The organism is Rufibacter sediminis (genome assembly GCF_014269285.1).
Taxonomy (GTDB): domain Bacteria; phylum Bacteroidota; class Bacteroidia; order Cytophagales; family Hymenobacteraceae; genus Nibribacter; species Nibribacter sediminis.
Window position 1 is genome coordinate 115,344 of record NZ_JACOAF010000044.1, and the last position, 57,671, is coordinate 173,014.

Here is a 57,671-nt window from a genome sequence, read left to right on the forward strand (position 1 = left end):
TAAGTGAGGTACAGCTATCAGGCACCCTTGCTGGCTAGTTGTTTTTAAAGGCATAAAACCATCCGATCCCGTTTCGGGGCTGATTTCTGGAAATCAGCCCCGAAACGGGATCGCTTCTGTTAGTACTTATTTGAGGATGTAGAGACTTGTAGCCCCTTGGAGAGTGGGTCGTGTCCGTCTGAAAACAAAATTAAGTGTCAAAATCACATTTTAAAAAAACTTATTGCTATACTTGTAAAGAAAAGCCTCTGGCAAGAAGCGTAATTTTTAAATCGATAAAAGTTGACGGTAAATAATTTGGCGATAGCTAAATAAGCGTTAATTTGACAGCAATAAAATACATATGGCACAAGATGTTTTTGTGATTGGTGTAGACTACGGCTCAGACTCAGTGCGGTCTGTCCTGGTTAATGCCCGGAACGGTGAGGAAGTAGCTTCTTCGGTGTTCAACTATCCTCGCTGGAACAGAGGAGCTTACTGTGTTCCCGCCGAAAATCAGTTTCGCCAGCATCCGCTGGACTACATAGAGGGGCTGGAAAAAACCATCAAAGAATGTCTTCAGAAAGCCGGGCCCGAGGTTGCGGCCCAGGTGAAAGGCGTCTCGGTGGATACCACGGGTTCAACCCCGGTGGCCGTGAACCAGCAAGGCACTCCTTTGGCTTTACTGCCCGAGTTTGCGGAAAACCCCAACGCCATGTTCGTGCTCTGGAAAGACCACACCGGTGTGCAGGAAGCCGCCGAGATCAACGCACACGCCACTAAGTTTGACACCAATTACCTGCAGTTTGTAGGCGGTATCTACTCGTCTGAGTGGTTCTGGGCCAAGTTGCTGCACGTGCTGCGCGAAGACGAGAAAGTGCGCCAAGCCACCTACTCCTGGGTAGAGCACTGCGACTGGATTCCGTTCCTGTTAACCGGCGGCACCAACGCTGATGACATGAAACGCGGGGTCTGCTCCGCCGGTCACAAATCTCTGTGGGCCGCTGACTTTGGCGGACTTCCGCCCAATGACTTCTTCGCGTCGTTAGATCCGGTATTAGATGGTTTCACGTCGCGCCTGTTCACCCAAACCTATACCTCAGACCAGGCCGCTGGTCAGTTAAGCCAGGAATGGGCTGAGCGCCTGGGCCTGTCTACCGAGGTAGTGGTAGGAGTTGGTGCTTTTGACGCGCACATGGGTGCCGTGGGTGGTCAGATTGAACCGTATCACCTGAGCAAAGTGATGGGTACTTCTACCTGTGACATGCTGGTTGCGCCTATGGACAAGATAGGAAATACCCTCGTGAACGGTATCTGCGGCCAGGTGCCGGGTTCAGTGATCCCGGGCATGATGGGCCTGGAAGCCGGTCAGTCTGCCTTTGGCGATACGTACGCCTGGTTCAAGAGAATCCTGCTTTGGCCCTTGCAGAACCTGTTTACTAACTCTCAGGTCATCGACGCCGCTACCGCCGAGGCTTTGGTGGAGGAAGTCTCCAACCGGATCATCCCTGAGTTAAGCATTGCCGCCGACCAGATTCCGCTGTCAGAAAACAATGAATTCGCCATTGACTGGTTCAACGGCCGCCGCACACCCGATGCGAACCAAGTCTTGAAAGGCGCCATCTCCGGGCTTGGTCTGGGAAGTGATGCACCTCGCGTGTTCAGAGCCCTGGTGGAAGCGACCTGCTTTGGCGCGAAGAAGATCGTGGACCGTTTCAATGAGCAGGGCGTACCGGTGAAAGGCCTTATCGGTTTAGGAGGAGTGGCCCGTAAATCGCCGTTCATCATGCAGATGATGGCCGATGTCATGAACATGCCCATCCGGATTCATAAATCAGAGCAGACCTGCGCCATTGGGGCCGCCATGTTCGCCGCCACAGCCGCTGGTATTTATTCTAAGGTAGAAGAGGCGATGGCTGCCATGGGGCAGGGGTTTGACCTGGAGTATTTCCCCAACCCTGAGCGCGTAGAACTTTACGCCAAACGCTACCAGAAATACTCTGAACTGGGCGTGTTCCTGGAAAGCCACAGTGCGTCGGCTTCTCTGGCAACGCTTTCTGATCTTCCTGAAACCAGCAGCCCGGCGCAGGACGGCCAAACCAGAGACGTAAACCAAACCCAGGACGAGTTGCAAGGAATTGCCCGCTAACCACATGAGTTCTTTCCAACATATCAAAGAAGAGGCCTACCAGGCCAACATGCAGCTGCCCAAGTTAGGGCTGGTCTTATTCACCTTCGGGAACGTGAGCGCCGTGGACAGAGCCCAGGGCGTGTTCGCCATTAAGCCCAGCGGGGTGCCTTACGAGGACCTGTCGCCGGAGAAGATGGTGATTGTGGACTTTGACGGTAACACCGTAGAAGGTTCTCTGCGCCCGTCTTCTGACACCAAAACCCACGCCGTGCTTTACAAGCATTGGGAGAACATTGGCGGCATTGTGCACACGCACTCCACCTACGCCACGGCCTGGGCCCAGGCCCAACGCGATATTCCCATCTACGGCACCACCCACGCCGACCACCTCACCACCGACGTACCCTGCGCCCCTCCCATGGACGATGCCATGATCCAGGGGAATTATGAGTATGAGACGGGTTTCCAGATCATGAACTACCTGCAAGAGAAAGGCATGAGTTATGAAGAAGTGGAAATGGTGTTAGTAGGCAACCACGCGCCCTTCACCTGGGGCAAAGACGCCAAGAAAGCCGTGTACAACAGCGCCGTGGTGGAAGAGATTGCCCGTATGGCGTTCCTCACCGAGCAGATCAGACCCCAGGTGCCGCGGTTGAAAGACTCGCTCATCAAGAAACACTTTGAACGGAAGCACGGCCCAGATTCTTACTACGGGCAGTAGCCTTCCCGCAGAATACATTAACTTTTGGTAAATCACGCTGGTTTTCCAGTCCTTACCTCCCCTTAACCTCCAAACGCATGATTGACTTAAAACAATTTGAAGTCTGGTTCATAACCGGAAGCCAGCATCTATACGGCGAAGAAACCCTGAACCAGGTGGCTGCGCACTCCCAGGAAATAGTAAAAGGTTTAGACAGCGCCCCTCAGATTCCGGTGCGCGTGGTGTTCAAACCTACCGTGAAAACCACTGAGGAAATCTTCAAGGTGTGCCAGGAAGCGAACGTCGCCGAGAATTGTATTGGCGTGATCACCTGGATGCACACGTTCTCGCCCGCCAAAATGTGGATCAGAGGACTGACGGTCTTGCAGAAGCCGTTGCTGCACCTGCATACCCAGTTCAACCGCGACATTCCGTGGAATTCCATTGACATGGATTTCATGAACCTGAACCAGAGCGCCCACGGTGACCGCGAGTTCGGGTTTATGGTGTCGCGCATGCGCATCAACCGCAAGGTAGTGGTAGGCCACTGGCAAGACCCGGAGGTGATTGAGCAGATCAACGGCTGGTGCCGCGTGGCGGCCGGCTGGTATGACTGGCAAGGTGCCAAGTTTGTGCGTTTCGGGGATAACATGCGCTATGTAGCCGTAACCGAGGGCGACAAAGTAGAGGCTGAGCTGAAATTCGGTTTCGCGGTGAACACCCACGGCATCGGGGATTTGGTGGCGGTGATCAACGAGGTTTCTGACCAGGCCATTGACCAACTGGTGCAGGAGTACGAGACCAAATACACCGTTGCCGATAACCTACTGGAGTCTGGAGAGCAACGTGCTTCTCTGCGGGAGGCGGCTAAAATTGAGATTGGTTTAAGGACCTTTTTGGAAAACGGGGGCTATAAAGGTTTCTCCGACACCTTTGAAGATTTACACGGCATGGTACAGTTGCCGGGTATTGCCGTGCAGCGCCTGATGGCCGATGGCTACGGGTTTGCCGGCGAAGGCGACTGGAAAACAGCCGCGCTGGTACGCGCCATGAAAGTGATGGGCAGCGGCTTGCCGGGTGCCAACGCCTTCATGGAGGACTATACCTACCACTTCGATCCGAATAATTCGTTGGTATTAGGTTCTCACATGCTGGAGGTAGACGAGGCGCTGGCCTCTGACAAGCCTTCCTGCGAGATCCACCCGCTGGGCATTGGCGGCAAAGCCGATCCGGTGCGTCTGGTGTTCAACGTAGGGGCTGGTCCGGCCCTGAACGCCTCGGTGGTGGACATGGGCAACCGTTTCAGACTGATCGTGAACGAAGTGGAGGCCGTAGCACCGCAGAACGATCTGCCAAACCTGCCCGTGGCCCGTGTGCTCTGGAAACCGCTCCCTGATATGAAAACCGGTTGTGCGGCCTGGATTCTGGCGGGAGGCGCGCACCATACCTGCTATAGCCAGAACATTTCTTCAGAGCAATTGCAGGACTTCGCAGAAATGGCGGGAATTGAGTGTGTGGTCATCGGTAAAGATACCACCCTGAGCCAGCTGAAGAACGAGCTCCGCTGGAGTGAGGTGTACTACCAGAAAAACTCCTAATTTCTAGGCCTCTTCGCTTGTTCCAGCGGAGAGGCCTTTTATTTCCTCCTTTCACCTCTTCCTGGGTTAACCTTTCTATGAACAAATTTTCCTTTATTGACTATACCATCTTTATAGTCTACTTCATCATCGTATCTGGGTACGGCTACTGGATCTACCGGAAAAAGAAAAACATTGAGTCAGACAGTAAAGACTACTTCCTAGCCGAAGGCTCCCTGACCTGGTGGGCCATTGGGGCGTCCCTGATTGCTTCCAATATCTCCGCCGAGCAGTTCATTGGCATGAGCGGGAACGGTTTTGTGGTGGGGGTGGCCGTGGCCGCCTACGAGTGGATCGCCGCCATCGCCCTCATCATTGTGGCCGTTTGGTTTATCCCGGTGTATTTGAAGAACAAAATCTTCACCATGCCGCAGTTCCTGCAGAACCGGTACAACCAGACCACTAGCTTGATCATGGCTATTTTCTGGCTGTTCCTGTACGTGTTCGTGAACCTGACTTCGATCTTGTTCCTGGGTGCGTTGGCCATCAGTAACTTGGCCGGGGGCGAGAACTTCCACCTGATCATGGTGTTACTGGCCGTCTTCGCGGTAATCATCACCCTGGGCGGGATGAAAGTAATTGGGTTTACGGACGTAATTCAGGTAACGGTGCTGATTCTGGGCGGTTTGGCTACTACGTACACGGCCTTGACTCTGGTGAGCAGTCACTTTGGGTTAGGCAATGACATGATTGCCGGTTTCAACAAACTGTTGCAGGACTCGCCAGACCACTTCCACATGGTGTTTGACAAACCCGGTCCGGGTGCCACCCAGGCCGAGATCAACAAATACCTGATGGTGCCGGGCATTGCCATGTATTTCGCCGGTATCTGGATTGTGAACCTGAATTACTGGGGCTGTAACCAGTACATCACCCAACGGGCACTTGGCGCCGATTTGCAGACCGCCCGTACCGGTATCCTGTTTGCCGGTATCCTGAAGCTGTTGATGCCCGTGATTGTGATGCTGCCGGGTATTGCTGCTTACGTGCTGTATAAAAACGGAGCCTTGCAGGAAGAAATGGCCCCCGGGGGGCACTTCAACGCCGATAACGCGTACTCGGCGATTCTGGGCTTTTTGCCTACGGGCATGAAAGGTTTGTCTCTGGCCGCCTTAACTGCTGCCATTGTGGCCTCTCTGGCCGGGAAAGCCAACAGTATCTCCACCATCTTCACCCTGGATATCTACAACAAGTACATCAACAAAGACGCCAGCGAGAAGAAACTTATCTGGGTGGGGAAACTCACCATTGTGGCCTCCATGCTGTTCTCCATCTTCCTGACTTGGGATGACTTGCTGGGCATTGGTGGCGAGGGCGGCTTCACCTTTATCCAGAAGTATACCGGCTTCATCAGCCCGGGCGTATTTGCGATGTTCCTTTTGGGCATGTTCTGGAAACGCACCACCGGAACGGCGGCCATTGCCGGTCTGTTCACTGGTTTCATCCTGTCAGTGGTGTTCAACAATTACGCGCCTGCCTGGTTCGGGAACGAGACCTTGCTGTACACGGCGTACCCGAACGGCAAAGGCGGCTATGAGATTCCGTTCCTGATCTGTATGGGGCTTGCCTTCCTGTTCACCATGATTGTGATGATCCTGTTGAGCTTGGCCGGACCGAAAGTGAACCCCAAAGCCTTCGAGCTGGATACCACCATGTTCAAAGTGTCTAACTCCACACTGGGTTTGATTGTCATTACTTTATTACTGGTAACGGCGCTGTACGTGCGGTTCTGGTAAAATAGGACATACTACCTGAAAACACGAAAGCGGACCCTAAAACGTCCGCTTTTGTGTTTTACGGCCAATTTGCCGTACCTTTTCAACCCGGTGCGGCTCAAGGTAGCCGGAGGAGGTGGCTTTTGGTTTATCTGATGTTTTCAGTGCCATCCGCCTTCGGCGTTTTAGGCCTGTTTTTCAGAAATAGGGCTTGAAACGCCGCCTGAAACAGATCGGCGCGTGCGCCAGTATACTTGATCAAGTGAGAGATTACCTGCTGTTTATAGACATTGAAGCCTCGGGCCTGCCCAGGAATTGGGACGTGCCGTACGCTGAGGAGGGGAACTGGCCGCACACCGTGCAGGTGGCCTGGTTGGTCTATACCAAAGACGGGCAGTTGGTCAAAGCGCAGGACCATTACATTCAACCGCTGGACTTTGAGGTCAGTCCTTCGTCCATTGAGATCCATTCCCTCACCCCCGAGTTTCTTTTGGCGCATGGGCAGAGCCGGGAGGAGGTGTTATTGAAACTGCAGAAAGATCTAGAGCAGTACCAACCCATGGTGGTGGGGCACTTCATGCAGTTTGACTTCCATGTGCTGAGCGCCGATTTTTACCGGGCGGGTTTACCCAGCCCTTTTGAAAACTTGCCGGTGTTCTGCACCATGGTGGCTTCCATGGAACTGACCCACTTGCCACGCAAAAAATACCTGCGACTGGGAGAACTGTACAGCAATCTGTTCCATACTTCCCTGGAGAATCAGCACAACGCTGTGGTAGATGCTCAGGCTACCGCCGAGAGCTATTTTGAGTTGCGCAAACGGCGGGTGATCACTCCCGCCTCTATTGCCGAGCAGCAAGAAAACCGATATTCTACGCAAAAGAACCCCCCAGTTAAACGCGCCTATCCGCTTTGGATAGCGGCCGCCCTGGGAGCTATCCTTTTCATTCTATTCCTTTTTTACTGGCTATGAACGACCGTCTGCAATTATTGAAAAGCGTAAAGCCGTTCCATCTGCTGAGCGATGATGTGCTGGCAGGAGTGGTAGACCTGTTGCAGGAGATTACCTATTCCAAAGACACGGTGATTTACCACCAGGAGGCCACCAAACTGCGCGGCGTAGACATCATCGCCAAAGGCGAATATGAGTCGTTTTTCTATGACTTGGCCCAAAACAAACGGGTGCTGGAACACCACCAGCGGGGCTATTGCTACGGCGGCATCTCCATGCTGCTCAACCGCAAGAAGTCGTTGCGGACGGTGATCGCCAAGAAAGGCACGGTGGTGTACTTTCTGCACCGCAGAGACTTTAGGGCGCTGGCCAAATCCAACGAAGGCTTCCTGCACCACTTCACCCAGGAGTTCGGGATCAGGATGCTGAACGAGGAGTTCGCGCACTTTGTGAAGCGGCCCACCTCGTTTGAGGAAAACTACATCGCCACTGATCAGCTGTACTCGCGCCGGATTGAAAGCGTGGAGTACCGTGACCTGGTCACCTGCACCAGCACCACGCCCATCTACACCGCCGCCCGCATTATGGCCGATCACAAGACCAGCTGCATTTTCGTGAAGAACGAGGTGGGGCAGATTGCGGGCTATATCACCGATATTACCCTGCGCGATAACGTGGTGGCGGCCCAGGAAGACGTGCGCGGGCAGGTGAAGGAAATCATGGACAACCCCATTGTGTCCATCCGGAAAGACGCGTACGTGTATGAGGCCATTCTGCTCATGTTCCGGACCAAAACCCGCTATTTGCTCATTGAGGAAAACGGCCAGTACGTGGGCATGATCAGCCGCAGCAAGCTCCTGAGCGATCAGGCGCAGTCGCCGTTCGTGTTCATCCAGTCGGTGAAGCTGGCGCGTTCGGGCCATGAGCTGCGCGACAAATGGAAGCGGGTGCCCGAGATCGTGATGCAGCTGCTGCAGCGCGGCGCCAAGCCCGAGATCATCAACCAGGTCATCACTACCGTGGCCGATACCATCGCCCAGAAGGTCATAGAAGAGGTGATTGCCATCTGCGGACCGGCCCCGGCCAAGTTCGTGTTCATGGTGCTGGGCAGCGAGGGCCGCAAAGAGCAGACCCTCAAAACCGACCAGGACAACGCCATCATCTACGAAGACAAAGCCAACGAGCAGCGTGAGCTGGTGCGGGACTATTTCCTGAAGTTCGCGGACATGGTCTCCGAAAAGCTGGACTACATTGGCTTCAGTTTCTGCACCGGCGGTTACATGGCCAAGAACCCCAAATGGACCCATTCGCTCTCGCACTGGAAACGGAACTACCACGAGTGGATGCAGGAGATTGTGCCCGAGACCGCCATTCAGTTCTCCACGTTCTTTGACTGCCGCTTCATTTACGGCGATGGCGCCATCATGCAAGAGCTGGTGTCGTTTCTGGACGAGGAGCTGCAGAAGCCCATGCCGCGCCTGTTCTTCCACATGGCCAACAACGCGTTGCAGTATGAGCCGCCGCTCACGTTTTTCAAGAACATCAGAACATTTACCGTGGGCTCGCAGCAGGTCTTTGACATCAAGAAAGCCATGACGCCCATCGTAGACCTGGTGCGCGTATACGCCCTGAAAAACCGCATCTTCAAAACCAATACCGGCGAGCGGATTGAGGCCCTGGCCGAAGTGGGCGTCTTCACCGAGAAGCAGTGCCAGGAACTCATGCAGTCCTACTATTACCTCATGGGCCTCCGGCTGCGCAAACAGGCCACCCAGATCATGCAGGACAAAAGCGAACCCGACAATTACCTGGATCTCCAGAGCCTCACCAAGATTGAGCAGGTCACCCTCAAGGAGATTTTCAAGACCATTAGCGACTTCCAGCTAGGCATCAAGGTCCAGTTTACCAACAACCTGTTCGGGTAAAATCCCGGTATAGGTACAGAAAAGTGCTCGGCTGCTTTGGGCCTGTTTTGCTGAAAACAGGCCCAAAGCAGCTGATCCCTTTTTAACTTTTGATTTCTTCTACTTCATTTTTTTGTCCTCCTGAAAGGATCTTCTGGGCGAACAGTAAAGCGGTTGTTTAAAGCCTTTTTAGTTCGCTCACAAGATCTTTCCAAGATGACAAGTAGGAGAGGAGGAGGCGTATCAGAAAGCCTGGAAAGAAATGCGCTTTAGGCCCGTTTTCGTGAAACTAGGTCTAAAGTGGCGGCTTGCTAATTTCTTCATCCGTGAGCAGTCTCTGTCACTATGGCGCGGAAGTTACTTCCGTGACTTGCATTCAATACGCACGGAAGTAAATCAGCGCCATAGAAAGAAATGCGTTTTGAAGCCGTTTTTCCAAAAGCAAGGCAAAAACGGCTGATCGCTAATTCCTACTTTCCTTCTCCCGTGAGCAGGCGTTCCAACTGAGGATCTGTGTAGTCTGCCACAAACCCGATGATGTTGGTGTACTGCGAGAACTCTTCCTTGCCGTGCATGGTGGTGATGACCAGGCAGTCCATGCCGGCGTTCTGGGCGGCTTCCACGCCTTTGGGCGCGTCTTCCAGCACTAGGCACTTTTTGGGGGCAACGGCTAGTGCCTCCGCAGATTTCAGAAACGTCTCGGGGTGCGGTTTGCTTTTGTCTACGTCATCGGCTGAGACCAGGGCGTTGAAGTAGTGCCGGATGTTCAGGTTATCCACCACAAAGTCAATGTTGAACGTGATAGCGGCGGTGGCAATGGCCATCTGGATGTTCTGCTCTTTGGCTTTTGCTAGAAATGCGTCCAGGCCGTTGATCAGCTTCAGGTGCGAGAGGTATTCTTTCTGGTAGATTTTCTCCTTCTGGATGGAAAGCTGATCGGCTTCTTCCTGCGTGAACCGGTCTTCCCCGAAGAACCGGGCCAGCACCTCGCTGTTCTTGCCGTACATCTGGGCTTTCACCTCTTCTAAACTGAAGGAACCCTGTAAGTCATTGTTCAGGATCTGGTGCCACGCTTTGGTGTGGTAGTCCATGTCGTCAATCATGGTGCCATTCATGTCAAACAGAAAGGCTTGGTAGGGGAGAGTAGTCATGTAAATGAGATGTGTTAAGGTACATTGGGCATACGGAGGGAACAAAAAAACGGGCTCTAGTAGAGCCCGCCTTTCCCTTAATCCTTTTTTATTATCTGAACCGCGTGACAAGGCAAAACTGCCCCGCACCCGGTGTTTATTTCGCCAGCACTTTTTTGCGCTCCATTACTTTCTGCACGGCTTTGATGATGTGCTCATCGTCCAGGCCGTATTTCTTCATGAGTTGCTCGGGCGTACCGCTCTCCCCGAACGAGTCGTTCACGGCCACATATTCCATAGGAAGCGGCGTGTTTTTAGCCAGTAGCTGCGCGATGCTGTCGCCCAGACCACCCAGACGGTTGTGCTCCTCGGCAGAAACCACACAACCCGTCTTGGCTACTGATTTTAGGATCGCTTCGTCGTCCAGTGGTTTGATAGTGTGAATGTTGATGATCTCCGCGGAGATGCCCATCTCGGCCAGTTTCTCACCGGCTTTAATGGCTTCCCACACCAGGTGACCCGTGGCGAAAATGCTCACATCGGTTCCTTCGTTCACCATCCAGGCTTTGCCAATCACAAACTCCTGGTCAGCGGGCGTGAACACCGGAATCACCGGCCGCCCGAAACGCAGGTACACCGGACCCTCATACTCGGCGATGGCCACAGTGGCGGCTTTGGTCTGGTTGTAGTCACACGGGTTGATGACGGTCATGCCGGGCAGCATTTTCATCATGCCGATGTCTTCCAGAATCTGGTGCGTGGCTCCATCTTCACCCAATGTAAGGCCGGCGTGCGAAGCGCAGATTTTTACGTTCTTGTCTGAATAGGCGATGGACTGCCGGATCTGGTCATACACGCGGCCCGTAGAGAAATTGGCGAACGTACCCGTGAACGGAATCTTGCCGCCAATGGTCATACCCGCCGCAATGCCCATCATGTTGGCCTCGGCAATGCCCACCTGCACAAAACGCTCGGGGAATTCCTTGATGAAATCGCCCATTTTCAGGGAGCCTACCAGGTCAGCGCACAGGGCTACCACGTTTTCATTTTTTCTGCCGGCTTCTACCAGCCCCGCGCCAAAACCAGAGCGGGTGTCTTTTGATTCTGTGTACGTATATTTTTTCATTGCAATGTTTTCAGATGAAGCCCTAAAAGGAGGCTGGTTCGCTGCTCTTGCCTTTTAAGGCCGTTTTTAAGAAAATAAGCCCAAAAGGCTGTTCTCGGAAACGGTTGGCCCGAGGCCTAGTAATCCTGCATGCCGCTGGTGAGCTGGTTCAGGGCCAGAGACAACTGCTCGTCATTAGGGGCCACGCCGTGCCATTTGTGCGAGCCCATCATGAAGTCCACGCCGTGGCCCATATTAGTTTGCATCAGGATCATGATGGGTTTGCCTTTGCGCGTTTTGGCTTTGGCCAGTTCCAGTACTCTGATCACATCGGCCAGGTCATTGCCGTTCATCTCCAGCACGTCCCAGCCGAAAGCTTCCCACTTGGCGCGCAGGTTGCCCAATGCCAGAACCTGGTCGGTGGGGCCGTCAATCTGCTGGCCGTTCACGTCAATGGTGGAGATGAGGTTGTCTACTTTGTTGTGCGGGGCGAACAACGCCGCTTCCCAGATCTGTCCTTCCTGTAACTCGCCGTCGCCGTGCAGAGTGAACACTAGGCCGGGGTCATTGTTCAGTTTCTTGGTCAGGGCCGCGCCGATTGCCACGGAGAGGCCCTGGCCCAGAGAGCCCGAGGCGATACGTACGCCCGGCAGTTCCTCGTGGGTGGTAGGGTGACCCTGCAGGCGCGAATCCAGCTTCCTGAAGGTCTTCAGCTCGCTCACGTCAAAGTAGCCGGCTCTGGCCAGCACGCTGTACCACACCGGGGAAATGTGCCCATTGGAAAGGAAGAACAGATCTTCGCCCACGCCGTTCATGTCAAACTCCGTGGAGTGGGTCATGATCCGGAAGTACAGGGCCACCAGATAATCGGTGCAACCCAATGAACCGCCCGGGTGCCCAGACTGGCAGCCGTGTACCATTCTCACGATGTCGCGGCGCACCTGCTTGGCCACCTGTTCCAGCTCCTCCATCGGAAGCGTCTCTTTTACTTCTGTTTGCATATTGATTTAATAGTCTGTTGCCTTAAAACTTTGTGAACTGAAGGCAAGGTAGCCCTGCTTTCGCTCTTTTTGGTAATAAGTGTAATAATAACAATTAAATTACCGCTTTAGATTGTTGTTCGCAAATAAATGTAATGATCTTTTATGCAAACGTTGGCATAAAACTTTTGTTTTTTACTTTTCCCGCCTAAAAAGGCGCTGGCGCAAAGATAAATTGGTGGTTTTAGGCCGAAAGCCTAGCTTCGCAGGATGATGGAGTTTAGAATTGTGACCAAGTCTTTTGAGGAGCTCACCCCCCGGGAAATGTATGATCTGCTGCAGTTGCGGAGTGCGGTGTTTGTGGTGGAGCAGAACTGCGTGTTCCTGGACCCCGACGGGCTGGATGACCAGTGCCATCATTTGCTTTTCTACCAGGGAGCCACGCTGGAGGCCTACGCCCGGCTTTTGCCCGCCGGTGTCTCTTACCCAGAGCTGTCCATTGGGCGCATTATCACCAGCGCCGCCGTGCGGGGCACAGGCGTGGGGCAGCAGCTGGTGCAGAAAGCCATTGCCGAAACGCACCGGCTCTTCGGGCCGGGGCCCATCAAGATAGGCGCGCAATTGTATGCCAAGAAATTCTACGAGCGTTTCGGGTTTGTGCAGTCCAGCGAGGTGTATGACGAAGACGGCATTGACCACATCAAAATGATCAGGCCGGTAGAAGGCTGAGAAAACGCGGTCATGAAAAAGCCGATGCGTTTAGGGGTTCTTTTATAGAAAACAGCCCCTAAACGCATCGGCTTTTTATTTGCAGCGAAGATGGTCTATAGCCATCTGAACGCCTTCTTTATCCAGCCCAGTTTATCAGCGTAGGGCGGGTAGCGGAGAGGTAAATCGGGGCGCGACGGTTTCATGAGAATGCTCTTCTGATGCGAGAAAGCGTCAAAACTGGCTTTGCCGTGGTAATTGCCGTGCCCGCTGGTGCCCACGCCGCCAAAGGGCAGAAACGGGTTGGTGAGGTGCGAGATGGTGTCGTTGATGCAGGCACCCCCAGACGAGGTGCGGGTCAACACCGCCTCTTTGGCTTTCCCGTTCTCGGTGAAGAAATACAAGGCCAGCGGTTTGGGTTGGGCGTTGACCTGGGCAATAGCCTCGGGTAAGGTTTGGAACGTTAAGACCGGCAGCAGCGGCCCGAAGATTTCTTCCTGCATAATGGGATGTTCCCACGTGACCCCAGAAAGAAGGGTAGGAGCGATGAAGCGGCGGGCAGCGTCGGTCTGGCCGCCGGCGTAGACGTTCTCCTGCGCCAGTAATCCTTTCAGCCGGTTAAAATGTCGTTCATTGATGATGCGGGCGAAGTCTGGACTCTCTGCCGGGGAACTTCCGTAGAACTCCGTGATGGTTTGGGCCAGGTGTTCCAGCAGAGGCGCGGCCACGCTTTCCTGTACCAGGAGGTAATCTGGCGCCACGCAGGTTTGCCCCGCGTTCAGGAATTTCCCCCAGACAATGCGTTTGGCCGCCACGGCCAGATTGGCGGTCTCATCTACCAGACAGGGACTTTTTCCACCTAACTCCAGCGTAACCGGAATGAGTTGCTTGGCCGCGGCCTGGGCCACAATTTTGCCTACGGGTACGCTGCCCGTGAAAAAGATCTTGTCAAAGGACAGCTCCAGCAGAGTTTGGCTTACCTCGGGGCCACCCTGTACCACCGCAAGGTATTCCGGCGGAAAGTTCTCCTGGATGAGGCGGGCCGTTAGCTGGCTGGTGGCCGGGGTGAGCTCAGACGGTTTCAGAATGGCGCAGCAGCCGGCCGCAATGGCCCCCAGCATGGGAGACAAGGTGAGCTGAAACGGGTAATTCCAGGCGCCAATGACCAACGACACCCCGTACGGCTCGGCGTAGATGGCATCCCGCGAAGGGAAATTCAGGAAACTGGATTTCACCTTCCGCAGCTTTACCCATTGCGGGAGGTGGCGCAGCAGGAACTTGATTTCGGAAAGCAGAATGGCGATCTCGGTGGCGTAGGTCTCAAAGGGTGGTTTCCCGAAATCCTGAGCCAGGGCCGCAATGATGGCGGCTTCTTCTTTCTCTATGGCCTCCTGCAAACGGCGCAGTATCTGCCGCCTGAATTCAAGCGGGCGGGTTTGCCCCGAGCTGAAAAATGTTTTCTGTTGGTGCACAAGCGCCTCCAGTTGCTGTGGCGATGTCATAGGCTTGCGTTCTTGGTGGTACAGATTGTATACTCTGCCCGGCATGAAATGGCTGCCCCGGTGGCGGTAAACACAAAAAAAAGTGTAAGGCGGGTGACTGCCCGTTCCGCGAAGAATAGCAAGAATTGGTTTTTAGCCTATTTTTGTAGAAACAGCCCCTAAACGCAAACAAACGAGAAAGTTTTACTTGTTTGTGGGATACTTTTTAAAACAGACACGTAAAAAGGAGACCAACGCAAAAGAGGGCAGACCACATTTTTGACAGCTTTAACAAAAACAGTATGGCACCACGCGGCAGTTTCGATGATGAGTATGGTTACGATGAGGACGACCTCAATAACAGCCATTTTGACGATGAATTCTCTCTGGACGACGACGATGACGATGTTTTGGGAGGAAGAGGTGGCTTTGGCGCCGACGACGATGAGGAGGTGAACCTTCCGTACGAGGGAGAGCTGTTCAACGAGATGCTCAGCAAGCTACACGGTACCCTGATCATGTACGGCGAGGACGATCCCAAACTGATGGACCTGCAGGCCGAGCTGCTGCAGGTAGACGCTGACAAGCTGGGCACCGCCACCGACGACATGTTTTACCTGGAGGAGGCCAGCAACATCGCCAAGGTGCTGCAGCGCCACGTGGGCGAGTCACCCAAGATCAAGCAGATCCACGACAACTTCATGAAGGACATCACCCGCTTCTCTGACGAATCAGCCGAGGGGCACGAAGGCGACTATTACCTGGATGACGAAGAATAGGCCCATCTACGGCTAACCTTCTTCATAAGAAAAAGAGGAGAGACCACCTGGCGTGGCCTCTCCTCTTTTTTTGTCGTCTACCGGAGGCCGCCCAGCTGCCTTTTCCTGTTTTGGGGCCCTTTTTCTGATTCTAAGCCTAAAACGATAGAAGCCCTTGACGCAAAAAGAAAGGGCATCTCTCAATGCCCCTTCTTTTGTTTGTTAGTAGCGATAAGGATTAATGTTTCAACACGCGCAGAGTCGTCTGGAAGCCTTCGCCGGTAATTCTGAGCAGGTAAGTGCCTACAGCTACATCGCTGAGGTCCACTTTTTGGATGGATCCGCCGGTCACGGTGAGCGTTTTCACTAGGCGTCCGTTCAGTCCGTACACCCCGATTGTGATGTCAGAGGCTGCCGCTTGGGTCAGATCCAGATTTACCGCGTCTGGAGTGGGATTCGGGTACGCTTTCAGTGTCACATTAGCAGCGGCAATGGCTTTCTTCTCCACGGCAATGGTTTTGGTGTATTCGAACTTCCCGTCAAAGTCTACCTGCTTGAGGCGGTAATAGAGGGTACCTGCTGGCGTAGCCGCATCCTGGAAGCTGTAGTTCTGTAGCACGAGGCTGGTGCCGTTGCCTTTCACTTTGCCAATGGTGCTGAAGTTTCTGCCGTCTGTGCTGCGCTCCACCTGGAAGAAGTCATTGTCTTTCTCGGCGGCGGTGGTCCAGGCCAGGGATACGCCGCCCTTCTGGGCGGTGGCCGTGAAGCTGGTGAGAGTTATTGGAAGTGGGGTGGGGTCAATGGTGGCTAAGGTAGTAGCAACGCCTGTTAAGTTGTAGTTGCCCCGGTCAGTGCCCGTTAAAACGGCTCCGGTTAAGGTGACCACTTTGTCTGTGCCGGGTGTAGCATCCGTGAATTCAGCCGTGCCCCCCTCCAGGAACACCGCATCATCCCCCAGCTTACCTACTACCACCCGGCTATCGGTGGTAACGGTAGCAGTGGCAGTGCCGTCATACACTTTGTTTTCTGCCCTGAAGGTGCCGGTGACTCCTCTGCGGGTAATCTCAGCCGCCAAGCCAGTCGGTTGAGAGAGGCTGTAGTTGCCTGCGTCGGTTCCGTCTTTGGTAAATCCAGTCACGGTGACGGTTCTCATTCCCGCATTCTTGCTGGAGAAGGTGCCCACGGGCGAGCCTGTCAAAGAGATATCATCGCCCTGTACTTTGTTGTTCAGGGTCGCTGTTCCGCTGAAGCCATGAACTTGGGTGGTGGCATCATACTCTTTTGAGTCAGCAGAGAGTCCTGTCACGGTCAGTGATCTAGGGGTGATACTGCCGGTTGTAGAGGCTGAAAGATTAGATAAGGTATAGTTATTGGCAACAGCCCCGCTGATGGAGAGGCCGTTGACAGTAATGGGTTTGTTGTTTCCTACATGTTTGCTGTCATATTTGGCGGAGCTGTGCGCGATGGTGAACACATCACCAGTCACCCGGTTGTCAGACAAGTTTACCTGGGCGTTGTCATTCCCGTCATACACCTTGGTTGAACCTGAGGCGGTTATGATTAAAGGTCGTCTGGTGATGGTGACGTTTACGGTGATGGACGTAGGGAAAAGGTAATAGTTGTCCTTGTCTTCTGAGCCAATGGACAGAGTTAACGTTTGGGTTCCATCTGTCACCACACTTGATTGGGAGTTGATATACAATTCAACGTGGTCCGGAGAAATCACCCCGGTCAGGTTCGCTGCTGTTGTGGTAAATAGAGTGGTGCCATCGTAAATTTTTTCATAGGTGGTCTGAACCACGGGGGTTAACTCTTTAGGGGTGATTTTAGCGGAAAGGGCAGAAAGTGTGGGTGGGGTAAAGCTGTAGTTCCCTTTCTGAGCGCCCGTTAAGGTGCTGCTGCTATAGGTTACCGGCTTGGGTAATACCGTGCCTGCGTTGTCACGATACACATCGGCGGCGCCATACTTGTTGCTGATCGCTGAAAATTTACCTGCTCCTACCCACGTAACCTGATCGCCGGGGATAATGCCCGTTAACGTGCCGTTTATGGTAGCATCATTTGTTCCGTCATACACTTTGTCCCTGGCCATGATATTGTTTACAGTCAAAGTTCTGGCCGTGATGTTGGCGCTTAGACCGGTGGGTGGGGTGAGAGAGTAATTATGAGCTTCTGTACCGCCCAAAGTACCGGTGTAAGTTACAGCGATATTGGTGCCTACATTTGGGGAAGCAAAGGTCCCGGTTTGAGAAAAGGTGACATTGTCATTGTTAACGATTCCGATCAAAGTACCGGTAATGGTCGCGGCGACATTTCCATTATACACCTTGTCGTTTGCTCTTGCATTTGTCATGGTAAGCTCTCTCTGAGAGATGCTGGCCGCCAAACCTGTGGGCTGAGTAAGGAGGTAATTGCCTCTGTCTGTGCCATCCAGGATGCTAGTGGAGGTGACGATGTGCGTGCCCACGTCACGGGAGGCGAAGGTACCTCTTCTGGTTAAGGTAACATTATCATTGCCTAGAACTCCGTTTAGAGTACCAGTGATGGTCGCGCTTCTTGATCCATCATATACTTTATCATCTGCGCCGGCATTTATGACCGTCAGTTCTCTTGCTGTGATGTTGGCTCTGAGTTCTGTGGGTTGAGTGAGCGAGTAGTTGCCCACCGCATTCCCATTGAGGGTGCTGGTAGAGGTGACAGCTATACCGGTTCCCACATTTGGTGTCATGAAGGTACCGCTCAGTGTCAGTGAAACGTCTTCTCCTTCAATTACTCCAACTAAAGTGCCTGAAATGGTAGCGGTAGTGGTTCTATCATATACTTTATCTCCTGCTGCCGCATTGGCAATGGTGAGGGCTTTCGCGGTAATAGTGGCGGTAGCGGTGGCCGAGGTGTTGGACAGTGTATAGTTGTCTGCGTCTGGTCCATCAAGGGAGATGCCACTTACCGTCACCGTCTGAGAACCGATGTTACTGGACGCGAAAGTAGCGGAGGTAAAGGCGATTGCGAGTTCATCGTCGGTAACTTTGTTGGACGAAAGGGTCACGGATGCCGTGGTGTTACCATTATATGCTCGGCTCTGAGCCGTGGCGGTGACGGTGAGTTGCCGGGCAGTGATGCTGGCGGTAGCAGTGGCAATGGTGTTGACGGAATAGTTGCGGGCGTCTGCTCCTGAGAGACCAAGTCCGGTGGCGGTCACCGTCTTGTCACGGCCTACATTTTTGTCACTGAAAGTAGCCGTGCCGCCAGTGTACGTCACCGCGTCATCGTCCAGTACCCCAACTAAACTTCGGCTAGTGATGGTGGCGGAGGCATTGCCGTCATACGTCTTGTCTGCGGCGGTGATAGCGCCTGTAATTGCCAGCGGAGTGATGTCGGCGGTCAGGTTGGGGGCGAGGGTGTAGTTCCCGGCATGTGCTCCGGTAAGGGTATATCCAGTGATCGTTACGGGTTTGTCTTCGCCTACGGTTTTCGTGTTAAAAGAAGCGCTTGCCTCAGAGGCAGGGTCTAAGGAGACTTCATCATTTTCAAGGGTGCCCGTCAAAGAAGGCGTTCCCTGTAGGGTTGCCCTGGTGGTTGCATCATACACTTTGTCTTCCACTGAAACTCCCGTTAAGGTAAGTGCTCTGGCGGTAATACTAGCGGTAGTAATGGCCGTAGTGTTTGCTAGGGTGTAGTTACCCGCGTCTGAGCCGTTGAGGGTGATTCCTGTTACGGTCACAGTTTTTCCTACCCCTACGTTCGGGTCAGAAAACTCAGCTGAAGAAGAAGCGGCGGTCACATTATCACCGTCAACTTTATTGGTGGTCAGGGTAACCGTGGCGGAAGTGCTTCCGTCGTATTCTCTGCTCTGAGCCGTGGCGGTGACGGTGAGCGGCTGGGCGGTGATGCTGGCGGTAGCAGTGGCGGTGGTGTTGACGGAATAGTTGCGGGCGTCTGCTCCTGTGAGGCTGAGCCCAGTGGCGGTCACAGTCTTGCCGTTGCCTACGTTCTTGTCGTTGAAAGTAGCCGTGCCCCCAGTGTATGATACGTCATCGGGGCTGAGAATACCCGTCAGGTTATGGCTGGTGATCATGGCGGTGGTGTTTCCGTCGTATGGCTTGTCTGCCACGGTGATATACCCTTCAATTTCTAAAGGCGTGATGGTGGCAGTAAGGCCGGTTGGCTGAGCTAGGTTATAATTGAGGGAAGCTGCCCCGGAAAGGGTATATCCGGTTACGGTGACCGGTTTGTTAGCTCCCGCCATTTTAGAAGCGAACGTTGCAACAGCTGTGGAGGGATCAATGGTTATGGCGTCGTTTTCTAATTTCCCGTTTAAAACGGGAGTACCGGTTAATGTAGTAACCATGGTGCCGTTGTAAGGCCGGGTTACGGCAGATACCCCGGTAATAGTCAGCGGTTTCTGCGTGATGGTAAGTGTAACGGCAGTTCTGGAGTTGCTTCTGCAATTGCCTAACTGTGCTTCTGCATAATAAGTGTTTGTGCCAACGTCGGTTCGGGCCGGAGGAGAATAAGAACTGCCCGAAGCCAACAAGGTTCCTCCTGAGGGTGCGTCATACCAGTTTATAGTTTGACCATTGGGGACGGTGGCGCTGATGCTTGGAGAAGTACTGCCATACACTCTTGTTCCGCTAACAGGATTTGTAGGTGCACTAGGCGGCCCTATTATAAAGTTAGGTGATGCACCTGCTCCGCCGCTTCCATTAAAATTTGGGTTTGAAGAACTTAGTGAGATTTTGTAAGTGCCTGCTGGCGTGTTACTGGGAATGGTAATCGTCCCTGTAATATTTCTATTTACAACGTTATTACGTGTATCAAATGAATAGGCTGCCCTGGATAAGGTTCCAATACTAGTGACTACTGTAGTTCCCGAGGATGCACTTAGATGTACAGTAAAGGTGGACGCACTAGTAAATTGCTTTTCATTACCACTCCCATTTGTCGCATCAAAGGTAATTGTGGCAGTTGATCCTGGGCTACATATTGGATTTGGTGTAACATTCGTCACATTAATAGTTTGCGCCCCTGCTTGGGAAGCAATAAAGAATAAGAAGGCAGCAAGCAAAAGGCTTTTGCTAAAGTGTAGAATTCGTCCCATACCTTTTCCTGATAATGTTATTTTATTAATAATTGATTTGAATACAGTGACTTAAAGGTCCAGTTAGAGGAGGGGGGAGAATCTATATACTGGATAATAGTAATAAAAATTATGTATTTATTAAGCTTTAGGAACAAACATAAAAACATGATTTTGATTATCCTAATGTTTAATAAGATAAAATGTATAAATAAATCAATTAAAAATAATATTAATGCAAATATGGGATAATTTATAAACTAACTAATTGTATAATAGTTACTTATGTTTTTAGTTGTGGCATGGTAATAAAAGTGTGATAGGAGGGTACCCTTGTTGTTCATGTTAACAAGGGAGAGCATTGGCTTAAAGGAGATCTCAGCTAATAGATATCTCCTGAAGGAAGAAGAGTGTTTTAAAACTGCTGCCCGATAGACTAAGCTCAATCAGGTAGATGGCCAGTAGGCTAAGCAGGATAATGAGGATTAGTTTAGCGGGTCATGGTAACCGCACTAAAAAGCATCGGGCATTAGGGCAGCCATCCGAAGCAAAGCAGATTTCCTATGTTTTATGGAATAGGATAGGTGCATCGATGGCCTGCTTGGCAAGAGCGCCAGATCGTCTACCATGGCATTGACCAAGGTAATTGGTCAACAAAGGCAAGCTAAAGGGGGGAAGACGTTCGTTGCGCGGGGTTCTTCTCATTTGAGTTTGGTGATTTCGTTTTTGGGCCTCTTTTCAAATTTCAGGCGTAAATCACTTGGAAGACCTCCATAAAAAAAGCAGGGCACCTAGAAAGGTGCCCTGCTTTTTTTATGGAGGTAGTATTTCTCTGGTTTACTGTTTTACCACGCGCGTTGTAGTGTCAAAGGTAGAGCCGGTCATCTTCAAGAGATAAGTGCCTGCTGCGAGTTGGGTGAGGTCTATTTTCTGCTCTGCCCCACCTGTCACTTCCAAAGTCTTGACAACGCGGCCATCCATGGCAACTACCTTTACTGTTACCTGCTCGGCTCCAACGCTGGCCAGGTCTACGTTCACTACATCAGTAGTTGGGTTAGGATACGCCTTTACCGTTATGGCGGCAGAAGTACCCTGGGCGCGCACGGCAATGGTTTTGCTGTACTCGAACTTCCCGTCGAAGTCTACCTGTTTGAGGCGGTAGTACAAGGTGCCCGCTGGTGTAGCCGCATCCTGGAAGCTGTAGTTCTGCAATACGTTGCTGTTTCCATTGCCTTTCACCTTGCCGATGGCGCTGAAGTTCTTGCCGTCTGTGCTGCGCTCCACCTGGAAGAAATCATTGTCCTTCTCGGCGGCTGTTACCCAGTGCAGGGCTACCCCTTCTTTCTGCGCTTTCGCCGTGAAACTGATCAATGTAACCGGAAGAGGAGTAATCACTGTCGATGAGCGGAAAGCGTACTCGTTGTTTTCACCCGTTCTCATAGAAGCGCTACGGCCCCCGTTGTTTGCATCAAATAAATCTACAATACCGTCATTATCGGTGTCATGGTAGTAGGTAGAACCTTGGGTTAAGTAGTTAGGGTAGCCGTTGGTTAACTTCAACCATAGTGGGGTACCATCCTTGTCTTTGAGGGTATTCACATACCAGCCTTTGTTGTTGGCTTCTTCAAATAACCTGGCCCGCTCCATGAGGTCATCTATGGCTTTGCCATCATTGTTGTCATCAAAGGCTTCTATATAGTCCATGGAGAAATCGGCGTCAGAATCCAAGTCCAGATAGTCTGGGATGCTGTCTCGGTCGGTGTCCACTGGTGTTATAGCAACTCCTCCGGTAGTGGCATCATATCCATCGCTAAGGCCATCAAAGTCAAGGTCTGATCCTAGGCCATTCACATATTTGTTTGTGGCCTGGGCTTCGTAGTTGTCCAGGATACCATCATTGTCAGAGTCTACATCTTCGTAATCACGGATACCATCATTGTCGGTGTCTGGGTTGGGTAGATTTGAAACCGAGCTGTTGCTGCTGGTCTGTGCCGCTATCGGAATTCCGTTGGCGTCTACCGGGCCTATGAAGACTCCCTTTGCCGCATCATAGATAGAGCTGGAAGGAACGATGCCGCGATTGGCTTCTACCGCGTTCGGGATACCGTCTCCGTCAATGTCAATGTCATATCCTTTGATCAAGCCATCCATATCCAAATCAAATGCATCGTTGATGTCGTCATTGTTTCTGTCCTGGAAGGCTCCGTAGATGGGGTGCATGAAATCTTTGTCCAGGAAGTTCGGGATTTTGTCACCGTCTGCATCGCCGTTCGCGTCAGTCGCATTATTTACCTGAGTGGTGAAGATACCATCGTTGTTATCATCCAGGTCAATTTCATCCGGAACGCCGTCGTTGTCCCAGTCTCCGTTGATAACGAAAGTAACCGTTTGCTGGGTAGTACCGCCTATCGCGTCGGTGGTTTCAATGAGTAAGTTGTAGGTGCCAGCTACCAAGGCAAATCGGTTGCTTACTTCAATTTCTCCGTTGTTCTGTAGTCTCAAGCCGGCAGGCAAGGTGCCGTTCACTAGTTTCGCATTGTTGACAGGACCATCCTGGTCTGATACTTCGGCAATGTGGTCACCGTTGTGCATGGCAAATGGGTGCTTGTTGTTTGCGATCACCTGATAGGTTGCTTCCCGGTCAACTGCCGTGATGGATATAATGGTTGTGTTGTTGCCGTCTTTGGTAGTACCACCATTCGGGTCAAATTCATTGGCTGCGTATTTATAGCCGATGCTGTTCAAAACTCCTAATTCAGCTGGTTGGACTAATAAAGAGAGCGTCTTAGACTCATTTATGCCCAAATTGCCAATGGTCCAGATACCGGTAACCGAGTTGATACTCGTGCCGGGGGCTGGAATGCCGCTACCCGTCACCAAGTTCAAGCCTGAGGCTACGCCGGCAGCTACTACTACGCCGGTAGCTGGATCTGGCCCCAAGTTAGTAGCAGTGATCGTTACTCTGTACTGGCCACCCACGTAATAAGGGCCTTCCACAATAGTGCTGTTCAAGGCAATATCAGCTGTAGCAGTTCCTGTTATACTCGCCTGTTGGCTGTTGTTGGTGGTGATATTGTCATATTGACCCGAGGCCGCCACGGAAGCTACTGTTGTATAAGTTGCGGCGCTTTGCGGTTTCACTCTAATCACCAGTGTCTGGGCATTAGCGGCGCCGGGTAGTACGTCTGTGCCCAGTGTCCAGCGGCCGGTGGCCGGGTCATAAGAACCAGAAGAAGCGGTGGCGCTCATAAAGGTTAAACCGGCCGGTAATTTATCTTCGATCACTACGCCGGTGGCAGCGTCTGGCCCATTGTTCTGTACTTTCACCGTGAACGATGTTTCCTGGCCATTGTAGAAGGTAGGGGCGGAGGCGGTATTGGTGACTGCCAATTCTGCTACCGGCAAAACATTGATTAGGGCTACGGATTTATTGTTTTCACTATTCAAGTCTGTTTGATCAGCAGATAGAATGCTTCCTCCCAGATTTAAGCGGCCTGTTGTGTTAGGAATTCCTTTTACTATAAGGGTAACCGATTGCCCTGGATCTAGACTGCTAATGTTCCATTGACCAGTGGTAGCGTCATACCCTTTGCCAGGCTCCACATAGGTGAAAGTTAAGCTGCCTGTTCTGGTGTCCATTCCCATTAGGTTCGTGACTCTGTCTGGACCGTTGTTGGTTACTTTCAGAGTGAAAGTTGCTTCCGTTAAATCTCTATAGAAGACCCCGTTTACGCCTCCGGTTACACTTGTGCTGAAAGAGACATCTGCTGTTTTATGCACTGTGAAAGAAGAAGCAGCTGTGTTGTTTTCTGTAACAGCATCATATTCGTTTGCGGTACGCTTAGTGGCTACGAAGGTGTAGTTTTTGTCACCTGTAACAGTCATGTCTGCATTAGGCACCACCACTAAGTTCATGCCTGTGTAACTACCTGATGCCAGATTACCAACTGTCCAGATACCTGTGCTGGCGTTATAAGTTCCTACTTTAGGTTCAGCGCTTACCAAAGTAAAGCCTGCCGGTACCAATGCATCTAAAGACAGACCTGTAGCGGCATCAGGGCCTTGATTATCTACTCGTACCCCCAGAGTTATCTGTTTACCTGTATAGTAAGGACCAGAAGACAACCCTACGGCTACCTTGATATCAGAGCTCACCGTTCCAGAGCCGGAGGTGATAGTAGCAGAGGCGCTGTTGTTTCCGATGGTATTGTCATACTCGGTATGTGTCTGCGAGGCAGTAGTGGTAATGACTGCACTTTGGTTTATTTTCCCTACCAAAGTAAGGGTGGCTGAAGCACCACTAGCTAATGAACCAACTGACCAAGTGCCGTTGACAGAGTTGTAGGCATCAGTTCCGGTAGAGTTAGAGGCACTTACAAACGTCAAGCTGACAGGCAGTTTGTCTGTGATTACTACGTTAGTTGCAGTGCTTGGGCCATTGTTAGTTACCGTTACTTTGTAGGTTACTTCATCACCGTTCACATAGGCGGTTTTAATCGGAGAGATGACCACATTCGTCACGGCAACATCAGCGGTTGGTTTTACAGTGATGGTGCTGCTAGCGGTATTATTGCTGCTTTGGCTGTCATATTCAGTATGCGACTGAGTAGAAGAAAGTGTTAAGGTGCCGATAGCCGTTGGTTTAGCCGTAATGGTCAGGGTCTGTGAACCAGAGGTTACAACAGTACCAATAGTCCAAGTACCGGTAGTAGCATCAAATGTACCTAAGCTGGCAGTAAAGCCTGTGATAGTTAAGCCTGCCGGTATCTGATTGGCTACAGAAACATTGGTGGCGTTGCTAGGCCCATTATTGATCGCTTTAATCGTGTAGGTAATCACATCCCCCTGGCCTGGATTGAGGTTAGACACCACATTCGTCACCGCCACATCTGCTGTAGGTGAAACAGTGATGGTGGTAGAAGCCGTATTGTTGCCCGCATTTTCATCTAGCTCAAAGCCGGTTCTGCTGCCCAAGGTGGCAGTAGTGGTGATGGAACCCTGGGTAGTGGCTCTGGCGGTTAACGTCAATGTTTTAGTTTCATTCACCGCTAAAGCACCTACTGTCCAGTTGCCGGTAGTGGCATCATAACCGGCGGGAGCAGTTCCTTCCAGAGTTAAACCAGCAGGTAATTTGTCTGTGACCACTACGCCTGTCGCCGCATTCGGCCCCAGGTTTTTAGCGGTAACTGTGAAGGTGACCAGATCGCCAAAATTATAGCTAGTCTTAGGTGTGACATTTTTTACTTCGATATCTGCAGCCGCCTGTACGGTGATAGAGGCAGTGGCGCTGTTGTTGGAAGCTACGTTGTCTACCTCTGTGTGGGTTTGGGTGGCCGTAGTAGAAATAGTGCCCAGAGTTAATGGTTTAACGGTAAGGGTCAAGGTCTTGGAAGCGCCTACCGCCAAAGAGCCGATGTTCCAGACACCGGTGCTGGTGTTGTAGTTAGCCGCGTCTGAAGAACTCACGAACTCCAGCTTGGTAAGGTCTAATTTGTCGGTTACCTGTACGTTGCTTGCCGTGATAGGGCCATTATTGGTAGCCGTTACGGTATAAGTGAAGGGCTTGCCAATGGTATAGGGGGCAGTAGCGGCCGTATTGGTAACGGCTACGTCTGCGCTACAGTCATAGGTAAAAGTGGCCGACTGAGTGGAAGAACCTGTATAGCCATACGTCCAGGTGTTCACTGTTTTCAAGTCACCGGCAGTGGTGGTGGCAGAACCCCAGCGGTGCACCCCATTGGTAGAAACAACACCAAATAGCTCAGCCTGTGGGGTTGGGAAGCTAGACGTAGGCAGGTTTGAATCATCCCAGAAAAGGAGACCATCATAGTTTGTGCCCGCTACTGGCCTAATGTCCTGTACCCTGAAACCGTCTGCGTTGGCCTCAGCATCCCATACCGGGAAGTGGATAGGTGAACTGTTGTTCCGGAAGAAGTAATTGAGGGTGGTGTTCTTGGCTACTACCTGGTTTAAGCCGTTCAGACCGTTCCATTCCACAGTTCGGGCTCCTTTTGCGCCAGTGGATTCCAGCAACACGTCTGCGGTACCCGGCTGATAACCGGCTACTCCGTTCAGGTTGATCAACACCACAAAGGTGCTGCTTTCTGAGGTGTTCAGGTTGAAGGTTGATTTCCCGCCATTGGTCGTGGTGTTGCAGCTGGAGGTGATGCCTACAGTAAAGGTAGGAACTGTGGCACTCGGCCAGATGGCAGGGTCCGGATCATTCACGAAGTTGAACAACTCTGGATAATCGGTTTGGGCGGTCTGGCTTTTTCTTCTCTCCGTATCAGTTGTTCTTCCGGTGGCAGAGGTGGAGCCAAAGCGGTTGGTCACAAAACGGAAGAAGTTCTGAGGAGCAATGCCCGCCAGTTCTATCTCCTTGACAAAGAAAAAGCCTGGCTGGTCTTCGCTGGGGATCAGCGGGTACATGTTGAAATCTTTCGAGAAAACGTTGCTGGTGCCTCCTGCTGAGAAAGACCACAGCTTGCTGCGCATACGGCCCGGTTTCTCTGCGCCTGTACCATCAATTACCGTAAAGTCCCACAAGTCATATACTGAGAACAACTGACCGTCTGCCATGTTGGCTTCGCCTACCTGTGTAAACTCAACCCAATAGTCTTGATCTGCCCCAGTGTTGTTGGTGACCGTCAACGGTGAATAACCGCCAGAATTGCGGGTGGTGCCGCTCTGCATGAAGGTTGGACCCGCCAAAGCCTGGGCCGGAGTAGCGATTACCCCTGCTTGGTTGGTGTTCAGCAACATTTGTCTTGTGGAGGTTTGGTTTCTTGTAAGAGTAGTCTGTTGAACTAGGATTCCGGTAACGTCTGAACTGGAGGCGGCCCGTCTGATCGTGATCGTTAAATCTCCTTGGTTAGACGTGGTTTGGTCGTGGATAGCTCTACGCACCCCGTACATCAAGCGCTCCCCATTCTTTACTCTGATCAGCAACCGGTGGTCAGCTGAGAAGGTGGCTCCGTTCCGGCTGAAGCCAGCCGGTTTCAGGAAGCTCAACGACGTGATGGCCACGCCCGAGGCACTCGGGAAATTGGCATCGTGTGCAAGGTAACCAGCTTTGTCATTGGCTGGATCTGTTAAGACAGCCGTTGATCTGTTAGGGGTGAGCTGCTTGGAACCCTCGCCGTACATGGTGAAGGGAAGCAGGAGCAATACAAACAGCAGGGATCGTAATTTCTGAGCCATACACTTTCAATTAGTAATCATGTCAAGGGACTATCGTTAGTAGGAGAAAAAGTCTTTCGACTTACTATGTATATCACCTGCTCTAATAGTTTTGACAAAATTGTCCAATAAGAGCGATGGAATGGCTTGGTTTTCGTTCAATCTTAATAATTTGACGATGAACGGTGTCTTATAGATGTGAGTGGTGGTTTATACACGATTATTTCGTTTTGGTTCTCAGTATAAGTACTGCTTATGGACGTTGTAGTGAACTTCTAAAAGCATTATTAAAGGTAATTTTATATTAGAATTATTATAATGTGCTTTTATAATTTTTGAACTCTCCAGATTGTACTGGCTCTGTTTTGAGACCGAAATTTAAAATCTAGGCTCAAAACGTAATTCTCTCACGGAGAGAGTAGTTGAAGGAAACACCATCCACGGCCAAGCTTTGTTTTAAGGGGCTTTTTAAGAAAACGGCCCATAAACGAACTCCGGGTAGAACGCATAAGGGAGGCGCTAGGGCTTAAATTTTCCTGCGGCTGAAAGAGATCCGCTGAAAAGTAGCATTGCGCTTCCAACTGCTCGGCCTCTCCGGCCTGGACGGCTTTTTATAAACAGACCGTCCGACTGCTTTCTGGAGGTGATCGTCGTTGCGCAAAAGGGATTTGCGGGGCGGTATACACGTTTACCGAGGGAGATCGTTCTTTGGGTACGTTTTCCGGATTTCGGCCCATAAACAGGCCCGCCTCAGAGCAGAGTGTTCCGCAGACATTGCAGAGGAAGCTTGCTGCGGTGACCAAGGCAGGGAAGGGCAGGTGGGTTGGGATCAAAGCATTGGCAGGTAGTTCTTTAGGAATATTTTTCCTGTAAATTGGAGCTGTTTTCTTTGCCCTCGGGAAGCCGTAGACGCAGAGTGTCCATCAGAATGGTTACCTTAGCCCTTTCGTAATAAAAAGAGTACATGCAGACCGAAGAACTTTCATACCAGGAGAAGATACGCGAGCACCAGCTGAAGATCAAGCAGGTGTTCAGGGAGATGGGGAAAGTAGTGGTGGGGCAGCAGTACATGGTGAACCGCCTGTTGATCGGACTTTTCACCAACGGCCACATTTTGTTGGAAGGGGTGCCGGGCCTAGCCAAGACCTTAACCATCAATACCCTGGCCAAAGTGCTGCACCTTGATTTTCAGCGCATCCAGTTTACGCCAGATCTGTTGCCTTCTGACCTGATTGGCACCATGATCTATAACCAGAGCTCCTCGGAGTTTGAAGTGAAGAAAGGCCCTATTTTCGCCAACCTGATCCTCGCCGATGAGGTGAACCGATCACCGGCCAAGGTGCAGTCGGCGTTGCTGGAGGCCATGCAGGAAAAGCAGGTCACCATCGGGGAGAAAACCTACCGGCTGGATTTGCCCTTCCTGGTGCTGGCTACCCAGAACCCGGTGGAGCAGGAGGGAACCTATCCTTTGCCCGAGGCCCAGGTAGACCGGTTCATGATGAAAGTGTACGTAGACTACCTCTCCAAAGCCGATGAACTGGAAGTCATGCGCCGCATGTCTAACCTGTCGTACAGCAGCACCGTGAACACCATCCTCACCAAGCAGGATATCTTTGACATCCGGAACGAAATCAACCAGGTGCAGATCTCCGAGACCCTGGAGCGCTACATCATAGAACTGGTGTTCGCCACCCGCCGCCCCGGCGACTATGACCTCCCCGATTTCGCCCAGTATTTACAGTACGGGGTTTCGCCCCGGGCCAGCATCGCCCTGAACCTGGCCGCCAAGGCCGTCGCTTTCTTTGACGAGCGCGACTACGTACTTCCCGAGGACGTGAAAGAAATTGCCTCTGACGTGTTAAGTCACCGCGTGATCCTGAACTACGAGGCCGAGGCCGATAACGTGCAGACCAAAGACTTCGTGGAAGCCATCCTGCGCAAGGTGCCTATCAGCTAAGATGTAGCACATAGCAGGTATCATGTAGTAAGACTACATATTTCCCAGAAACGAAAGAGCAGTTCCCTATGGAGCTGCTCTTTCGTTTCTGGGCTGTTTTGCAGAAAAGGGGCCTAAAACAAAGAAGCCCGCCATTGCTGGCGGGCCCTTTGCGCACGGGAGACTAAGCCATGCGCAAAGTGATTGTCCATCTCTACTTCTCACCCATATTGATGGTCAACCTTTTCTTTGATGTGTTGATTAGTAATCTGTGTTCTGTGGGTCCCAGTTGGTCCAGCCGGTAGTCCAGTTGGTGGTTCCGAAGGCACCGATGAAGGCAGCGTTTTCAAAACCGGTGATGCCCGTGAAGGAAGCACCGCTCAACACCATAGAGCCAGACTGTGGCAGGTAAGGAGCCGTGGTAGCTAAGCCAAGATCTGCGGTAGATCTGATGCTGTTGCTGTTGCCTGAAGCGGTAAACCAAGTGGCCGCGTTAAACTCTGACGTAGAGGAGGAAGCCTTGTTGATGGCGGAGGTAGCGCCAGCGCCTGCTACTATGGTGTTCATGATTTTGATGCCACCGGCTTGCGCATATCCTTCCACTACAGCGCCATCTAAGGTGATGCCTTTGCTATAGCCACTGATGATGGAGTTACGGATAGAAAGGCTGGTGCCTTTTTTCAGGTGTGCACCTTGGCCAAACTGTGCGCCGGTGGGCAGGTTGCTACCAGGACCTACAATGGTCACGTTAGAGAAAGTGGCAGTAGTTAAAGGAGTTAAGGTAGAACCGTTGCCGTCATTGTCAGACTCAAAACCGTTGGAAGCACCGCCGGTAGCCACGTCCCACATGTTCGGGTCGCTGATGCCAAGGGCGTACTGCACTTTCCCGCTGTAGCCGTAGTCAGTGTCAAACATGTCATCGGTGTTTCTGTACGCCACCAGGTGGGTAGCGTTTACGGTACCGCCAAACCACTCAAAGGCATCGTCACCACCAAAGGAAACCTGCACGTGGTCAATTTTAGTGCCTGATCCTACAGATCCCATGGTCAAGCCATTCAACTCCTTGTTGGGCTGCAATGGATAACCCGCGTATTCAATACGCACGTAGCTGAACACCCCAGAGTTGTCTGCGTCATTCTCTCCGCCGTAATTAGCCAAGGGACCGCCTTCTACCTGTATGTTCATCCCTTGGTTGTTTTTTGCTCTTCCCAGGATAACAACTCCGCCCCAGTCACCGGCAGCGCGGCTTCCTTTGGCTTGGTTTGAGGTGAAAACGATTGGTTTCTCGGCCGTGCCCTGGGCCATGATCTTGGCGCCACGCTGGATGAGCAGGGTGCCCTGAGTGGCTTTCTCGCCTTTGATGATGGTACCCGGTTCTATGGTTAAGGTGGCGTTATTGTCTACATACACAAAGCCTTTCAAGGTGTAAACGGTATCGGCGTCCAGGGTTCTGTTGGCAGAGATGGTGCCTTGCAGGTTCGCGTTGCCTTTTACTGTAGGCGTGGGTGTCTCCTCATCGTCGCTGTCACTGCATGAGGTAAAGCCCAAAGCCAGTCCTGTCAAAAGCATCAATGATAATTTACCTAAGTCTTTCATACTTGTTTTCTGAAAAGTGTTTAATTGGAATAGTGGAAAGGTATGTCGTTGATTAAAAAGTGTACCCGAGGGTGGCCGTGCTGTACACGCCTCTGTTGAAGAGATAGATAGGTAGGTCGGCTGAACCTATCTTGCCGTCTTGGTTGGTGTCTTCCTTGAAGCGGAACTTCTGGTTGAAGAGATCAGAGGCCCCTACTTTCAGCTGCATTCTGTTTTTGAAGTTCTTGGTAAGGGTCACATCCACCACGTGGCGGGGCAATTCATAGATGGATGGGTTCTGGTCATCGCCTACCCGGTAAATTCTTGAGCCCAGTACATTGTACATGAGGGAATACTGCCAGCCGGTCTCATCGTCCTGGAAATACAGGCCAGTGTTCACAATGAAAGGCGATTGCCCCATCATCTGGCGGTCTTCCTGCCCCGTGGCTGCCTCGTCTCCTAAGTTTACCCGGCTGCGGATAAGGGAGGCGTTCAAGACCAGGGAGTGATTTTGCAGGAACTTGCTGCTGGTAAGCTCTCTGAAGGATTTGCGGGCCTCGGCCTCAATACCGATGCTGTTGGCGTAGTCCCCATTCACGAAGGTGTAGTTGGTGCCAGTTCCGCGCTCCAGCTTGGTTTCAATGGGGTTTATGAACCGTTTGTAGAAAACACCCAGAGAAAGCAACTCAGCCGCCGATGGGTAGAACTCGTAACGCATGTCCAGGTTGTGGATGGTGGCGGTCTTCAGTTCGTTGTTCCCCCGCACCGAGGCGTTCTCGTTGAAGTCATAGAAGCTGAAACGGGCCTGCTCTCTGAACTCGGGGCGGTTCACGGTCATGCCGTAGGCCACGCGCAGCAAAGACCGTAAGCTGAAGTTGTAGGCCACGTTCACTGACGGCAGGATGTAGAGCTTTTTATCATCTACCTCGTAAGTGCCAGACTGGTCGGCAGTGGTAACCTGGCGCCAGTTGTACTCGGCGCGTACTCCGCCGTAGAAGTTGACCTTGTTGAAGAATTTCTTGGCGATACCAGCGTAACCGGCTCCCAGCGTGTTGGCGGCATCATACTTATCGGCAATGGTGGTGCCTTCGTCAAAGATCAGCCCGTTGGGGAAAGAGATGTTGCCTGGTGCGAAGATCTGGTCCAGCGGCTGGTTCAGGATGGCCTCATCGGTTCTGCCTTCCCCAATACCGGCGTTGCGCTTGTAGTTGAGCGTGCGGGCATTGAAGTCGCGGTCTTTTCTCTCGGCGTAAAACCCGATGTTCAGTTTGGGCGCATTCTCGATGTCTGCTGAATCGGCGGCGTTGAAGAGGTGCTGCCACTGGCCTTCGGCGATGTAGGCGGTTTCGTTCAGGTCAGAGAAGAAGCGGGCGGCGTCATACGGCGTAGACAAGGTAGAAACCTGTACCCGGAAAGGGCCTTCGGTGCCGGCATCACGCTGGGTGCGCACCCGGCGCAAGTCTGGCTCCTGGCGGTTGATGTAGTTGTAGCCCGCAGACCAGGTAAAGGTGTTCTTTTGGTCAGGAGTAGAGTGGGTGCCCTGTAACTGACCGGTGTAGATGCTGCGGCTCTCATAGCGTAAGGCGTAGTTCTGTTCTTCTTTCACGCCGCCCGTCTCGTAGTTGAAGCCCTGGCGCACCGTGGTCTGGGAAATGCCTATCTGGTTGAAGAGGTTCCGGAATTCAATCTTGTTGTTCTCGTTCAAACGGTAAGAGAAGTTCTGCAATGCGCCTACCCGTATAGAGTTGCCGGAAAGTTGGTCTACGTAGCTCCAGTTGGTGTCTACCTCTCCGTTGGCTTGCTGCTGCTGGTAATCGTTCCGGATGGTGTTCTGGCGGAGGCGGGTGTTGCTGTAGGTCAACGCGGTGATGCTGGAGAGGCGGTTACCGGCTACGTCAAAGACCCGGTTCAACCCAAAGTTCATGCGCAGGTCTGGGGCCGCGGTGGCTTTCTCCGGTTTCCAGGTATTAGGCAAATCCAGGTTCTGGCCGTACTGCGCCCGTTCGGCGTAGCTCAAGTTCTGGAATTTGGCCGTGGAAGGAAAATTGCCGGGAAGTTGGCGGGTGCCGTTGTCAAAGCCCAGGAAATCGGTTTTACTGCCTTTGTAAGAATAGTAGTTGTTGTTGAAGGTAGTACCGGTGCGGTAGCCGGTACCTATGTTAAAAGAGGTGCTGTTCTCAGTAACGGCATTTCTGGTCGTGACTTTGATCGCCCCACCAGCGAAGTCGCCGGGCAATTCCGGAGCCGGTGATTTATAGATCAAAATCCGATCTATGACGCTGGTGGGCAGTACGTCAAAGGAAAAGGCCCGTACGTCTATCTCAGAACTTGGCGTGAGCACGTTGTTCAGCATCACAGAGTTGTAACGCTCGCTCAAACCCCGCACAATAATGAAACGGTTGTCCTGTATGGTCACGCCCGGAATTCTTCTTACCGCCTCGGCGGCATCGCGGTCCTGGGCTTTGACAATCTGCTCATTGGACATCCCGCTCACCACTATATTGCTTTGCCGGATGTCTTTGATAAGGGAAACATCGTTGTTCACCTGGCGCTCGGCTACTACGGTTACCTCGCCCAAACTGTGGGAATCGTCTTCCAGAGAAGGGTTGAGGGTAGTGGTTTTGCCGGCTGCTATGGTAACTCCCTCAAACGTGAGGGGCTTGTAGGAAACATAGGTGATGGTGATCTTGTAGGTGCCTGGGGCCAGGGAAAGGGAGTAGTTTCCTTCTACATCTGTGGCCGCCACATGCGAAGTGGTAGCTGAAACCGTGGCGCCAATGATAGCTTCGCCGGTTTTCTTGTCTTTGACTTTCCCTGAGAGGGTGCCTGTCTGCGCAAAGCCCACGAAGGCCGTGCAAATAAAAGAGAGGGTGAGTAAAAACGATCTCATGTCAATAGTATTAGTCTCGCTGCAAAAGTAGAGCGACCACTTTACCCCATGATTAACCGCTTATTACCCTATTGTTAAGTTGATTTGCCCTATGTTACCCCGAGGTTATCCAGAAGGTAAAGAGGTGTTGGAAGCATCTGGAAAGTGCATCTAAACTGTTTTGAGGCAGTTTTCAGGAAAAGAGGCCTAAAACGATACTTCTGCCAAGGGCTGATGGAAGTGGGCCAAAAGAAGAGCCTCTTGCCTGTGTTGTACTGTTGACAAGCGTTGGTCAAGTGTTGGTTGCAACCAATGACCTCGTTTGGCCATGCATCAGGCTGACAACGTGTGGTGTTGAGGCTATCATGGCCGCACTGCTTTGCAAAGGATAGATCATCATAGGTACAAGTCACCAACTTAAACCACGAGTATAAAAAATCCTCTTTCCTTCCGAGGGGTAGGGCCGTTGCGTTCTATTTCAACAGTTTGCTTCTTTCTAGAAGGCATTGACGTTACTACACATTTTGAGCCTCACGGCTCACTGAAGTTTCAAACTTCAGCTCATCTTAGGTCCAAGTTGGAAACTTGAACCAGGTGTATTTAAGAACTTAACACCCTTAGCCAAGGAGGGGAATAAGGATATGTAGGAAAGCTCCCCTCCTTGGCTAAGGAGGGGCTGGGGGTGGTTCGCTGTCTCAGGTAATAAGAACTTCCACTAAACGCACCATTTCCAGCCTTTCGGGTTTGCGCACGGAGAGAACCATGCAACAATCCAGCTTATCCACCCACGCCAACGTCGGTTATCCGCCAGCACCAACAGAATGCGAGCACAAAAAAGCTACTGAAGCAGTTGCCCAAGCAGATTGACCTCATCAGCCTTCCGGCAGGAAACCCAAAGCACCATAACCCAATCCCTCGTTTTCCGCCCGATTTCCCCAAAGTAACCCCAAAACAAAAAGCAACCCTCGTGAATAATGACGGAAATCATCCGTCAGCATGCATTTGTGTTGTACCTTTGCCCCAAAATAAGAAGAAGTGCTGCTGAAAGAGGTTATCTACCTGATGCAAAAGGATTTTGTGCTGGAATGGCGGCAGAAGTATGCGTTCAACGGCATGCTTCTGTACGTGGGCAGCACGGTTTTCATCTGTTACCTTAGCTTCAGTTTGCGCTTTGGGGGGCTGGAGGTGCCGGTCTGGAATGCCTTGTACTGGATCATTTTGCTCTTTACGGCGGTCAACGCCATCTCCAAGGGGTTTGCCCAGGAGAGCCGCGGACGGCTGCTCTATTATTATAGTGTGGTGAGTCCGCAGGGCGTGATTCTGGCCAAGATGATCTACAACGCGGCGCTCATGCTGGTACTTTCGCTGCTGTGTTTTGCGTTCTATACGGTAGTGATCGGGAACCCGGTGCAGGACGTGGGCATGTTTCTGCTCACCATCGTGCTGGGAGCCATTGGGTTCGCCTCGTCATTGACCATGATCTCGGGCATTGCGGCCAAGGCGGCGAACACGGGCACGCTCATGGCGGTGCTGAGTTTCCCGGTGATGGTGCCCATGCTGCTCATGCTCATGAAGATGTCCAAGAACGCCATTGACGGACTGGACCCCTCGGTGAGTCTGGATGAGGCCCTGACGCTGCTCGCGATTAATATGATTGTAGTCACCGTGTCTTATATTCTGTTCCCTTATCTGTGGCGCAGTTAAGGCCCAAGTTTTAATAAACAAGCGTAAAACGAATGAAACTAACCTGGTGGAAATGGCTGACGGTTGCCCTGCTGCTGTACACAGTGGTGGGAGGCATGTTGAGCGATGTGCCCCGTCTGGCTATTCTAAACGAGACCATCCGGAACCTGTTCTTCCACGTGCCCATGTGGTTCGGGATGATCCTGATTCTGCTGGTTTCGGTGGTGTATTCCATAAAATACCTCAGAAACCCGCTTTCCCGCAATGACATCATCGCAAATGAAGCCGCCAAAGTGGGCATCCTGTTTGGGGTGCTGGGCATTGTGACCGGCATGGAGTGGGCACGTTTCACGTGGGGCGAATTCTGGAGCAATGACCCCAAGCAGAACGCCTCGGCCATCGGGCTCCTAATTTACTTCGCTTATCTTATTCTGCGGGGTTCTTTCCAGGACCACCAGCAGCGCGCGCGTATCAGCGCCGTGTACAACATCTTCGCGTTTGCGGCGCTTATTCCGCTTCTGTTTATTCTGCCGCGCCTCACCGACTCTCTGCACCCGGGTAACGGCGGAAATCCTGGTTTCAACGCGTATGATATGGACAGCAGCCTGCGGGCCGTGTTCTATCCGGCCGTGCTCGGCTGGACGCTCTTAGGAATTTGGGTGGTGCACCTGCGCTCCCGTTTGGAAGTTTTAAAGCAACGATTCTATGAAAATGCATAAATGGCTCCTGGTGCTGTTCCTGATGTGGACGGCTGGCTTCTCGGTTACGGCTTTCGCCCAAAGTGCTCCTGAGGAAAGCTCCATGGTGGAATTCTCCGCTCAGGCCCAATCGCCCTCGTCTCCGGAAATGGCCGATGCCATGCGCCGCGACGGCAAGATCTACATTGTGGTGGCGGTACTGGTCAGCGTACTGTTGGGCGTGCTCTTCTACCTCATCAACCTGGACAGAAAGATCAGCAAGCTAGAGCGGGAGCTCAGATTGTAGGCGTTTTAGGGCTGTTTTCTGGAAAGCTGGCTTAAAACAGCAGCGATAAAACAGGCGCAGAAAAAGCGCCCGCCAGCGGATTTAATTTTAGTTAAGTGTTGTTAAAGAGGCGGGCAAACTCGCCTAAGCTTGAATAACCTATGAAAAGAATACACATCATCGGGATTTTAGTGATTGCGGTAGCCATCATGATCATCATGTCAACGGCCTCAGACGCCAGTGTTTACGTTCCTTTCTCTGAAGCCCAGGCGCGCGCCAAAGATGGAGATGACACCAAAGTACACGTGGTGGGCCGACTGAAGAAAGACGAGAAAGGCCACATTGTGGGCATGAAGTATGACCCCACGCTGGACCCCAACTACTTCTCGTTCGTGCTGGTAGATACCAACCGCGTGGAGCAGCAGGTGGTGTACTACAGCCCCAAACCGCAGGACTTTGACCGCTCTGAGCAGGTGGTGATTACCGGCAACATGAAAGAGAATGTGTTCGTAGCCGACAAGATTTTGCTTAAATGTCCTTCTAAATACACCGAGAACGAGGTGAAGGTGGAGACGGCAAGCCTCTAATATATAGTCCTGAGTTCTGAGTCTTGAGTCCTGAGTTAACATTTCATTCAAGCCAAGCCTGTACTCATTTGTGTTATTTTTATTTACCAGAGTGAATCGTTCTGGGTTTGGGAATTTCAGACTCAAGACTCAGAACGCAAGACTCAAGACTCTTTCTAATGGTTAATACGTTGATCGGTGATTTAGGTCACTACAGTGTCATTCTCGCTTTCGTGACGGCGCTGGTTTCGGCCATCGCGTTTGCGTTTGCTTCTAACGCCAAAGAGCTTACCCCTGAGCAGAAAGACTGGAAGAGCCTGGCCCGAGGTGCTTTCTTTGTGCACGTGATCGCGGTGTTTGGCATCATCTTCTGTCTTTTCAACATTATTTACGCGCACCGCTACGAGTACCATTACGCGTGGAGCCACTCGTCTAATCACCTGCCGGTGCATTACATGATTTCCTGTTTCTGGGAAGGCCAGGAGGGCTCTTTCCTGCTCTGGATTTTCTGGCATGCGCTGTTGGGCTTGGTGCTGATCAAGTTTGCCGGCAAGAAATGGGAAAGCCCGGTAATGGCCGTTTTCTCCTTCGTGCAGCTGTTCCTGACGTCCATGATTCTGGGGATCGTGATCGGGGACCTGAAAATAGGATCTTCGCCGTTCATCCTGATGCGTGATTTCATGACCGATGCGCCGGTGTTCCAGATGGACCCGAATTTCGTGCCGAAAGACGGTACCGGTCTGAACCCGCTGTTGCAAAACTACTGGATGGTGATTCACCCGCCGGTGTTGTTCCTGGGCTTCGCCGCCACCCTGGTGCCGTTTGCCTTCGCCATTGCCGGTCTCTGGAAAAGAGAATTCTCATCCTGGACCAAACCTGCTTTGTCTTGGGGCTTGTTCGCGGCCGTAGTATTGGGCGTGGGCATCATGATGGGTGCCTACTGGGCCTATGAAACCCTGAACTTTGGGGGCTACTGGAACTGGGACCCGGTGGAGAACGCCGTGTACATTCCATGGCTGGTGCTGGTGGGAGCCATTCACACTTTGCTGGCGTACCGCAAAAGCAGAACCGCGCTGCGTGCTACCTTCATTCTGTTCATCACGTCGTTCCTGTTAGTCCTATACGCGACTTTCTTAACGCGTAGCGGTATCTTAGGAAACGCCTCGGTGCACTCTTTCACAGACCTTGGTTTATCGGGTCAGTTGTTTACCTATTTGGCAGCCTTCGTGGTATTAGCCATTGGTTTATTGGTGTACCGCTGGAAGAACATCCCGGCTACGGAGAAAGAAATTGCAACGTACTCTGGTGAATTCTGGGTGTTTGTGGGCGCTGCTGTGCTGTGCTTAGGCGCTTTCCAGGTGCTGGTGACTACTTCTATTCCGGTGTACAATGCCTTTATGGGCTTCATCGGCGTGAAAACGAACGTGGCGCTGCCCGCCGATCAGATCGCGCACTACACCAAGTTCCAGATGTGGATGGGGATAGCCATCGCCATGCTATCAGGTACTGGTCAGTTGCTGTGGTGGCGGAAACAAAAGGATGGTACCAAGCTGTCAGAAGCATTCATGCTGCCGCTCATCTTTACCGGTCTGTTTGCCGCTCTTATTCTGCTGGTAAGCAAAATGGGTTACATTGAACGCATTGATAACCCGGTGTACATCCTGTTGCTGGTAACGTCTCTGTACGCGGTGTTCAGTAACCTGGCTATTTTGTTTGGCGTGCTCCGAAAGAACGTCTCCATTGCCGGTGGTGCCGTGGCGCACATTGGCGTGGCTCTGATGCTGATTGGGGTGCTGTTCTCCTCCGGTTACTCGAACATCATCTCCAAAAACATGTCTGGTATGGTGTACGCCCGCGAGTTTGGCGATGACATCAACCGCGACAACGTACTGCTTTGGCGCAACGCCGCCACTGACATGGGACCGTACAAAGTCACCTACAAAGGCCAGTACCTGGAAGTGGAAGGTCTGCCTGACTATGTGAACAAACAGCAACTGTTCCGGATAGAGGATGAGTACAAAGCCATTGCCCGCGGACCATTGAAAGACGGTGACAAAGTGCTCTATACGTCCGGTGACACGGTGAACATTTCTCCGGAGAACACTTACTACGAAGTAGAATTCAAGAACCGGGAAACCAACGAGGCCTTTACCTTGTATCCTCGGGCGCAGGTGAATCCGCAGATGGGCTTGCTGGCCTCTCCGGATATAAAAATGTTCGGCACCAAAGACCTTTACACGCACGTTTCCACTATTCCAGATCCTAACGAGGAGAAGGAATGGGGCGAGTTGAAAGAGTATCAGGTGAAGATTGGCGATACCATTTTCGTGAACGATTATGTAGCGGTGCTGCACGGTATTGAACAAGCTAAAGACACTCTGCTCCTGAACCTGAAACCGGGCGATGTAGCCGTTCAAGCCGACATGCAGGTACTGGGCGAGCGCCGGACGTACCACGCGCACCCGATCTACGCCATCAGAGACCGCATGGTAGGCCGTGTGCCCGAAGAGATTGAAGACCTGGGTCTCAGAATCATGCTGATGAACATTGACCCAGAGAAAGGCGCGTTCACCATCGGCATCAATACCACCCAGAAAGACTACATTATCCTGAAAGCGATGGAGAAACCCTTCATCAGCATTCTCTGGATTGGGACGTTGATCATGAGCCTCGGGTTTGTGATGGCCATTGTACGGCACTACAAAGACGGAAAAAGCGGTGGTGCTGCCACCAAAGGTCCGGCTGGTAAAGTGACCATCAAACGCGAGAAGCAACTGGCGTAACTAGAGTAGTATAGGAGCATTTCAAAGCCGCTTGCCTGGTTCTGTTACCGGCAAGCGGCTTTTTTGCGTCTGGTGTTTTAGGGCTGCTTTTAAGAAAACAGGCCCAAAACGCGGTTGCAAAGCGATGCCCGGAAAACTGCTGCCAGTAGAACAGAACCGAAGAAAGCCGCTAACTTAGCCCGCAGGAAAGAAAGAACTCCCCATGAACATAGGAATAGTTGGTGCCGGCAACGTTGCCACCCATTTGGTCAAAGGTCTGGTGAAAGCGGGCGTGAATGTACCCTTTGTCTACAGCAGAACGTTGGCTTCGGCACAAGTCCTGACCGCTCACCTGCCATCCGGTACGGCGACCAGTTCCCCAGATTTACGGTCATTGCCTTATTGTGACGTGTACCTTCTGTCGGTTCCAGATCAGGTGCTGCCCACGTTGTTGCCGCAGCTGCGGTTTCCGGAAGGCGCTATCGTGGCCCACACGTCCGGGACGCAGCCTTTGGAACTGCTGGCATCGCTGCCGAACGTTGCCACAGGAGTTTTTTACCCCTTGCAGACTTTCAGTAAAGAGAAGGAGCTGGACTGGCGGCGGGTTCCCATCTGCGTGGAAGCTTCCACTCAAAAAGCAGAGGAGGCGTTAACGCAGCTAGGCCAGAAAATAAGTGAGCAGGTGGTTCTGATGCAGGGAACGGACCGGCGGCAACTGCACGTGGCGGCGGTGTTCGCCTGTAATTTCACCAACCACCTGTGGGGCGTGGCGCAGGAAGTCCTGAAAACCGCTGATCTGCCCTTCAACTTATTAGAGCCGCTGGTGCAGGAGACCGTGCAGAAAGCGTTTCAATTTCCGCCTTTCGCGGTGCAGACTGGACCAGCCGTGCGCGGAGACGCCTCCACTATTCAGGCGCACCTCCAACTGTTGCAGCACCAGCCGCAGTACCGCGCCCTATACCAGACCTTGACAGAAAGTATTCAGACTGTGCACGAAAAGCCGCCGTTTTCTGAAAAACAGGCGTAAAACGACTGGTGTCCTGAAAGGAACCGGGCTAATGGCCTCAGGTTTTGATTAGGGCGGTTGTATGCCTACCTTTGCACCTTTAATAATCCACAGGAATGAAAGTCGTTAACATTACATATAAGTTCATGGATGGCAAACCCGATGAAACCCATTTAGGGGCTGAGGGTGAATCTGTTCTGGACGTTGCCCTTAACAACGGGATTCAGTTACAGCACAACTGCGGCGGGGTTTGCGGTTGCAGCACTTGCCACGTGTATGTAGAAACGGGCATGGATGACCTCCCCGAAATCACTGATGCCGAAGAGGATTTCATTGACCGCGCCGTGAACCCCCGCATTAACTCCCGCCTGGCCTGCCAGTGCGTGGTGCAAGGCGGCCAGGATCTGGTGATCACCATCCCCAAGCAGGATTTCCTGGGCCATTAATTTAACTAGTTGTTAGTTGTCTGTTCTTTGTTGTCAGAGGGAGAGAGGAAACCCAAAGGTGTTACCCAAGGTTTGTTCTACACTTACATGCTGACAACCATCAAAAAGACCCAACAACTAGTAACTAACAACTAATAACTGACAACTATAAAAAATGAGTAATCTATACGAGCCCCCCATGAAGTGGAGCGACCATGAAGACATTGCCATGGCGCTGTATGAGAAATTTGGGGATGAGTTTGGCGAAAGCAAAATTTACCGCATCCGGTTCACAGATCTGCTGGAGTGGGTCCTGAGTCTGCCTAACTTTGAAGGCACCCGTGAACAAGCCACCGAAGGCCACCTGGAGCAGATCCAGGCCAAGTGGGTGTACGAGTGGCGCGATAACCAATAACCCATCCGGCGTTTCAGGGCTACTTTCATGAAAAAGGCCCTGAAACGTTTTTGCGTTTAAACTCCTGATGTTATCCAGCATGCAAGCACTTCCTGATTTCAAGAATATCACCACCTTCATCTTTGATGTGGATGGCGTTATGACAGACGGCACCCTGTTGTGCTTCTCCACCGGGGAGCAGGCGCGGGCCTTCAACATCAAAGACGGATACGCCATCCGGCACGCTCTCAAGAAAGGATACCGCGTGGCCGTCATCTCGGGCAGGAACGAGCCCGGCGTGCGCAAACGCCTGGAGTCGCTGGATGTGAAAGACATTTACCTGGGCTCAGAAAATAAGCTGGACACGTTTCAGAATTATGTCTATTATTACGGCATCGATCCTGAGACCGTCGTGTTTATGGGCGATGACATGCCGGACCTGGAAGTGATGCAGCACTGCGGCATCTCCGCTTGCCCCGCCGATGCCGCCATTGACATCTGCGACATCTCGCAGTACGTGGCCACTGCCGAGGGAGGCAAGGGCGCCGTGCGTGAGCTGATTGAGATGGTCATGAAACTGCAGAAGAAGTGGTAAAATAAAGAAGACGGTTTTCCTTGGTTTTCAATTTTTTATAAATAAAGTTTGGTTTTTGTATAATAATCATATATTTACGGAATCATTCATTATTTCAATTTTTAAATTTTTATGAAAACAGGAACTGTTAAATTCTTCAACGAATCCAAAGGCTACGGCTTTATCACAGAAGAAGCCACCAATGAGGATTTCTTTGTACACATTACAGGCCTCAACGGTATCCAGATCCAACAGCACGACAAAGTGGAGTTCGACACCAAAGAAGGAAAAAAAGGCATCAACGCGGTTAACGTGAAGAAAATCTAATACTTCTACGCTTCATACTCATTTTGCATTCTCATCAAAAAAAGCCCCTACCATAGGGGCTTTTTTCATTGGTAGATTTTAAAGCGTAACTTCCACTTTCTATTTCAACACCCGTGAAGCAGTTCCTGGCCCTTATCCGGTTTCCCAATCTTGTCATTATGCTGCTGGCGCAGCTGATGGTGCGCAAGTTCCTGGTGTTTCCGGAGCGCTCATTTCTGGAGGCGCTTTCGTGGCCGTTTGCCATTTTGGTAATCGCGACGCTCTGCATTGCCGCCGCCGGGTACATCATCAATGATTATTACGATGTCAAAATAGACCGCATCAACAAACCGGAGCGGGTAGTGGTGGGCAAATCGCTAACCAGGCGCAAAGCCATGATGATTCACCTCTACCTGTCGGCGGCCGGTGTGTTGCTGGGCATGTTGCTGGGCTGGCGCATCGGGTTGGTGCTCATGGGCGTGGCCTTGCTTTTGTGGGGCTATTCGGCCCAGTTCAAGAAGCGCCCGTTCGTGGGCAACTTCACCATCGCGCTGCTATCGGCGGTGATGGTGCTGGTGGTACCATTGCAGGCGGGGCAACCCTCGCTGGCGGCCTGGGCCTATGGCGTGTTCGCCTTTCTTATCTCGCTCGTGCGCGAAATCATCAAAGACATGGAAGACGTGCAGGGCGATGCCTCTTTCCGGTGCCGTACCCTGCCCATTGTCTTAGGGCTGCCCCAGACCAAATGGATTCTGTATTTGCTGGTGGTGTTGTTCCTGGTGTATACCGGCTTCATCATGCTGCAGCGCCTGCACGAGCCTTTGTTTATCGTATATCTCTTCTTGGGCGTGGTATTGCCTACGCTGGTGCTGGTGCGGCAGATTTTCTTCGCCGATCGGAAAAAGGAATACGCGCAACTAAGCTGGCTTTGCAAGGCCATTATGCTGGCCGGAATCTGCTCCATGATGGTGCTCCGTTAAGCGTATGTGCCCAGAAATGGAGGCATGCGTTTTTATGCCGTTTTCCTTAAAACAAGCCAGAAACAACCTGAATCTGTGTAACTTTGAATATGATGCCCTCCCGTGTATGTAGGTGGTTAACCGTGCTGGTCGCATGGCTGGCAGTGGGTACGCTGACCCAGGCGCAGACAGGTCAGTTGCCGCTGGGCGGATGGCAGGTACATGTCCCCAACCATCGGGCGAAAGCCGTGGCCGAAACGCCCACCTCGGTGTACTGTGCCACCGAAGACGGCTTCTTCCGGTACATCAAAGAAGAGAACACGCTCCAGAAACTTTCCCGCACTGACGGGTTCAGTGATGTGAACCTGAGCACCCTCCGCTATGATTCGGCCTCGGCCACGCTGGTCGTCGCCTACGAAAACACCAACCTGGACCTGTTGAGGGACGGGAAAGTTTATAAGCTAACCGAGCTCCTGCGCAAGCCCATGACGGGCGCTAAGACCATCCACCATCTCGCTACCCACAACAAAAATGCCTATGTGTCCACGTCCTTCGGGCTGGTGGTGGTAGATCTGGTCAAGCTGGAAATCAAAGACACGTACAGCAACCTGGGTGCGCAAGGGGAAGCTTTGCAGGTCTATGCCTCTACTGTGTTGAAGGACAGTTTGTACATTGTTTCCTCGGGCGGCGTGATGGCCGCTAACCTCAACCATCCCAATCTCCTGGATTATAGAAGCTGGCGCCGGTTTGGGATTGTTGAGGGAATTCCTTTCGGGGTTAACCCAGATGCGTTAAAGACGATTTCCGCTTTTCAGGGCGGTGTGTACCTGGGTGTGAACGGGAATGGCGTTTACCGTTTCAATGGCGTTTCCTGGAACAAAGCCGATTTCTCCACGCAAGACCACCAATTCCGGTCCATGGAAACCAACGGCAAACGACTGCTGGTGACCGGCAGTCAGGAAGTGCTGGAAGTCTCAATCACCGGACAAGCCAATCGTGTTACGCAGCCATTGTTCCAGGAGCTACGCATGGCCATTCCCGCCAGAAGCGGCGGCATCTGGGCAGCCAGCTACGAGAGAGGCTTGGTACAGCTAACTTCCTCCGGCCAGGCAATTTCCCTGGTGCCCAACGGCCCAGCCTTCGTGGATGTCTTTGGCGTGTACGCCGAGCGCGGCCTGTTTACCGTGCTGGGCGGAGGCTATAGCCAAGGCTATATGCAACGTTCCTCGGCGGCGGGGTTCTACCAGTACCAGAACGGGCAGTGGACCAGCTACAACTTTGCCAGCGGTGGGCAGTTCCCGGCCCACGTCCGCGACCTGGTGATGGCCCGTCGTAACCCCGTAAACGGAAAACTCTACATTGCCAGCTACGGCGCCGGTTTGCTGGAATGGGACGGCCTGAATCAGGTAAAACTCTACAACAACACCAACAGCCCTTTGCTCAGTGCCATAGACGCCAATGACCGCAATTTCATCCGGGTGCCGGGCATTGCCATTGATGCCGCCGGAAGCGTGTGGGTGACCAACCGGAACCAGTTCGCCAACTCCCCGGGTCTATTTGAGCTGAAAACGGATGGCACCTGGAAAGCGCATCCCTTCAACGGGTACAGTTTAGGCAGTGGTTTAGACAAAGTGGTGGTAGACGACAGCGGCTACAAATGGGTTACCCTGAGTACCAACGGCACCGATGCCGGCATGATGGTCTACGATGACCTCACCACGCAATATGCCTATATTGGCGGGGCAGGGCAGGGTGGTTTGCCCGGCAAACAAGTCTTTACCCTGGCCGTTGATTTGCAGGGGGAAATCTGGGCCGGTACCAACAACGGAGTGGCGGTCTTCAGCAGTACCCCAGATATTTTTACTTCTACTTACGCCGGGGCGTATCTGCCCATTTATGAGCGGCGGCCTTTGCTGCAAGGGCAGGTCATCAGAAGCATTGCCGTAGACGGAGGCAACCGGAAATGGATTGGCACCGACACCGGGCTTTGGCTTTTCAATGAAACCGGCGAGCAGATGCTCCATAACTTCACTACCAGAAACAGTCCTTTGCCTTCCGATAAAATCCTGGACGTTTCGGTGGACCACGCCACCGGGGAAGTCCTGATTGGTACCGAGGGCGGAATTGCGGTGTTCAGGGGCGCAGCCACCCGCACCGAGGCCGTGAATAAAAACTGCCTCCAGGTGTTTCCCAACCCGGTGCGGCCCGGCTTCACCGGTACCATCGGGATTTCCGGGGTGCCAGACAATGGCTGGGTCAAGATCACCGATGCCGCTGGTTTTCTGGTCTTCGAAGGGAAATCTGCGGGGGGCACCTTCGCCTGGCACGGCCGCGATTACAACGGCCGGAAAGCCAAGCCGGGCGTGTACCTGGTGCTGGCCTCCTCCGCTGACGGAACGCAGACCTGCATGACGAAAGTAGCCGTTCAGTAACCGGTTGCGTGCGCTGGCGTTCCCATTGGATGCTGAAGCAAGTATCATGAACGGGTGAGCCCACGTACAAGCAAATTGAAATCAAACTCCTGCTATGCTGGTAAAAACGCGGGGCATTGTCCTGAACTTCATCAAATTCAAAGAGTCTTCCATCATAGTACGTATTTACACCGAGGAGTTGGGGCTGCAGAGCTACATTGTGAACAGCGTCCGGAAGAAGGGGAGTGCCTCGCGTATTGCCTTGTTTCAGCCGTTCACCCTGCTGGACATGGTCGTGTATCCTCCGGGGAAAAGCGGACTTACCCGGATCTCAGAATACAAGTGCAGCCATCCTTTTATGACCGTCCCGTATGATATCCGGAAGAGCAGTATCCTGCTGTTTCTTTCCGAGATGGTCTCCAGAACGGTGCGCGAGGAGGAAGAGAACCGACCGCTGTTTGCCTTTCTGCACAACGCCATCCTGCTGTTTGACGAGCTCCAGACCGGTTTCGAGAATTTCCACCTGGCTTTCCTGATCCAGCTGGCCAACTACCTGGGGTTTGGGGTTCCGTCAGCAGAGGAGGTGATTACGCAGGTGGCTTTTGAGATGGGCGGTTCGGCCGCTCTGGGAAATAACCTCATGCAGTTGCAACAGTTGGAGCCTTACCTGAAAGAAGTCATCAAAGATGCTGAAAGCGCCAAACTGCCGAACGGGAAAGTGCGCCGTGAACTGCTGCAGTTGCTGGTGCGCTATTTTCAGCTGCACGTAGACCAGTTGGGGGAAATCAAATCGCTATCCGTGCTGTCAGAGGTATTGAGTGAATAGACACCGAACTTTCCTGCAAGGTGGCCGCTGTTTTAGGGGCGTTTTTCAGAAAACAAGCCAAAAGAAAAGGCCTTCCAAACGGAAGGCCTTTTCTTTTACTGTAAAACTCGACAACTGTTAGAAGTTTAAGAGGTGTACTTCAAACATAATAGGCGTGTTAGAGGGCACCGGTCCATTTCCGTACAGACCATAAGCCAAACGAGACGGAATGAGCAGTAACGCTTTTTCACCTTTTTGCATCAGGGTTAAACCTTCATCCCATCCGGGAATCACTTGTCTTTGGCCAAGTACAAACTTGAAGGTCTGTCCCCGGTCATGGGAAGAATCAAATTTCTGACCGTTCTGAATAAACCTCCCGATATAGGTTACTTCTACTTGCTGGCCAGCTTTAGGCTTTTCGCCAGCACCTGCCTCCTTTACCACGTGGTAAAGGCCAGAAGGCGTTTTGGTGAAATTAGTGATGTTGTTATCGGTGAGGTACTTTTGGATCAACGTCTCTTCTGCCGCCGCCTGGGCCGCATGGTCAAAGTTCGCATACGGGTCATATGGATCTTTGTCATTACAGGAATTGAACACGAAAAGCACACAAAGTGCCAGTAGCCACTGCCACGGAGAGTTTCTTTTCACTAACTTTTGCATAATAAAGTAAGGTTTATAAGCCTGGAGCTCCCGGACCAGCTGGGCCAGCAGGAGCAGCCGGGGCATCTTTGATGTCCACTAGTTCCACGTCAAACCGCAGGATGGAGTTAGCGGGTAACTCAGCACCGCGGGCCATAGAGCCATATCCCTGAGGAGAAGGAATCAACAAGGTGCCTTTGCTGCCTTTGTTGAATTGCTTGATGCCGTCTTCCCAGCCTTTGATCACTTGGTTCTGACCTAACGGGAATTCAATGGGGTTGCCACCGTTAGATTTGTCTGAAGAGTCAAACTCTTTTCCGTTCAGCAGGGTGCCTTTGTATTTCACGCTTACCACTTTACCGTCAGTAGCGTTAGGGCCGGTACCTGGCTGGGTGATCACGTAGTACACGCCGGAAGGAGTTTTCTGCACTTGCAGGTTGTTTTTCTTCACGTACTCCTGAATCAGTTTATCGTCAACAGGAGCTTGCTTTGCCGCGCGGGCTTCCATTTCTTTCTTCTGACGCTCCATCATCTGAGGATAGTCGGCCATGGCTTCCTGCTCAGTCTGCAAATTGATCGCTTTCACGAAGAAGGTCAGGAAACTGCCTTTCTCAATGAAGGGAGGAAGTGGGCTTCTGAAGGTTTTCGCGAACAGCGTGTCGGCGTTGATTCTGAACACGGCGCTGTCGCCTTTGTCCAGCATCAGGAACGCTTCTTCAATGCTGCCTTTGTTTGGCGACTCCACCATTTTGATCTGGATGGGCATGGCGTTGTCTTTGGTGCTGAACAACAAAGAATCTTTGGCGTTGCGGTACTCCATCTCAAAGCTCATCACTTTGTCAAGCTTGGCTTTGTAAGCGGCAGAGTCAGTTTTGGTAGCGTCTTTGAGTTCGTATTCTCCCTCTTTGCTTTGTGAGTAGAGTTTATATTCTAACCCAGAAGGGGCTTTCACAAACTCATCCTTGCCCAGGTTTTTGCAAGAGTAAGAGCCAAGAGCCACTGCCATGGCAGGCAGCAGGTACAATGATTTTTTAAACATCGGTTTTAGGTTAATTAAGCGTCTTTTATGGGTTTAGTTGACCAGTTGTTCCGCGTACTGCGGTAATAGATTCACAAATTTATCCACGGTTTCGTTCAGGGAAACGTAGGAGATGCCGCCCGCGGCGTTTTTGTGCCCGCCACCGTTGAAATGCGCCCGCGCGAACTCATTCACCGAGATGTCACCCACTGACCGGAAAGAGATTTTCACGGCCTCCTGGCGCTCAATGAACAGGGCGGCGAAGCGCACGCCTTCAATGGAAAGGGCAAAGTTCACCAATCCTTCGGTGTCGCCGGTCTGGGAGTTGTAGTCTTTGAGTTCCTCGGCGGTGACGGCAATAAAGGCGGTGTTGAACTCGCGCACCACGGTGAGTTTGTCTTTGAGCACGTAGCCCAAGAACCGAAGACGGGTCTCAGAGTAGCTGTCATAGATGTTGCGGTGCACCTTGCAGATGTCAATGCCGTTGTGGAGCAGATCAGCGATGATCATGTGCACGTTGCGGGTAGTGCTGGAGTGCCGGAACGAGCCCGTATCGGTCATGATGCCGGCGTACAGGCATTCGCCTATGGCCACATCTACCAAGGCCTCGTCGCCCATTTCCCGGATGACCTCGTACACGATCTCGGCCGTGGCTGCTGCGTTGGTGTCTGAGAAGGTGATGTCGGTGAAGTCCTCGGGCTGGAGGTGGTGGTCAATCAGCACTTTAGTGCCGGTGGCCTTCTGGATGTAGGGGCCCAGCTCGTTGATGCGGCTGAGGGCACTAAAATCCAGACAGAAAATCACCTCTGCCTCGTTTATAATGGCCTGGGCCTGGGCATCGGTCCGGGAACTGTACACCAGCACGTCTTCGTTGCCGCTCATCCAGTTCAGGAACGAGGGATAATCTGACGGGGTGATCACCTGAACCTGGTGCCCTTTTTTCTTAAGGTAGCCGGCCAGTCCCAGTGAAGAACCTAAAGCGTCCGCATCCGGTTTGTGGTGCGTCGTGATCATGATCTTCTTCGGAGACTGTAAAAGCTCCTTTAGCGCGTTGATTTGCTGCATTGTATACTCACAGTCCGCTTTAAAAAATAGCGGATACAAGCTGCAAAATTCTAAAGAATTAAAGTACAAACCAAATAAAATCAATCAAGTAGCCAACGGGCCGGGAATTTTACCGTACAAAATGGATTTTGGCCCAAAGTGTGCTACTTTTGCGGGCTCAACTCCTATTTAAACCGATAACTAAATAAAGAAAAATGGCTGGAAACGTAACGTTCACCATGATTAAACCAGATGCCGTGCAGGACAACCACATTGGCGGTATCACTAAAATGATGGAAGAGGCTGGCTTTAGAGTAGTGGCCCTGAAAAAGACCCGTCTTACCGAAGAGCGTGCCGGTCAGTTCTACGAGGTGCACAAAGAGCGCCCTTTCTACGGTGATCTGGTGAAATACATGAGCTCTGGCCCTATCGTAGCCATGATCCTGGAGAAAGACAACGCCGTTCTGGACTTCCGTACCTTGATTGGTGCCACCAACCCAGCTCAGGCCGCTGAAGGAACCATCCGGAAAATCTACGCCAAGTCTGTAGAGGCGAACGCCGTGCACGGTTCTGACTCAGACGAGAACGCCCAGATTGAAGGCGACTTCTTCTTCGGCGCTGACGAGCGTTTCTAAGCTCTTTTAGATAAAACATACCAAAAACGCCTGGCTGCAAAGCCAGGCGTTTTTTTGTGGGTGTATTTTAAGCCTGTTTTATGAAAACAAGGCTTAAAATGCCCTTGAACTCAAGAATGGACTAATATTCCGCCTTTTCGGGTTGGCCTCCGGAGTGGTCAAAGGCCATCATGAGAATGTAGCTTGTCATTGCGCCTACGGCCGTACCCAAGATCACCACGGAGCCCAGCACCATCAAGAGCGGCAGCCGGAAGCCAAAGTAGTCCTGGTTTTGAAGTACCCCGGCATATCCAGGATTGAGGAAGATTGCGTGGAAAAGGATAAAGGCCGCGTAGAGCCCGGCACCTACCAAGCCCACTAGAAACCCGATGGCCAGCCCCGGGAGGTAAGGGGGATGTCTGTGCAAGGCCTCATAGTTTCGCCTGAAGGTGTTAATCGCCAGCATGATGGCTATCAGGATGAAGATATTGCTGGCAAAACGAATGATTTCGCTGTTTTGTAAGCCAAGAAGGTTAATTACCAGATAATAGACAATCATTGCCACGGCAGAGATGATGCCATACAAAATACCAATGCGCTGGGGTGAAGTTGTTGCCATTGATTCCATTCTTTTGTTGGGGTTTGCAAATACCTAAGGATCTGAACAAGCACTTTTTCTGGACGTCGAAAAAGAACGGTGGGCATTGACTAATACGTAGAAATTTATGTTTCGTCAATAAGGGTTGGCGAAAGCAGCGGTCCACCACGGGAATCTATGTGGTAACCACCATGCCTGCTGAATTGTTTAGCTCATGATTTTACCCACTGCGTCTTTCCATTTTTGCAGGAAGTAATTTTCTTGTCCTTACATTGTAAGCTCCTTATGGGTTACTATGAAAAAGCTTCTCGTTTTACTTCTGCTGGCCATGCCTTTTCTGGCCCAGGCTCAAAAAACATCGTCGGGTGCGTATCTCCAGGAAATAGCCAGGCACCGCGCCCATGAAGACAGCGTGTTCAAATTTGATGAGCACTCCCCGCTGAAAGCCGAGGCGAAGGCTACCTTCAAAGGGCTGGAGTATTTTCCCGTGAACGAAGCATACCGCGTGAAGGCCAAATTTGTCCGGAACACGCAGGAGTCGGTTTTCATCATGCCCACTACCGGCACTCGCAACCCAGAGTACGTGAAATACGGCGAGCTGCATTTCAACTTGCAGGGCCAGCCCTTACAGCTGAGCGTGTACCAAAACCAGGAGCTCAAAAAGCAGCCCAAGTACATGACCTACCTGTTCATCCCCTTCACCGATGCCACTACCGGCCAGGAGACCTATGCCACCGGCCGTTACCTGGATTTCTCCATTCCCATGAATACTGACAGCGTGTGGCTCGATTTCAACAAAGCCTACAACCCGTACTGCGCCTACGGCGATGGCTATTCCTGCCCCATCCCACCGAAAGAGAATAAACTGCCGGTACGGGTAGAGGCCGGGGTGAAGAACTATGACAAGGAGGGAAATCCCGCTGAAGACGGGCTTGCTAAGCCCATTGAAATCTTGCCTGAGTTTCCCGGAGGGCAACAGGCGATGATGGATTTCATGATGAAACACTTCAGAGTTTCCAAAGCGGTCTGGAAAACTAGGATCAACGGAAATGAAATCATCTCTTTCTTAGTAGAAAAAGATGGGGCTGTTAGCAATGTAGAAAGCGTATCAACGCTGCATCCTGATCTATTTGCCGAGATTGTCCGGGTGATTGGAAAGATGCCTAAATGGAAGCCTGGTTCCCAAAATGGGATACCCGTGCCGGTGAAATACACCATTCCACTTAAAATTACGACTAGGAAGTAGGTTTAGGATTTACATGTAATTCATTTATAAGGAAAAGCAAAGGGCCGGCTTGTCAACAAGCCGGCCCTTTGCTTTTCTGGGAGATTACTCGTTATAGCCTCGGTTTTACGTCCGTTTTCTCAGAAACAGGCTTTAAACGCAGCTCATCTTCCTCATCCTCGGGGTGCTCACCAAAGACGCGCAGCACCCAGCGGGGCAGGAAGAAGGAACCCAAGATTAGGTAGAGGTAATACGTCACCACGCGGTAAAGGAGCACAATTACCGTAGTGAAACGCCCCAGGAACTGCCCGAAGAACGTAGGGAACGCCACCTCGGCAATACCAGCCCCGCCAGGCGTAACCGCCACCAGCAGCACAATCTTGTATACCATGTTGCGCGAGAAAATGAGCACGTGGTCATGGAAACTGATATCGGTGAAGGCGGCTATGAGGCAGTTGATCACAAAATAGCGCGCGGTCCAGACGAAGGCGGTGCTCAGGGCAGCGTTGGCCCAATAGCCGAAGGTGCTGCCTTTCAGTTGCTGCGAGGCCCATACCAGCTCATTTCCGTTTTTGTAGGCCGCAGGCCGCCAGCGGCGCGTCAGTTTGAAAGAGGTGGCGCGCAGGAAAATCCGTTTTACGGCGGTGGGGTTGATGAGCAGGCCGTACGCCATCAGGAACGCGTACAAGGCAATGAGAATATAGCTCACAGCAAAGGCAATTTCCAGGCTCTGGGTTACGGAGAATTCCATGGCAGAAACCTCGGGAAAGATGTTGCCCGCCGTGATCAGGAATACCAGGGGCACGGCAATGATGAAGTAGAGGTTGTCCAGCATGGCGGTGACCATCACGTACGCCAGCGATTTTCCCAGACTCAAGCCTTCTTTGTTTAAGATGAACGCCGCCACCGTAGAGCCCCCCACCACGCTGGGCATCACGCACGAGGCGAACTCCCAGAGCATGATCACATCCAGGCTCTTGCGCCAGCTCAGGAACTTCTCCGTCACGTACCGGATGCGGTAAATGTACCCGAAGTCCCGGACCATGAGCACCACCACCGTCATCATCAGCCAGAAAGGCTTGGCGTTGTAAAGCGGCGAGAAATCCATCTGGGCACTGTCTCGGTAGAACATATACCCGATCACCCCCAACCCGATGACTACCGGAATTAAGATTCGCTGGGGAGTGAAGTACGAGAGCAGTTTCTTACGATTCAGATCCATGGTCAGTGATGGTCAGGTGTTGGTGCTCAGAATAGGGCACAATTCGGAAATTATTAAAGCCGTCCCCAATTTCCAGGCCAATCTCGTTGAGTTGAAGCAAATCCAAGATAGCCAGGAAATTGAAAATCAGTCCAATTTTGTCAGGAAACGCTTCTACCAGGTCAGAGAATTGCACCATTCCCTGGGCGCTTACCCGGCTCTTGATGTAGGTGCGTTGCTGGTCAATGGTGTACGGATACGTGACCACCGTGTGTTTGGGGCGGTTCTGCTCGTCTTCGTACCGCTGCATGGCCTTGTGGAAAGACTGCATGAGGTGGTACAGGTTCAGGTCTTTGAGCTCGTACTCCAGCTGGTGTTTGGCGGCAATCTTGCTCAGCTCGGTGTCAATGTTGCCGCGGCTTTCCTGTTGCAGCCGCACGTCTTCCAGCAAACTCAGATCGCCCAGCACCTCTTTGAACCGCTTGTATTCCAACAGGTGCTGCACCAGCTCCTGCCGCGGGTCAATCTCGTTGCCTTCCTCGTCTTTCTCAAACCGGGGCAGCAGCATTTTGGCCTTGATGCGCATGAGCGTGGCCGCCGTGAGAATGAATTCGCTGGCCACCTCCATGTTCATGGTTTCCAATTGCCGGATGTAGCCCACAAAATCATTGGTGATCTTGAAAATGGGAATGTCATGGATGTCCAGCTCGTCGCGCTCAATAAAGAAAAGCAACAGGTCAAACGGGCCCTCAAAGAGCGACAGCTTTATTTCGAAACTCACGTGTGGCGGTACGGCGTTGGTTCAGAAGCCAAAATTACGCATAAGTGACGCCATCTGCCAACGTTTACCCCGGAAGAACCTGTTTTTGAGTTCCTTTCTCTAAAATAGGCCTAAAACGGGAGCGGCTCGCCCAGGAAGTAAGCCTTGGCCCTATCGGCTTGAGAGGGAGAAAGTTACTCGTATAAATACTGAATATGGAAGTATTTCCGTTGCTAGGCAGGGAATGTTACATTTTCAGAGAGCGGAATAGAACTATGAAAAGAAGTGAAACGGCAAAAAGAACCATCACTAAGAAAATTTCCTTAATTTTACCCTTCGTCTGGATGCAAAACGTATAGGTAGAAAACTTTAGAAGCCCTGCGCTGTTGCATCTATATCCACCCAAGTGCACCCCTATGATAATTGAACCCGGAGAACTGTTGGCCAAGATTAATTCGCCAGCTGATTTGCGCCAACTGTCTGAAGATCAGTTGCTGCAGGTATGCCAGGAATTGCGGCAATTCATCATTGACAACGTGTCTATCTACGGAGGGCACTTCGGGGCAAGTCTGGGGGTAGTGGAGATGACAGTGGCCTTGCATTACGTGTTCAACACACCCTATGACCAGCTGGTCTGGGACGTGGGGCACCAGGCCTACGGGCACAAAATCCTGACGGGCCGCCGCGATAACTTCCATACCAACCGTAAACTCAACGGCCTCTCGGGTTTCCCCAAAAGAAAAGAAAGCCCGTACGATGCCTTCGGCGTGGGCCACTCCAGCACCTCCATTTCGGCGGCGCTGGGCATGGCCGTGGCCTCGCAGTATAAAAAGGAATTTGACCGCCACCACATTGCGGTGATTGGCGATGGTTCCATGACGGCGGGTATGGCGTTTGAGGCCATGAACCACGGCGGCGCCTCAGACGCTGACTTGCTGATTGTTTTAAACGATAACTGCATGAGCATTGACCCCAACGTGGGCGCGCTCAAAGAATATTTAACCGATATCACCACCTCCCGCACTTACAACAAAGTGCGTGACGAGATATGGAACATTCTGGGCAAGATCAGCAAGTTCGGGCCGAACGCCCAGCAGATCGTGGCCAAGGTGGAAAGCGGTATCAAAGCCACGCTCCTGAAACAGAGCAACCTGTTTGAGAGCCTGAACTTCCGCTATTTCGGCCCCATTGACGGGCATGATGTAAACCATCTGGCGCTGGTGCTGAAAGACCTCAAGAAAATTCCCGGTCCTAAAATCCTGCACTGCGTGACGGTGAAAGGCAAAGGTTTTGCCTTAGCGGAGAAAGAACAAACCAAGTGGCACGCGCCCGGTCTGTTTGACAAAGTCACCGGCGAGATCTACAAGGTGCACCACACCACGCCCCAGCCGCCCAAGTACCAGGATGTTTTCGGGCATACGTTGCTGGAGCTAGCCGAAAAGAATGAGAAGATCATGGGCGTGACCCCGGCCATGCCCAGCGGTTCATCCATGAACATCATGATGGCCGCCATGCCAGATAGAGCCCTGGACGTAGGAATTGCCGAGCAGCACGCCGTAACTTTCTCCGCCGGTTTGGCTACCCAAGGCTTGGTGCCGTTCTGTAACATCTACTCCAGTTTCATGCAGCGCGGCTATGACCAGGTGGTGCACGATGTCTGCCTTCAGAACCTGCACGTGGTGTTCTGCCTGGATAGAGCCGGTTTCGCCGGGGCCGATGGTCAGACCCACCACGGTTCCTATGACATTGCCTACATGCGCTGCATCCCCAACATGGTGGTGTCCTCGCCCATGAACGAACAGGAACTGCGTAATTTGATGTATACCGCCAGCCAGGACGGCATGGGGCCTTTCACCATCCGCTACCCGCGCGGCGAAGGCGTGATGCCAGAATGGCGCACTCCGCTGGAGTTGATAGAAGTGGGCAAAGGCCGCGTGATCCAGGAAGGCGAAGAAGTGGCTATTCTCACCATCGGGCACATTGGCAACTACGCCGTGGATGTCTGCAAGAACCTGAAAATGGACGGGCTGCGCCCGGGCCACTATGACATGCGGTTCGCTAAGCCGTTGGATGCGCAAATGCTGCACCACATCTTCCAGAAGTATGACAAAGTAGTGACCGTGGAAGACGGCTGTCTCCAAGGCGGTTTCGGGAGCGCCGTGCTGGAGTTCATGGCCGATCACGGCTATACTGCACAGGTGAAACGCCTCGGCATCCCAGATGTGATTGTGGAGCACGGTTCCCAGATGGAACTGCACCGTCTCTGCGGCTTCGACCCAGACGGCATTGAACGTACCGTCCGTGAACTGATGGACGTGGCCGTACGGGTGTAAAGCACTTCAAGATGATAAGTAGGCCTCACAGGTTTTCAAAACCTGTGAGGTCTTTCCGTTTTAAAGCCTTTTTCAGTAAAATAGCTTTAAAACGGAATTTGGATGAAGTGGTAATCACGCATTGCGTTCCCCTTTGAAGGTAGTGCCTTTAAGTGCATAACACATACCTGGTTAAAGTTTGCAACTTGGAGCTACAATGAGCTGAAGTTTGCAACTTCAGTGAGCCGTGAGGCTCAAAGTATGCAGTAATGCCAATTCTTTTTCAAAGAAATCAAACCATTAAAATAGAACTTAACGTCCCTACCCTTTGAAGGGGGTAGTGCTATGACAAAGACCGATGAAGAACCCGATGACTTTTGCTGCAGAGCTGAGACGCTGAAGGTGCTTTCGCACAAGGGCAACCACAAGGGATTGCCCCTACCTAAATTTTCCTCGGCCCATTAAAGGTGCGATTAAGTACCATAGCCACCAAAGAACAAATCATTACCTTTAAGCAAATTAACCTCACACTGCATGTCGGCTACTCCTGTTTTGCCTTTGAAAGAGAAAATCAAGATTTACGCCGGTTCTTTGCTGCTGACGCTGGCCATTTACCTGGTCATTGATTTGTACGTGCCCGCGAAGAAGCTCCTCGCTGGCGAGGAAATGGGCTTTTCTGAGCTGATGACGCATTTTCAGTTCTACAAGAAAGCGCCCTTCATTGTGCTCATCACCGTGCTTATGTCCGTGAACAACATCAAGAAAAAGACCAAAGCACTGGCCGCCGCATCAGAAGAACCCCAGCCCGTAACCGTTCGCTAACTCCCTACTGGAGAGGATTGCATGGCTGTTTTAGGTGCGTTTTCCGTAAAACAGGTCTTAAACGTTCAAGTAACATGACCAATACTCCTCTTGCCTATACCGAGGCCGGCTCTGGCCCCGCCCTTGTTTTCCTGCACGGCTTCTGCGAAAGCAAAGACGTCTGGACCGATTTTACCAAGCCTTTGGTGCACCAGTTCAGGGTTATCGCCCTGGATCTACCCGGCCACGGCGAAAGCCCCCAGACCGATGATTTCTCCATGGACAGCCAGGCGCGACAGGTACGGGAAACGTTGCAGACCTTGCAGGTGGAGAAGTGTCTGGTAGTGGGGCACTCCATGGGCGGGTACGTAGCCATGGCGCTCGCCGATCTGTTTCCTGATCTGCTGTACGGGCTGTGCCTGTTCCATTCCAGCGCGCTGCCAGATTCTGAGGAGAAAAAGGAGAATCGGAACAAAACCGCCGCCTTCGTGCAGAAACACGGAATAGAGAAATTCATGGACACGCTGGTGTCTCCGCTCTTTGCCGAAAGCAACCGCGCCTCCTGTGAAGCTGCTATCCAGAAAATGCAGACCATCGGGAAAGCCACACCTCTGGAGACCATTCTGGGTTGCCTCCAGGCCATGCGTGACCGGCCAGACCGAACCGAGGTGCTGAAAAATACAACCTTGCCGGTGTTTTTCCTGGTGGGGAAAGAAGACCCCGCGGTGCCGTTGGAGGCCATCTTGCAGCAGTGCCACCTGCCCGAGAACAGCATGACGTATTTTCTGG

Annotated in this window: 41 protein-coding genes (1 of these 41 only partly in view); 27 read left to right on the plus strand and 14 right to left on the minus strand. The window is 52.1% G+C overall.

Going from position 1 to position 57,671, the window contains the following annotated elements; genetic code table 11:
* The first annotated feature begins 343 nt into the window (after nt 1–343).
* From H7U12_RS19010 to H7U12_RS19035, 6 genes are all read left to right on the plus strand, one after another.
* Nucleotides 344–2,128, plus strand: a complete 1,785-nt coding sequence (locus H7U12_RS19010) for a ribulokinase (protein ID WP_186641064.1) — start codon at nt 344–346, stop codon at nt 2,126–2,128.
* A gap of 4 nt (nt 2,129–2,132) precedes the next feature.
* On the plus strand, nt 2,133–2,831 hold the full coding sequence (locus tag H7U12_RS19015) for an L-ribulose-5-phosphate 4-epimerase (protein ID WP_186641066.1): 699 nt from the start codon (nt 2,133–2,135) through the stop codon (nt 2,829–2,831).
* A 77-nt stretch (nt 2,832–2,908) separates the two neighbouring features.
* Nucleotides 2,909–4,408, plus strand: a complete 1,500-nt coding sequence (gene araA / locus H7U12_RS19020; protein WP_186641068.1) for an L-arabinose isomerase — start codon at nt 2,909–2,911, stop codon at nt 4,406–4,408.
* A gap of 77 nt (nt 4,409–4,485) precedes the next feature.
* On the plus strand, nt 4,486–6,183 hold the full coding sequence (locus tag H7U12_RS19025; protein ID WP_186641070.1) for a sodium:solute symporter family transporter: 1,698 nt from the start codon (nt 4,486–4,488) through the stop codon (nt 6,181–6,183).
* Nucleotides 6,184–6,424: 241 nt separating this feature from the next.
* Entirely contained in the window at nt 6,425–7,135 is a 711-nt protein-coding gene (locus H7U12_RS19030; RefSeq protein WP_186641072.1) for a 3'-5' exonuclease, read from the plus strand.
* Entirely contained in the window at nt 7,132–9,039 is a 1,908-nt protein-coding gene (locus H7U12_RS19035) for a DUF294 nucleotidyltransferase-like domain-containing protein (protein ID WP_186641081.1), read from the plus strand. Before H7U12_RS19030 ends, H7U12_RS19035 begins: the two co-directional genes overlap by 4 nt.
* Nucleotides 9,040–9,488: 449 nt before the next feature.
* Here the strand turns inward: H7U12_RS19035 and H7U12_RS19040 are convergent, their stop codons facing one another.
* The 3 genes from H7U12_RS19040 to H7U12_RS19050 form a co-directional block, all read right to left on the minus strand.
* Nucleotides 9,489–10,169 carry an HAD family hydrolase gene (locus H7U12_RS19040; protein WP_186641083.1) on the minus strand — a complete coding sequence of 227 codons (681 nt, stop codon included), beginning with the start codon at nt 10,167–10,169 and terminating at the stop codon, nt 9,489–9,491.
* A 136-nt stretch (nt 10,170–10,305) separates the two neighbouring features.
* A complete protein-coding gene (locus H7U12_RS19045; protein WP_186641085.1) occupies nt 10,306–11,274 on the minus strand; it encodes a transketolase family protein in 969 nt (322 codons plus the stop codon).
* Between the two features lie 116 nt (nt 11,275–11,390).
* Nucleotides 11,391–12,254, minus strand: a complete 864-nt coding sequence (locus H7U12_RS19050; RefSeq protein ID WP_186641087.1) for a transketolase — start codon at nt 12,252–12,254, stop codon at nt 11,391–11,393.
* A gap of 249 nt (nt 12,255–12,503) precedes the next feature.
* Between H7U12_RS19050 and H7U12_RS19055 the strand changes: the two genes are divergently transcribed.
* On the plus strand, nt 12,504–12,962 hold the full coding sequence (locus H7U12_RS19055; RefSeq protein ID WP_241749548.1) for a GNAT family N-acetyltransferase: 459 nt from the start codon (nt 12,504–12,506) through the stop codon (nt 12,960–12,962).
* A 95-nt stretch (nt 12,963–13,057) separates the two neighbouring features.
* Here the strand turns inward: H7U12_RS19055 and H7U12_RS19060 are convergent, their stop codons facing one another.
* On the minus strand, nt 13,058–14,443 hold the full coding sequence (locus H7U12_RS19060; RefSeq protein WP_186641089.1) for an aldehyde dehydrogenase: 1,386 nt from the start codon (nt 14,441–14,443) through the stop codon (nt 13,058–13,060).
* A gap of 281 nt (nt 14,444–14,724) precedes the next feature.
* Between H7U12_RS19060 and H7U12_RS19065 the strand changes: the two genes are divergently transcribed.
* Nucleotides 14,725–15,201, plus strand: coding sequence for a hypothetical protein (locus H7U12_RS19065; RefSeq protein ID WP_186641091.1), 477 nt, complete (start codon nt 14,725–14,727; stop codon nt 15,199–15,201).
* A gap of 217 nt (nt 15,202–15,418) precedes the next feature.
* On the opposite strand, the gene H7U12_RS19070 is transcribed toward H7U12_RS19065, so the two are convergent.
* Both H7U12_RS19070 and H7U12_RS19075 read right to left on the minus strand, forming a co-directional pair.
* Nucleotides 15,419–20,278: a beta strand repeat-containing protein gene (locus H7U12_RS19070; RefSeq protein WP_255897011.1), complete on the minus strand. Its 4,860-nt coding sequence runs from the start codon at nt 20,276–20,278 to the stop codon at nt 15,419–15,421.
* 816 nt (nt 20,279–21,094) lie between these two features.
* Complete coding sequence (locus H7U12_RS19075; RefSeq protein WP_186641096.1) at nt 21,095–27,457, minus strand: T9SS type A sorting domain-containing protein; 6,363 nt, start codon at nt 27,455–27,457, stop codon at nt 21,095–21,097.
* A gap of 943 nt (nt 27,458–28,400) precedes the next feature.
* Between H7U12_RS19075 and H7U12_RS19080 the strand changes: the two genes are divergently transcribed.
* Nucleotides 28,401–29,393, plus strand: coding sequence for an AAA family ATPase (locus tag H7U12_RS19080; RefSeq protein WP_186641098.1), 993 nt, complete (start codon nt 28,401–28,403; stop codon nt 29,391–29,393).
* A gap of 240 nt (nt 29,394–29,633) precedes the next feature.
* Here the strand turns inward: H7U12_RS19080 and H7U12_RS19085 are convergent, their stop codons facing one another.
* Together H7U12_RS19085 and H7U12_RS19090 are read right to left on the minus strand one after the other, a co-directional pair.
* Nucleotides 29,634–30,968, minus strand: coding sequence for a T9SS C-terminal target domain-containing protein (locus H7U12_RS19085; protein WP_186641100.1), 1,335 nt, complete (start codon nt 30,966–30,968; stop codon nt 29,634–29,636).
* 52 nt (nt 30,969–31,020) lie between these two features.
* Entirely contained in the window at nt 31,021–33,837 is a 2,817-nt protein-coding gene (locus tag H7U12_RS19090; protein WP_186641102.1) for a TonB-dependent receptor, read from the minus strand.
* 1,041 nt (nt 33,838–34,878) lie between these two features.
* On the opposite strand from H7U12_RS19090, the gene H7U12_RS19095 reads away from it, so the two are divergent.
* The 13 genes from H7U12_RS19095 (at nt 34,879) to recO (ending at nt 46,691) form a co-directional block, all read left to right on the plus strand.
* On the plus strand, nt 34,879–35,520 hold the full coding sequence (locus H7U12_RS19095) for a heme exporter protein CcmB (RefSeq protein WP_186641104.1): 642 nt from the start codon (nt 34,879–34,881) through the stop codon (nt 35,518–35,520).
* Nucleotides 35,521–35,552: 32 nt separating this feature from the next.
* Complete coding sequence (ccsA, locus tag H7U12_RS19100) at nt 35,553–36,218, plus strand: cytochrome c biogenesis protein CcsA (RefSeq protein ID WP_186641113.1); 666 nt, start codon at nt 35,553–35,555, stop codon at nt 36,216–36,218.
* Entirely contained in the window at nt 36,205–36,483 is a 279-nt protein-coding gene (locus tag H7U12_RS19105) for a CcmD family protein (RefSeq protein ID WP_206683957.1), read from the plus strand. Before ccsA (H7U12_RS19100) ends, H7U12_RS19105 begins: the two co-directional genes overlap by 14 nt.
* Nucleotides 36,484–36,623: 140 nt before the next feature.
* Nucleotides 36,624–37,049 (plus strand): cytochrome c maturation protein CcmE domain-containing protein, encoded by a 426-nt coding sequence (locus H7U12_RS19110; protein WP_186641115.1) that lies wholly within the window; start codon nt 36,624–36,626, stop codon nt 37,047–37,049.
* Nucleotides 37,050–37,207: 158 nt separating this feature from the next.
* The gene (ccsA, locus tag H7U12_RS19115) at nt 37,208–39,811 is read left to right on the plus strand and encodes a cytochrome c biogenesis protein CcsA (RefSeq protein WP_186641123.1); all 2,604 of its coding nucleotides are present in this window, start codon (nt 37,208–37,210) and stop codon (nt 39,809–39,811) included.
* A gap of 202 nt (nt 39,812–40,013) precedes the next feature.
* Nucleotides 40,014–40,817 carry a Rossmann-like and DUF2520 domain-containing protein gene (locus tag H7U12_RS19120; protein WP_186641125.1) on the plus strand — a complete coding sequence of 268 codons (804 nt, stop codon included), beginning with the start codon at nt 40,014–40,016 and terminating at the stop codon, nt 40,815–40,817.
* A 95-nt stretch (nt 40,818–40,912) separates the two neighbouring features.
* A complete protein-coding gene (locus H7U12_RS19125) occupies nt 40,913–41,242 on the plus strand; it encodes a 2Fe-2S iron-sulfur cluster-binding protein (protein WP_186641127.1) in 330 nt (109 codons plus the stop codon).
* 154 nt (nt 41,243–41,396) lie between these two features.
* Nucleotides 41,397–41,636, plus strand: coding sequence for a Fe-S cluster assembly protein IscX (gene iscX, locus H7U12_RS19130; RefSeq protein ID WP_186641129.1), 240 nt, complete (start codon nt 41,397–41,399; stop codon nt 41,634–41,636).
* A gap of 79 nt (nt 41,637–41,715) precedes the next feature.
* Entirely contained in the window at nt 41,716–42,210 is a 495-nt protein-coding gene (locus H7U12_RS19135) for a KdsC family phosphatase (RefSeq protein WP_186641131.1), read from the plus strand.
* Between the two features lie 111 nt (nt 42,211–42,321).
* Entirely contained in the window at nt 42,322–42,516 is a 195-nt protein-coding gene (locus H7U12_RS19140; protein ID WP_062543874.1) for a cold-shock protein, read from the plus strand.
* Between the two features lie 113 nt (nt 42,517–42,629).
* Nucleotides 42,630–43,475 (plus strand): geranylgeranylglycerol-phosphate geranylgeranyltransferase, encoded by an 846-nt coding sequence (locus tag H7U12_RS19145; RefSeq protein WP_186641133.1) that lies wholly within the window; start codon nt 42,630–42,632, stop codon nt 43,473–43,475.
* A 122-nt stretch (nt 43,476–43,597) separates the two neighbouring features.
* The gene (porZ, locus tag H7U12_RS19150) at nt 43,598–45,886 is read left to right on the plus strand and encodes a type IX secretion system anionic LPS delivery protein PorZ (RefSeq protein ID WP_186641135.1); all 2,289 of its coding nucleotides are present in this window, start codon (nt 43,598–43,600) and stop codon (nt 45,884–45,886) included.
* A 94-nt stretch (nt 45,887–45,980) separates the two neighbouring features.
* On the plus strand, nt 45,981–46,691 hold the full coding sequence (recO, locus tag H7U12_RS19155; protein ID WP_186641137.1) for a DNA repair protein RecO: 711 nt from the start codon (nt 45,981–45,983) through the stop codon (nt 46,689–46,691).
* A gap of 117 nt (nt 46,692–46,808) precedes the next feature.
* Here the strand turns inward: recO and H7U12_RS19160 are convergent, their stop codons facing one another.
* From H7U12_RS19160 to H7U12_RS19170, 3 genes are read right to left on the minus strand one after another with little or no spacing between them, the layout of a single operon-like run.
* On the minus strand, nt 46,809–47,330 hold the full coding sequence (locus tag H7U12_RS19160) for an FKBP-type peptidyl-prolyl cis-trans isomerase (protein ID WP_186641139.1): 522 nt from the start codon (nt 47,328–47,330) through the stop codon (nt 46,809–46,811).
* 13 nt (nt 47,331–47,343) lie between these two features.
* Entirely contained in the window at nt 47,344–48,348 is a 1,005-nt protein-coding gene (locus H7U12_RS19165) for an FKBP-type peptidyl-prolyl cis-trans isomerase (protein WP_186641141.1), read from the minus strand.
* A 33-nt stretch (nt 48,349–48,381) separates the two neighbouring features.
* Nucleotides 48,382–49,392: a DHH family phosphoesterase gene (locus tag H7U12_RS19170; protein ID WP_186641143.1), complete on the minus strand. Its 1,011-nt coding sequence runs from the start codon at nt 49,390–49,392 to the stop codon at nt 48,382–48,384.
* Between the two features lie 194 nt (nt 49,393–49,586).
* On the opposite strand from H7U12_RS19170, the gene H7U12_RS19175 reads away from it, so the two are divergent.
* Nucleotides 49,587–50,006 (plus strand): nucleoside-diphosphate kinase, encoded by a 420-nt coding sequence (locus H7U12_RS19175; RefSeq protein WP_186641146.1) that lies wholly within the window; start codon nt 49,587–49,589, stop codon nt 50,004–50,006.
* A 121-nt stretch (nt 50,007–50,127) separates the two neighbouring features.
* Here H7U12_RS19175 and H7U12_RS19180 read toward each other — a convergent pair whose 3' ends face one another.
* A complete protein-coding gene (locus H7U12_RS19180) occupies nt 50,128–50,604 on the minus strand; it encodes a hypothetical protein (protein ID WP_186641148.1) in 477 nt (158 codons plus the stop codon).
* Between the two features lie 274 nt (nt 50,605–50,878).
* Between H7U12_RS19180 and H7U12_RS19185 the strand changes: the two genes are divergently transcribed.
* Nucleotides 50,879–51,829, plus strand: a complete 951-nt coding sequence (locus tag H7U12_RS19185) for a DUF1684 domain-containing protein (RefSeq protein WP_186641150.1) — start codon at nt 50,879–50,881, stop codon at nt 51,827–51,829.
* Between the two features lie 91 nt (nt 51,830–51,920).
* Here the strand turns inward: H7U12_RS19185 and H7U12_RS19190 are convergent, their stop codons facing one another.
* Together H7U12_RS19190 and H7U12_RS19195 are read right to left on the minus strand one after the other, a co-directional pair.
* Complete coding sequence (locus H7U12_RS19190) at nt 51,921–53,030, minus strand: lysylphosphatidylglycerol synthase transmembrane domain-containing protein (protein ID WP_186641152.1); 1,110 nt, start codon at nt 53,028–53,030, stop codon at nt 51,921–51,923.
* Nucleotides 53,014–53,790 (minus strand): segregation and condensation protein A, encoded by a 777-nt coding sequence (locus tag H7U12_RS19195; protein ID WP_186641154.1) that lies wholly within the window; start codon nt 53,788–53,790, stop codon nt 53,014–53,016. Before H7U12_RS19195 ends, H7U12_RS19190 begins: the two co-directional genes overlap by 17 nt.
* A 395-nt stretch (nt 53,791–54,185) precedes the next feature.
* On the opposite strand from H7U12_RS19195, the gene dxs reads away from it, so the two are divergent.
* From dxs to H7U12_RS19210, 3 genes are all read left to right on the plus strand, one after another.
* Nucleotides 54,186–56,102, plus strand: coding sequence for a 1-deoxy-D-xylulose-5-phosphate synthase (gene dxs, locus H7U12_RS19200; RefSeq protein WP_186641156.1), 1,917 nt, complete (start codon nt 54,186–54,188; stop codon nt 56,100–56,102).
* Nucleotides 56,103–56,615: 513 nt separating this feature from the next.
* Entirely contained in the window at nt 56,616–56,903 is a 288-nt protein-coding gene (locus H7U12_RS19205; RefSeq protein WP_186641159.1) for a hypothetical protein, read from the plus strand.
* 74 nt (nt 56,904–56,977) lie between these two features.
* Nucleotides 56,978–57,671, plus strand: partial view of an alpha/beta fold hydrolase gene (locus H7U12_RS19210; protein ID WP_186641161.1) — the 5' portion only. The gene runs 122 nt beyond the window's last position; 694 of the gene's 816 nt are visible here — the first part of the coding sequence; the start codon lies at nt 56,978–56,980; its stop codon lies beyond the right edge, outside the window.

Coding starts and splice junctions, on each gene's coding strand:
- H7U12_RS19060 (WP_186641089.1), bottom strand. CDS start 14,443: ATGACATCGCCACAGCAACTGGAGGCGCTTGTGCACCAACAGAAAACA.
- H7U12_RS19045 (WP_186641085.1), bottom strand. CDS start 11,274: ATGAAAAAATATACGTACACAGAATCAAAAGACACCCGCTCTGGTTTT.
- H7U12_RS19055 (WP_241749548.1), top strand. CDS start 12,504: ATGATGGAGTTTAGAATTGTGACCAAGTCTTTTGAGGAGCTCACCCCC.
- H7U12_RS19185 (WP_186641150.1), top strand. CDS start 50,879: ATGAAAAAGCTTCTCGTTTTACTTCTGCTGGCCATGCCTTTTCTGGCC.
- ccsA (WP_186641113.1), top strand. CDS start 35,553: ATGAAACTAACCTGGTGGAAATGGCTGACGGTTGCCCTGCTGCTGTAC.
- H7U12_RS19080 (WP_186641098.1), top strand. CDS start 28,401: ATGCAGACCGAAGAACTTTCATACCAGGAGAAGATACGCGAGCACCAG.
- H7U12_RS19095 (WP_186641104.1), top strand. CDS start 34,879: ATGCAAAAGGATTTTGTGCTGGAATGGCGGCAGAAGTATGCGTTCAAC.
- H7U12_RS19090 (WP_186641102.1), bottom strand. CDS start 33,837: ATGAGATCGTTTTTACTCACCCTCTCTTTTATTTGCACGGCCTTCGTG.
- H7U12_RS19070 (WP_255897011.1), bottom strand. CDS start 20,278: ATGGGACGAATTCTACACTTTAGCAAAAGCCTTTTGCTTGCTGCCTTC.
- H7U12_RS19050 (WP_186641087.1), bottom strand. CDS start 12,254: ATGCAAACAGAAGTAAAAGAGACGCTTCCGATGGAGGAGCTGGAACAG.
- araA (WP_186641068.1), top strand. CDS start 2,909: ATGATTGACTTAAAACAATTTGAAGTCTGGTTCATAACCGGAAGCCAG.
- H7U12_RS19180 (WP_186641148.1), bottom strand. CDS start 50,604: ATGGCAACAACTTCACCCCAGCGCATTGGTATTTTGTATGGCATCATC.
- H7U12_RS19040 (WP_186641083.1), bottom strand. CDS start 10,169: ATGACTACTCTCCCCTACCAAGCCTTTCTGTTTGACATGAATGGCACC.
- H7U12_RS19085 (WP_186641100.1), bottom strand. CDS start 30,968: ATGAAAGACTTAGGTAAATTATCATTGATGCTTTTGACAGGACTGGCT.
- H7U12_RS19065 (WP_186641091.1), top strand. CDS start 14,725: ATGGCACCACGCGGCAGTTTCGATGATGAGTATGGTTACGATGAGGAC.
- dxs (WP_186641156.1), top strand. CDS start 54,186: ATGATAATTGAACCCGGAGAACTGTTGGCCAAGATTAATTCGCCAGCT.
- H7U12_RS19135 (WP_186641131.1), top strand. CDS start 41,716: ATGCAAGCACTTCCTGATTTCAAGAATATCACCACCTTCATCTTTGAT.
- H7U12_RS19125 (WP_186641127.1), top strand. CDS start 40,913: ATGAAAGTCGTTAACATTACATATAAGTTCATGGATGGCAAACCCGAT.
- H7U12_RS19160 (WP_186641139.1), bottom strand. CDS start 47,330: ATGCAAAAGTTAGTGAAAAGAAACTCTCCGTGGCAGTGGCTACTGGCA.
- H7U12_RS19075 (WP_186641096.1), bottom strand. CDS start 27,457: ATGGCTCAGAAATTACGATCCCTGCTGTTTGTATTGCTCCTGCTTCCC.
- H7U12_RS19105 (WP_206683957.1), top strand. CDS start 36,205: ATGAAAATGCATAAATGGCTCCTGGTGCTGTTCCTGATGTGGACGGCT.
- iscX (WP_186641129.1), top strand. CDS start 41,397: ATGAGTAATCTATACGAGCCCCCCATGAAGTGGAGCGACCATGAAGAC.
- H7U12_RS19035 (WP_186641081.1), top strand. CDS start 7,132: ATGAACGACCGTCTGCAATTATTGAAAAGCGTAAAGCCGTTCCATCTG.
- H7U12_RS19170 (WP_186641143.1), bottom strand. CDS start 49,392: ATGCAGCAAATCAACGCGCTAAAGGAGCTTTTACAGTCTCCGAAGAAG.
- H7U12_RS19175 (WP_186641146.1), top strand. CDS start 49,587: ATGGCTGGAAACGTAACGTTCACCATGATTAAACCAGATGCCGTGCAG.
- H7U12_RS19205 (WP_186641159.1), top strand. CDS start 56,616: ATGTCGGCTACTCCTGTTTTGCCTTTGAAAGAGAAAATCAAGATTTAC.
- H7U12_RS19120 (WP_186641125.1), top strand. CDS start 40,014: ATGAACATAGGAATAGTTGGTGCCGGCAACGTTGCCACCCATTTGGTC.
- H7U12_RS19165 (WP_186641141.1), bottom strand. CDS start 48,348: ATGTTTAAAAAATCATTGTACCTGCTGCCTGCCATGGCAGTGGCTCTT.
- H7U12_RS19015 (WP_186641066.1), top strand. CDS start 2,133: ATGAGTTCTTTCCAACATATCAAAGAAGAGGCCTACCAGGCCAACATG.
- H7U12_RS19140 (WP_062543874.1), top strand. CDS start 42,322: ATGAAAACAGGAACTGTTAAATTCTTCAACGAATCCAAAGGCTACGGC.
- H7U12_RS19190 (WP_186641152.1), bottom strand. CDS start 53,030: ATGGATCTGAATCGTAAGAAACTGCTCTCGTACTTCACTCCCCAGCGA.
- H7U12_RS19010 (WP_186641064.1), top strand. CDS start 344: ATGGCACAAGATGTTTTTGTGATTGGTGTAGACTACGGCTCAGACTCA.
- ccsA (WP_186641123.1), top strand. CDS start 37,208: ATGGTTAATACGTTGATCGGTGATTTAGGTCACTACAGTGTCATTCTC.
- H7U12_RS19110 (WP_186641115.1), top strand. CDS start 36,624: ATGAAAAGAATACACATCATCGGGATTTTAGTGATTGCGGTAGCCATC.
- H7U12_RS19025 (WP_186641070.1), top strand. CDS start 4,486: ATGAACAAATTTTCCTTTATTGACTATACCATCTTTATAGTCTACTTC.
- recO (WP_186641137.1), top strand. CDS start 45,981: ATGCTGGTAAAAACGCGGGGCATTGTCCTGAACTTCATCAAATTCAAA.